Origin of the sequence: Micromonospora sp. H33, assembly GCF_052068455.1 — a bacterium.
In the GTDB taxonomy this organism is placed as follows: domain Bacteria; phylum Actinomycetota; class Actinomycetes; order Mycobacteriales; family Micromonosporaceae; genus Micromonospora.
The window spans coordinates 170,621-228,291 of sequence record NZ_JBQHDE010000007.1; the positions used below are offsets into that span (position 1 = coordinate 170,621).

At 70.6% G+C, this 57,671-nt stretch carries 48 protein-coding genes and 2 pseudogenes (1 of these 50 cut by a window edge); 23 read left to right on the forward strand and 27 right to left on the reverse strand.

The window, feature by feature from the left end; genetic code table 11:
* On the reverse strand, window positions 1-1,218 hold the 5' portion of the coding sequence (locus ACTMS0_RS17930; protein ID WP_441156355.1) for an alanine racemase. The gene continues 15 nt to the left of window position 1, outside the view; only the first 1,218 of its 1,233 coding nucleotides appear in the window; it begins with the start codon at window positions 1,216-1,218; its stop codon lies off the left edge, out of view.
* A gap of 173 nt (window positions 1,219-1,391) precedes the next feature.
* Between ACTMS0_RS17930 and ACTMS0_RS17935 the strand changes: the two genes are divergently transcribed.
* The 3 genes from ACTMS0_RS17935 to ACTMS0_RS17945 are packed head-to-tail and all read left to right on the forward strand — an operon-like array spanning window position 1,392 to window position 4,356.
* Window positions 1,392-2,678, forward strand: a complete 1,287-nt coding sequence (locus tag ACTMS0_RS17935) for a transcriptional regulator (protein ID WP_441156459.1) — start codon at window positions 1,392-1,394, stop codon at window positions 2,676-2,678.
* Window positions 2,675-3,973: an amidohydrolase/deacetylase family metallohydrolase gene (locus ACTMS0_RS17940; RefSeq protein WP_441156356.1), complete on the forward strand. Its 1,299-nt coding sequence runs from the start codon at window positions 2,675-2,677 to the stop codon at window positions 3,971-3,973. Before ACTMS0_RS17935 ends, ACTMS0_RS17940 begins: the two co-directional genes overlap by 4 nt.
* 2 nt (window positions 3,974-3,975) lie before the next feature.
* Window positions 3,976-4,356: a RidA family protein gene (locus tag ACTMS0_RS17945; RefSeq protein ID WP_441156357.1), complete on the forward strand. Its 381-nt coding sequence runs from the start codon at window positions 3,976-3,978 to the stop codon at window positions 4,354-4,356.
* A 139-nt stretch (window positions 4,357-4,495) separates the two neighbouring features.
* Here the strand turns inward: ACTMS0_RS17945 and ACTMS0_RS17950 are convergent, their stop codons facing one another.
* Window positions 4,496-5,158 carry a lytic polysaccharide monooxygenase gene (locus ACTMS0_RS17950; protein ID WP_441156358.1) on the reverse strand — a complete coding sequence of 221 codons (663 nt, stop codon included), beginning with the start codon at window positions 5,156-5,158 and terminating at the stop codon, window positions 4,496-4,498.
* Window positions 5,159-5,275: 117 nt separating this feature from the next.
* Here ACTMS0_RS17950 and ACTMS0_RS17955 point away from each other — a divergent pair.
* Together ACTMS0_RS17955 and ACTMS0_RS17960 are read left to right on the forward strand one after the other, a co-directional pair.
* A pseudogene (locus ACTMS0_RS17955) lies at window positions 5,276-5,392 on the forward strand (cupin); the annotation flags it as partial.
* A gap of 76 nt (window positions 5,393-5,468) precedes the next feature.
* Window positions 5,469-7,256, forward strand: a complete 1,788-nt coding sequence (locus ACTMS0_RS17960; protein ID WP_441156359.1) for a hypothetical protein — start codon at window positions 5,469-5,471, stop codon at window positions 7,254-7,256.
* Between the two features lie 142 nt (window positions 7,257-7,398).
* On the opposite strand, the gene ACTMS0_RS17965 is transcribed toward ACTMS0_RS17960, so the two are convergent.
* Complete coding sequence (locus ACTMS0_RS17965; protein WP_441156360.1) at window positions 7,399-9,192, reverse strand: hypothetical protein; 1,794 nt, start codon at window positions 9,190-9,192, stop codon at window positions 7,399-7,401.
* A 341-nt stretch (window positions 9,193-9,533) separates the two neighbouring features.
* On the opposite strand from ACTMS0_RS17965, the gene ACTMS0_RS17970 reads away from it, so the two are divergent.
* Window positions 9,534-9,875 (forward strand): ArsR/SmtB family transcription factor, encoded by a 342-nt coding sequence (locus ACTMS0_RS17970; RefSeq protein WP_441156361.1) that lies wholly within the window; start codon window positions 9,534-9,536, stop codon window positions 9,873-9,875.
* Window positions 9,876-10,018: 143 nt separating this feature from the next.
* Here the strand turns inward: ACTMS0_RS17970 and ACTMS0_RS17975 are convergent, their stop codons facing one another.
* The gene (locus ACTMS0_RS17975) at window positions 10,019-11,659 is read right to left on the reverse strand and encodes a RecQ family ATP-dependent DNA helicase (protein ID WP_441156362.1); all 1,641 of its coding nucleotides are present in this window, start codon (window positions 11,657-11,659) and stop codon (window positions 10,019-10,021) included.
* Window positions 11,660-11,871: 212 nt separating this feature from the next.
* Between ACTMS0_RS17975 and ligD the strand changes: the two genes are divergently transcribed.
* The gene (gene ligD, locus ACTMS0_RS17980) at window positions 11,872-12,837 is read left to right on the forward strand and encodes a non-homologous end-joining DNA ligase (protein WP_441156363.1); all 966 of its coding nucleotides are present in this window, start codon (window positions 11,872-11,874) and stop codon (window positions 12,835-12,837) included.
* Between the two features lie 82 nt (window positions 12,838-12,919).
* On the opposite strand, the gene ACTMS0_RS17985 is transcribed toward ligD, so the two are convergent.
* Entirely contained in the window at window positions 12,920-13,858 is a 939-nt protein-coding gene (locus ACTMS0_RS17985; RefSeq protein WP_441156364.1) for an SCO6745 family protein, read from the reverse strand.
* Window positions 13,859-13,983: 125 nt separating this feature from the next.
* On the opposite strand from ACTMS0_RS17985, the gene ACTMS0_RS17990 reads away from it, so the two are divergent.
* The 4 genes from ACTMS0_RS17990 to ACTMS0_RS18005 all read left to right on the forward strand — a co-directional run bounded on the left by ACTMS0_RS17990 (window position 13,984) and on the right by ACTMS0_RS18005 (window position 17,348).
* Window positions 13,984-14,661, forward strand: coding sequence for a hypothetical protein (locus tag ACTMS0_RS17990; protein ID WP_441156365.1), 678 nt, complete (start codon window positions 13,984-13,986; stop codon window positions 14,659-14,661).
* 357 nt (window positions 14,662-15,018) lie between these two features.
* Complete coding sequence (locus tag ACTMS0_RS17995; protein WP_441156366.1) at window positions 15,019-15,924, forward strand: M23 family metallopeptidase; 906 nt, start codon at window positions 15,019-15,021, stop codon at window positions 15,922-15,924.
* Between the two features lie 166 nt (window positions 15,925-16,090).
* Complete coding sequence (locus ACTMS0_RS18000; protein WP_441156367.1) at window positions 16,091-16,519, forward strand: Rrf2 family transcriptional regulator; 429 nt, start codon at window positions 16,091-16,093, stop codon at window positions 16,517-16,519.
* Window positions 16,520-16,610: 91 nt separating this feature from the next.
* Complete coding sequence (locus tag ACTMS0_RS18005) at window positions 16,611-17,348, forward strand: NIPSNAP family protein (RefSeq protein WP_441156368.1); 738 nt, start codon at window positions 16,611-16,613, stop codon at window positions 17,346-17,348.
* 334 nt (window positions 17,349-17,682) lie between these two features.
* Here the strand turns inward: ACTMS0_RS18005 and ACTMS0_RS18010 are convergent, their stop codons facing one another.
* The gene (locus tag ACTMS0_RS18010) at window positions 17,683-18,948 is read right to left on the reverse strand and encodes an LVIVD repeat-containing protein (protein WP_441156369.1); all 1,266 of its coding nucleotides are present in this window, start codon (window positions 18,946-18,948) and stop codon (window positions 17,683-17,685) included.
* A 206-nt stretch (window positions 18,949-19,154) separates the two neighbouring features.
* On the opposite strand from ACTMS0_RS18010, the pseudogene ACTMS0_RS18015 reads away from it, so the two are divergent.
* Window positions 19,155-19,676 (forward strand): annotated as a pseudogene (locus ACTMS0_RS18015) (alpha/beta hydrolase); the annotation flags it as partial.
* Between the two features lie 137 nt (window positions 19,677-19,813).
* On the opposite strand, the gene ACTMS0_RS18020 reads toward ACTMS0_RS18015, so the two are convergent.
* From ACTMS0_RS18020 to ACTMS0_RS18050, 7 genes are all read right to left on the reverse strand, one after another.
* Window positions 19,814-20,440, reverse strand: coding sequence for a TetR/AcrR family transcriptional regulator (locus ACTMS0_RS18020; protein WP_441156370.1), 627 nt, complete (start codon window positions 20,438-20,440; stop codon window positions 19,814-19,816).
* 290 nt (window positions 20,441-20,730) lie between these two features.
* Window positions 20,731-22,002 carry an ABC transporter substrate-binding protein gene (locus tag ACTMS0_RS18025; protein ID WP_441156371.1) on the reverse strand — a complete coding sequence of 424 codons (1,272 nt, stop codon included), beginning with the start codon at window positions 22,000-22,002 and terminating at the stop codon, window positions 20,731-20,733.
* A 48-nt stretch (window positions 22,003-22,050) separates the two neighbouring features.
* Window positions 22,051-23,184 carry a branched-chain amino acid ABC transporter permease gene (locus ACTMS0_RS18030; RefSeq protein ID WP_441156372.1) on the reverse strand — a complete coding sequence of 378 codons (1,134 nt, stop codon included), beginning with the start codon at window positions 23,182-23,184 and terminating at the stop codon, window positions 22,051-22,053.
* Window positions 23,181-24,059 (reverse strand): branched-chain amino acid ABC transporter permease, encoded by an 879-nt coding sequence (locus ACTMS0_RS18035; RefSeq protein ID WP_441156373.1) that lies wholly within the window; start codon window positions 24,057-24,059, stop codon window positions 23,181-23,183. The genes ACTMS0_RS18030 and ACTMS0_RS18035 overlap by 4 nt, the downstream gene beginning before the upstream one ends.
* Before the next feature lie 29 nt (window positions 24,060-24,088).
* A complete protein-coding gene (locus ACTMS0_RS18040) occupies window positions 24,089-24,811 on the reverse strand; it encodes an ABC transporter ATP-binding protein (protein WP_441156374.1) in 723 nt (240 codons plus the stop codon).
* A complete protein-coding gene (locus tag ACTMS0_RS18045) occupies window positions 24,808-25,647 on the reverse strand; it encodes an ABC transporter ATP-binding protein (RefSeq protein WP_441156375.1) in 840 nt (279 codons plus the stop codon). Before ACTMS0_RS18045 ends, ACTMS0_RS18040 begins: the two co-directional genes overlap by 4 nt.
* Before the next feature lie 322 nt (window positions 25,648-25,969).
* Entirely contained in the window at window positions 25,970-27,502 is a 1,533-nt protein-coding gene (locus ACTMS0_RS18050) for a long-chain-fatty-acid--CoA ligase (protein WP_441156376.1), read from the reverse strand.
* Window positions 27,503-27,835: 333 nt separating this feature from the next.
* On the opposite strand from ACTMS0_RS18050, the gene ACTMS0_RS18055 reads away from it, so the two are divergent.
* Entirely contained in the window at window positions 27,836-29,359 is a 1,524-nt protein-coding gene (locus tag ACTMS0_RS18055) for an acyl-CoA carboxylase subunit beta (protein ID WP_441156377.1), read from the forward strand.
* 179 nt (window positions 29,360-29,538) lie between these two features.
* Here the strand turns inward: ACTMS0_RS18055 and ACTMS0_RS18060 are convergent, their stop codons facing one another.
* From ACTMS0_RS18060 to ACTMS0_RS18075, 4 genes are all read right to left on the reverse strand, one after another.
* On the reverse strand, window positions 29,539-30,138 hold the full coding sequence (locus tag ACTMS0_RS18060; RefSeq protein WP_441156378.1) for a TetR/AcrR family transcriptional regulator: 600 nt from the start codon (window positions 30,136-30,138) through the stop codon (window positions 29,539-29,541).
* A 55-nt stretch (window positions 30,139-30,193) separates the two neighbouring features.
* On the reverse strand, window positions 30,194-32,410 hold the full coding sequence (locus tag ACTMS0_RS18065; protein ID WP_441156379.1) for a molybdopterin-dependent oxidoreductase: 2,217 nt from the start codon (window positions 32,408-32,410) through the stop codon (window positions 30,194-30,196).
* Between the two features lie 167 nt (window positions 32,411-32,577).
* Window positions 32,578-33,360, reverse strand: a complete 783-nt coding sequence (locus ACTMS0_RS18070) for an SDR family NAD(P)-dependent oxidoreductase (protein WP_441156460.1) — start codon at window positions 33,358-33,360, stop codon at window positions 32,578-32,580.
* Between the two features lie 12 nt (window positions 33,361-33,372).
* Window positions 33,373-34,386 carry an NADP-dependent oxidoreductase gene (locus tag ACTMS0_RS18075; RefSeq protein WP_441156380.1) on the reverse strand — a complete coding sequence of 338 codons (1,014 nt, stop codon included), beginning with the start codon at window positions 34,384-34,386 and terminating at the stop codon, window positions 33,373-33,375.
* 347 nt (window positions 34,387-34,733) lie between these two features.
* Between ACTMS0_RS18075 and ACTMS0_RS18080 the strand changes: the two genes are divergently transcribed.
* Together ACTMS0_RS18080 and ACTMS0_RS18085 are read left to right on the forward strand one after the other, a co-directional pair.
* Window positions 34,734-35,939 carry a cytochrome P450 gene (locus ACTMS0_RS18080; RefSeq protein ID WP_441156381.1) on the forward strand — a complete coding sequence of 402 codons (1,206 nt, stop codon included), beginning with the start codon at window positions 34,734-34,736 and terminating at the stop codon, window positions 35,937-35,939.
* A gap of 2 nt (window positions 35,940-35,941) precedes the next feature.
* A complete protein-coding gene (locus tag ACTMS0_RS18085; protein ID WP_441156382.1) occupies window positions 35,942-36,892 on the forward strand; it encodes an alpha/beta fold hydrolase in 951 nt (316 codons plus the stop codon).
* Between the two features lie 44 nt (window positions 36,893-36,936).
* On the opposite strand, the gene ACTMS0_RS18090 is transcribed toward ACTMS0_RS18085, so the two are convergent.
* Window positions 36,937-37,548 carry a hypothetical protein gene (locus ACTMS0_RS18090; protein ID WP_441156383.1) on the reverse strand — a complete coding sequence of 204 codons (612 nt, stop codon included), beginning with the start codon at window positions 37,546-37,548 and terminating at the stop codon, window positions 36,937-36,939.
* 411 nt (window positions 37,549-37,959) lie between these two features.
* On the opposite strand from ACTMS0_RS18090, the gene ACTMS0_RS18095 reads away from it, so the two are divergent.
* Complete coding sequence (locus ACTMS0_RS18095) at window positions 37,960-38,892, forward strand: hypothetical protein (protein ID WP_441156384.1); 933 nt, start codon at window positions 37,960-37,962, stop codon at window positions 38,890-38,892.
* A 249-nt stretch (window positions 38,893-39,141) separates the two neighbouring features.
* Window positions 39,142-39,990, forward strand: coding sequence for a phytanoyl-CoA dioxygenase family protein (locus tag ACTMS0_RS18100; RefSeq protein WP_441156385.1), 849 nt, complete (start codon window positions 39,142-39,144; stop codon window positions 39,988-39,990).
* A gap of 163 nt (window positions 39,991-40,153) precedes the next feature.
* Here ACTMS0_RS18100 and ACTMS0_RS18105 read toward each other — a convergent pair whose 3' ends face one another.
* Together ACTMS0_RS18105 and ACTMS0_RS18110 are read right to left on the reverse strand one after the other, a co-directional pair.
* Window positions 40,154-41,542, reverse strand: a complete 1,389-nt coding sequence (locus ACTMS0_RS18105) for a cellulase family glycosylhydrolase (protein ID WP_441156386.1) — start codon at window positions 41,540-41,542, stop codon at window positions 40,154-40,156.
* A gap of 153 nt (window positions 41,543-41,695) precedes the next feature.
* The gene (locus ACTMS0_RS18110; RefSeq protein WP_441156468.1) at window positions 41,696-41,824 is read right to left on the reverse strand and encodes a hypothetical protein; all 129 of its coding nucleotides are present in this window, start codon (window positions 41,822-41,824) and stop codon (window positions 41,696-41,698) included.
* A gap of 437 nt (window positions 41,825-42,261) precedes the next feature.
* Between ACTMS0_RS18110 and helR the strand changes: the two genes are divergently transcribed.
* Window positions 42,262-44,409, forward strand: a complete 2,148-nt coding sequence (gene helR / locus ACTMS0_RS18115) for an RNA polymerase recycling motor ATPase HelR (protein WP_441156461.1) — start codon at window positions 42,262-42,264, stop codon at window positions 44,407-44,409.
* 298 nt (window positions 44,410-44,707) lie between these two features.
* Here helR and ACTMS0_RS18120 read toward each other — a convergent pair whose 3' ends face one another.
* Window positions 44,708-44,896 (reverse strand): DUF397 domain-containing protein, encoded by a 189-nt coding sequence (locus tag ACTMS0_RS18120; protein WP_441156387.1) that lies wholly within the window; start codon window positions 44,894-44,896, stop codon window positions 44,708-44,710.
* 300 nt (window positions 44,897-45,196) lie between these two features.
* On the reverse strand, window positions 45,197-45,769 hold the full coding sequence (locus ACTMS0_RS18125) for a TetR/AcrR family transcriptional regulator (protein WP_441156388.1): 573 nt from the start codon (window positions 45,767-45,769) through the stop codon (window positions 45,197-45,199).
* A 265-nt stretch (window positions 45,770-46,034) separates the two neighbouring features.
* Here ACTMS0_RS18125 and ACTMS0_RS18130 point away from each other — a divergent pair, with 265 nt between their 5' ends.
* Window positions 46,035-46,565 (forward strand): DUF2269 domain-containing protein, encoded by a 531-nt coding sequence (locus ACTMS0_RS18130; protein ID WP_441156389.1) that lies wholly within the window; start codon window positions 46,035-46,037, stop codon window positions 46,563-46,565.
* Window positions 46,566-47,255: 690 nt separating this feature from the next.
* Here ACTMS0_RS18130 and ACTMS0_RS18135 read toward each other — a convergent pair.
* A complete protein-coding gene (locus ACTMS0_RS18135; protein WP_441156390.1) occupies window positions 47,256-49,181 on the reverse strand; it encodes a heavy metal translocating P-type ATPase in 1,926 nt (641 codons plus the stop codon).
* Between the two features lie 597 nt (window positions 49,182-49,778).
* Between ACTMS0_RS18135 and ACTMS0_RS18140 the strand changes: the two genes are divergently transcribed.
* Complete coding sequence (locus ACTMS0_RS18140; RefSeq protein ID WP_441156462.1) at window positions 49,779-51,356, forward strand: multicopper oxidase family protein; 1,578 nt, start codon at window positions 49,779-49,781, stop codon at window positions 51,354-51,356.
* 86 nt (window positions 51,357-51,442) lie between these two features.
* On the opposite strand, the gene ACTMS0_RS18145 is transcribed toward ACTMS0_RS18140, so the two are convergent.
* A complete protein-coding gene (locus ACTMS0_RS18145) occupies window positions 51,443-52,333 on the reverse strand; it encodes a peptidase M23 (protein WP_441156391.1) in 891 nt (296 codons plus the stop codon).
* 651 nt (window positions 52,334-52,984) lie between these two features.
* On the opposite strand from ACTMS0_RS18145, the gene ACTMS0_RS18150 reads away from it, so the two are divergent.
* The 3 genes from ACTMS0_RS18150 to ACTMS0_RS18160 all read left to right on the forward strand — a co-directional run bounded on the left by ACTMS0_RS18150 (window position 52,985) and on the right by ACTMS0_RS18160 (window position 55,865).
* Window positions 52,985-53,632, forward strand: coding sequence for a C39 family peptidase (locus ACTMS0_RS18150; RefSeq protein WP_441156463.1), 648 nt, complete (start codon window positions 52,985-52,987; stop codon window positions 53,630-53,632).
* Between the two features lie 171 nt (window positions 53,633-53,803).
* Window positions 53,804-55,018: a D-alanyl-D-alanine carboxypeptidase family protein gene (locus ACTMS0_RS18155; protein ID WP_441156464.1), complete on the forward strand. Its 1,215-nt coding sequence runs from the start codon at window positions 53,804-53,806 to the stop codon at window positions 55,016-55,018.
* Between the two features lie 298 nt (window positions 55,019-55,316).
* Window positions 55,317-55,865 (forward strand): DUF4396 domain-containing protein, encoded by a 549-nt coding sequence (locus ACTMS0_RS18160; RefSeq protein ID WP_441156392.1) that lies wholly within the window; start codon window positions 55,317-55,319, stop codon window positions 55,863-55,865.
* A gap of 56 nt (window positions 55,866-55,921) precedes the next feature.
* Here ACTMS0_RS18160 and ACTMS0_RS18165 read toward each other — a convergent pair whose 3' ends face one another.
* The 3 genes from ACTMS0_RS18165 to ACTMS0_RS18175 are packed head-to-tail and all read right to left on the reverse strand — an operon-like array spanning window position 55,922 to window position 57,652.
* Window positions 55,922-56,404, reverse strand: a complete 483-nt coding sequence (locus ACTMS0_RS18165) for an AAA family ATPase (protein ID WP_441156393.1) — start codon at window positions 56,402-56,404, stop codon at window positions 55,922-55,924.
* A 6-nt stretch (window positions 56,405-56,410) separates the two neighbouring features.
* Entirely contained in the window at window positions 56,411-57,211 is an 801-nt protein-coding gene (locus ACTMS0_RS18170) for an SDR family oxidoreductase (RefSeq protein WP_441156394.1), read from the reverse strand.
* Window positions 57,212-57,232: 21 nt separating this feature from the next.
* Window positions 57,233-57,652, reverse strand: a complete 420-nt coding sequence (locus ACTMS0_RS18175) for an OsmC family protein (RefSeq protein WP_441156395.1) — start codon at window positions 57,650-57,652, stop codon at window positions 57,233-57,235.
* Window positions 57,653-57,671 lie beyond the last annotated feature (19 nt).

Below are 57,671 nucleotides of genomic sequence, written 5' to 3' on the forward strand. Positions count from 1 at the left end.
CAGCACATCGACAACGACCCGGTCGTCGTCAACGACCGGGATCGCCCGCCACTTGTCGAAGGCGGTGCACGGATGGGAGATGCCGAAGCCGATGAGGTCGCCGGGACGCACCGGCGTCACGCCCTCGGTCGCGACGAATCCGTGGTGGTCGTTGACCCTGGTCACCCGAAGGCCGTGCGCGGGCACCACCGTCCCGTCCGGCCGTCGAACCCAGGCCGGTTCCGGTAGTCCTTCGTCGCACGGGACGTCCCGCCTGCCCATGCCGACGATAACCAGGCCAGCCTCCGGTGTGGACAGCACCTGGGCCCACACCTCGATCGCGGCATCGAGGAAGCCCTCGTCCGGCAGGCGGCGGAACGGGGTGCGCAGCCGGTAGAAGCCGTCGTCATGCGAGACGTACGCCCCGCTGCGCAGGACCGTCGTCAGGCGATGCCCGGGCAACCACTGGTCGGCGAGCCGCTCGGCGACGATGTCGAAGTACGCGCTGCCGCCCGCGGCGACCACCACCTCCGCCGGCAACAGGCCGCGCTCCCCGAGATCCCGGGTGGCCGCCCGGACCCGGTCGAGGAACGCGGCGGCCTGGGCGGGTTCGGGCAGTCCACCCTCGTAGGCGGCCACCCCGGCCAGGTCCAGCCGGGGCGCGGCATCGACCGCGGCGGCGACTTCGGCCAGTTCGGCGAGGGTGCGGCACCCGGTACGCCCACCCGGGTATCCCAGTTCGACCAGCACCCGTAGCGGCCGGTCGCCGGGAGCCGTGCGCAAGGCGTCGGCGGCGATCGCCACGCCACTGGTCGAGTCGACCTGGAAGAGGAAATCGAAGCCGTGTTCCGCCTCGCCGGCCGCCCAGCGCAGCGGGGCCGGGTCGAGCACCTGGCTGGCCAGGACGACGCGCGGCAGACCCATCGCGCGGACGGCGAGCGCCTGACTGGCGGTGGCCACCGTGACACCCCAGGCACCGGCCGCCACCTGGGCCGCGATGAGCGAGGGCGCCATGGTGGTCTTCACGTGCGGCGCGAACGCGAGCCCGTGCCGGGCGCAGAAGTCGGCGAGGGTCCGGATGTTGTGCTCGATCGCGGTGCGCCGCACGACGAGAGTGGGCCAGGTGAAGGCCGCGCTGAACAGGTGGTGGCCGGCCGCGACGAAGTCGGCGGCGTCCACCGCCGGTCCCGGCCACCAGAAGCCCTTTGTACGCCAGTCGATCTGTCCCTCGACGCTCATCTGGCTGCCTTCCTGTCGGTGTCGGTGGCCGGCGAGTGATCATCGCGACGGGCCGGACGTGATCATTGCGACGCGGGACGCTTGACCATCGCGGCGCGAGGCCGCACTCTTGGAACGAGCTTCAGCGAGCTACTTCCGAACCTGATCGTATTTGAGGAGCAAGGCCCGTGGCGATGGTGATCGGACTCGTGATCCACGCGAGCCACCGCAGCCGGTTTGAGGCTGCGGCCCGCACCCTGGCCGGGGTGACGTTGGAGTGGGTGACCTACGAGCGCGAGGGCGAGATCGGCGACCGGGTAAGTGACCTGCTGGACCGCCGGAACGTCGACGGGTTGCTGCTCGGGCCGGTGCCGTACGCCCGGGCCCGCGACGTGCTTCCCGCCGACCTTCCGGTCACCGTCCTCCGGTCCGCCGGGCTCGACCTGGCCCTCGCCTGGTGCCGCGCCCTCGCCGAGGGCTGGCCCGCCACCCCGGTCAGCATCGACACCTTCGATCGGGAAACCATCGACGAGGTGGCCTACGCGCTCGATCTGGACCGAAGCCAGATCTCCTGCCTGCCGTTCGACCCACAGCAGCGCATCGAGGACATCGTCGAGTTTCACCGCGACGCACTGCGCACGTCCGGCGGCGCGTACGTCATCAGCGTGCGCACCGGCGTCATGGACGCGTTCGCGGGCAGCGTACCGGTGCTGAGTGGCTTGCCGGGGCCCGCCACCATCCGCGCCGAGCTGCACGAACTGGCCCTACGAATCCAGTCGAAGCAAGCAAACGAGCTCCGCTTCGCCGCCGGGGTCTTCCTCATCACCAGCCCCTCCCCCGACCTGGACCGGGCCCGCGTCGGCCTGATGAACATGCTGCTCAACACCCCTGAGTTCGCGGACTGCTGGATCGAGGACCGGGACCGGCGCGGCGTGGTGGTCTTCGCACACCGCGCCCTGTTCGAAACGGTGACGCACAGCTGGTCCAGCCTGCCCGTGCTCGCGCAGGCGCAGGAGACCCTCGGCGTCCGCGTCGTCGCAGGCTTCGGCATCGGCGCCTCCGCGCGGACCTGCGTCACCCTCGCCGAACGGGCCGCCGCCCGCGCCGAGCAGGATGTGGCGCCCGGCGCCTACCTCATCGAGGACAGCGGGCTGGTCATCGGCCCGATGGGGCCGGCCGGCACGCCGTTGTCCTTCACCTACCGCGAGCACGGCGCCGACATCGAGGAGTTGGCCCGCAGCGTCGGGCTCAGCCCCGCCACCCTGTCCCGGCTGACCGCCATCGAGCGCAGCCTCAACGGCAGGTCCGTCTCCCCCAGCGACCTGGCCACCTCACTGGGGATCACCGACCCGAGCGGGCGCCGGCTGATCCGCAAGCTCAGTGAGCACGGCCTAGTCGTCCCGGAGGGCAGCGCGCAGGTCAACCGCAAGGGTCGCCCGACCCGCCTGTACCGGCTCGCCATCAGCGGAGCGCACCGGTGAGCCTTCCGGCACGGGCCGACCTGCTGCTCACCGGCGGGCACGTCATCGATGTCGGCGGCGGGCACGTCGGCCGGTACGACGTGGCGGTCCGCGCCGGCCGAATCGCCGCGATCGGGCCGGCACTGCCGGCCGACGATGCCCGACAGCTCGTCGACGTACGAGGCAAGGTGGTCACCCCGGGCCTGATCGACCTGCACACCCACGTGGCCGCCCAGGCCACCTACTGGGGCATCGACCCGGATCCGGTCGCCTGGCGCTCCGGCGTCACGACCTGGGTCGACGCCGGCTCGGCGGGAGCCTACTCGCTCGACGCGTTCCGGGTCGCGTTGCGCCGCCTGGAGGTCCGGGTGCCCGTACTGCTGAACATCTCCGCACTCGGGCTCACCGGCCGCACCGGCGAGAGCCGGCACCTGGACAACTGCGACGTGGACCTGGCCATCGCCACGGTGCGGGACAACCGGGACCTGGTGGCCGGGATCAAGGTCCGCATCGACCGGGAGACCGTGGGCCGGAACGGGATCGAGCCGCTGCGCCGGGGCATCATGGCCGCCGAGGCGTGCGACGTCCCGGTGATGGTCCACATTGGTGCGTCCCCGCCGGCTGTCGCCGACGTCCTCGCGCTCCTGCGCCCCGGTGACATCGTCACCCACTGCGCCAGTGCCATCGCCGCGGGACCGGAGTTGGTCAGCCCGGCGATGCGCGACGCGTACGCCAGGGGGGTGCTGTTCGATCTCGGTCACGGCTCCGGAGGCTTCGCCTTCGACGTGCTCGAAGCCCAACTGGAGTCGGGGCTGACACCGCACACCGTATCGTCGGACCTGCACGCGCGGTGCCTGTACGGGCCAGTGTTCGACCTGCCGACGACGATGGCGAAGCTCTTGGCGGTCGGCCTACCCCTCGACGAGGTGGTGGCCGCGGCGACCATCCGCCCGGCGCGGGCGCTCAACCTGCCGGACGGCCTGGGCACGCTCAGCCCGGGAGCCCCCGCTGACCTGGCCGTGTTCTCTCTGGAAGAGGGCCCGTTCGAGCTGGTCGATGCCCACGGGCAGCGCCGCGTCGGCAAGCAACGGCTGGTCAACGATGCCACGTACATGGCCGGACGTCTGCTGCCGCCGCGCCTGCCCGAGCCGCCGCGCCCGTGGATCCCGCTCACGACCGCCCAGCGGCACGCCCTGGACGACCGGGCCGATGCGCTGCGTGCGCTGTTCAGCACGCCTCTGGTCGGACCCGACGGGCTGGCCGAACAGTTTCCGCGACGACCGGACGAGCGTCCGGGTACGGATGAGAGAGGCTGACCATGCCCAAGCGCGTCATCGCCACCGACCAAGCCGCGCAACCCGGGGGCCCGTACTCCCAGGCCGTGGTCGCCGGTGACCATGTGTACCTGGCCGGCGCGACCCCGGTACTGCCCGACGGGGCGTGGGTGCGCGGCGCATTCGCCGAGCAGGCGCGGGCGGCGTTCACCAACCTCGCTCGCGTCGCGGAAGCTGCGGGCGCCGACCTGAGCCAGGCTGTCCGCGTCGGGGTCTACCTGCGCGACTTCGCCGACTTCCCGGAGATGAACAAGATCTACGTGGAGTTTTTCGGCGAGCGGAACCTGCCGGTCCGCACGACGCTCCCGGTCGCGCTGGACGGCTTCGACATCGAGGTCGACGCCATTCTGTACACCGGCGCCTGACTCCGCCGCTGCCGACGCGCGAACCCACCGCGCGACGGACGCTGGGTCCGCACCTGGGCGATCTCGGCCTGCCGATAGCCGGGAGGTACATCCTGCGGGCGGACCCGCGCTCGATGAGTGCGGGTCCACCGGATTGTTGTCAGGCGCGCTGCCAGAGAACCGGCACGTTCGGCGGCTCCCAGCCAGGCAGGGAGGTGTGGCTCTGGATGCACCGGTAGGTGGAACCACCGTAGGTCACCACACTGCCCACCGAGTACGTCGTGTTCGGCGCCCAGGTGCCACCGGCCGGCGGTGGCGGCGGGTTGTTGCCGCCGCCACCGATCTGCAGGTCGATGCAGGAGTAGAAGGCGTTGGCCGTGTCACCGATGTTCCAGATGGCGAGGAGCTTCTGCCGTCCGGAGAAGCGGCTCAGGTTGATGGTGTGCGCCCCGTCGTTCGCGAAGTGACCGACCCGGGTGCCGCCGATGTAGTACTCGTAGTCCTGGGTTCGGTGCTTCGCGGTGAACGTCCACGTCAACGTGAGCGAGGTGCCGACGGAGTGCACCCGCCAGGGCTTGCTGTCGTCACTGAGCACGGCCAGGTCCGAGCGGGAGCCGTGGCAGTTCCGGAGCCCCTTCGGGCCCTCGGCGCTCTGCGGCTCCCACATGATCTGGCCGCACCAGGCGGCCTTGGTCTGGGCGCACTGGGCCTGGCGGCTCAGCGGCGAGTTCACGTACCCGTGCGCCGATGCTGGTGAGGCCACCAGCAGAGACGCGAGGACGGCACCGACGCTGAGCAGGGGCAGGAGGGTTCGTTTTCGCACCGTGTGTTCCTTTCTCCAACGGGGGCCGCGGTGGCCGCACCCCGCCCATATGGTTAAGACTGTTAACATTAACGCATCCATAGAGAGATGTCGATAGATTCGCCCGCCTTGCAGGTCCGGATTGACGCGGACGAGCCGACCGGCGGCGTGGTCTACCGCGACCCGGGCAGCATCCACATGCTCACCAATGTGGGCGGCACCGCGTACCTGGTGCGCCTGGTCGAACTGAAGTAACCGCTGGCAGGGCGGTCCGACGTGGAATCCGGCATTCCTGTGACAACCAGTGCATAAGGTACGTAACGTGCCGGACATGGTCTTTCGCATCTGGCGTAACCTGCTGCTCACAGCGCTCGGGATGGGCGTGCTCGCCGGTGCCGGTCAGCTCGGCATCGCGTTCGGCTTCGGCATCGTCCAGCTCCCCGGCGCCTCCACCGGCGCCACCGTCAACCAGTGGCCGGCCCAGCTCGTCTGGGTGGGCTGGTTCGCGGCACACGCCGCCGTAGCCGGCACCGTCGTCACCGCACGCCTGGCCCGCCGGTACGGGGTGTTGGCGAGCACGGGCAGCCTGGTGGCCGTCGCCGCCGCCGCCGCGCTGGGCGCCACCGTCGTGGCGCCGCTCTGCATCCGGCCGGCCCAGGCCGCCGAGCGGTTCTCTGTGGACCCGATCTGGACCGTCGGCATCTGCGCGATCCTCGGCGCGCTGGTCGGCGCGGGTGCCGCGATCGCCGTACTGGTGAAGCCGCCGCTGGGCTGGAACCTGGCGGCGGTGGGCGGCGCGGTCTGGCTGCTGGCGCTGGTCTCGGTCGTCCCGTCGCTCGCAACCGCCGGGCCGTTGCCCGCCGTACGGCTCGGTGTGCTGGAGCCGGCCGGGCTCGACGTCGACGCGGCGCAGCGGCAGGCGATCCTGATTCTGCCGGCGGTGGCCCTGCTCATCGGCGCGGCGACCGGCGGGCTGGCCCGCTGGCGCGGGCATCCGCCGCTGGTCAACGGCGCGACCGGCACGGTCGGCACGGTGCTGGTCGCGTTCGCCTACCTGACCGCCGGTCCCGGCGACGCCGTCGACCGGTACCAGATCACGCCGTACTACGGCGCGCTGATCGCCGTCGCCGCCGGTGTGCTCGGTTCGGCCGCCGCCGCGTTGTTCCGCTGGCCGCTCCTGCCGGGCACCGCCGAGGCGCGGGTCATCGAGCCGACCGACATCCTCCGTCCGCTGTCGGCCGGCCCCGCCGTGCCGCAGGCCATGACGCCCGCCGCCGGTGGTACGACCGACGAGCCGGAGCCCGTCGACCTGGCCGGCACGGGGCCGGTCGCCGGCGCGACCGCAGTGAAGCCCCGGACCTCAGCCGAACCGCTGGGCTTCGGTGCGGCGGCTGGCGACCGGGACGTCACCGCCGCGCCGGCCGACCTCGATGACACCCCAGAGACATCGGCCGATCTGGACGACACGCCGCAGGCACCGGACCCGGCCCCCGCGACGGCGGCTCACCTTCCCGCAGGACCCGGCGGGGACGGCTCCGGGACGGCGGAGGCGGGGGCGGACAGCACCGAACCCGACGGGATGCCGCCCGACGGGGTACTCGCTGCCCCGGGGACCCGCCGGATGTACCAGCCGCCGAAGACCGACCACCGGACGCAGGTTCGGGCGACCTGGCCGGTCGTTCCGGCGCGGCGGGTGCCGCCCGGGACCGAGCCCGCTCCGGGCGCCGAGGCGACCCACCCGGGCGGCACGGAGGAGACGTCCGAGCTGGCACTCCGACCTCGGCACCGGCCGCCCCTGCCCGACCTGAACCGGGCCGCGAACTGGGACGCCCTCGCGACCGCCCGGCGCGCCGGGCCCCCGCCCACGACCGACGCCGCGCCGGCGTCCGTCGTCAAGGCGGGACGGGCCAGCGGGCGGCTGGGCCTGTTCCGGCGCAACAAGTCCCGGGCCGACGGGGACGGCGCGGGCACCCCGGCGGACGGGGAGCCGCTGATGGCGCAGGACGAGGAGTTCGTCGACTGGGTGACCGGGCTGGGCAAGCCGCTGTCGGACAACGAGCCGGAGCAGGAGAGCCGCCGCCCCTCCCTCCGCTCCACCGGCCGCCACCACAGCGGCTGACCTCCGCGGGTCAGGCCAGCGGCAGGTAGACCCGGCCGCCCGAGGAGACGAACTCCTCCGACTAGTCCTTCATGCCGCGGGCCGCGATTTCGGCTATGCGGCCTGGGAGTATTCGATGGTCAGGCCGTTGAGGATCTTTCGGTCAGGGCCGACCGGTCTCGGCCGACTGGGTGTTCGAGCGACGCCGGGCGGTCTCCGAGCCCGGTCGCGGGTCCGCGTCGTCCCGCCGGCGCTGCCGAGGTCGCGACGCTGATCGTTGCTCGGTGGCCCCTTCCACGGCTTCGGGGGCCGCGACGGGTGGTGTGGTGCGGCTCGCCGCGGTGTCTACCAGGTCCGGCAAGTCCCGCCCGGGCACCAGCGGCAGCTCTCGCGTCACTGTCGCGATCGGCCCCGGCTCGCCCGCCGGGTCGGCGACTCGGGCCACACGTGCCCGTCCCGTCCCGGTTCGCGGCATCGGTGCCGCGCTGCGGGTCGTTGCCGGCGGCGCGGTGTCGGCCGGCTCCGCGACGGGAACTGGTGCGTCCATGGTCGACGAGGCCTCCGCCCGGCTGGTGGCCGACCGGTCTGGTGTGTTGCGCGACGTTCGGCGCGGTGCGGCTGCCGGCAGGAGCGGGGCGAGCTCCGCGTGCAGCGCCGCCCAGCCGGAGGCGCGGGGCGGGTCGGGCTGAGCCGTGGTCGAGGTGAGCCGGCCTGTGCTTTCGGACCGCTCCAACTGCCGGTCGGTACGGTCCGGCGTCGTTGCCCGGGACCGCTCCGATCCCGGTTGCTCGGCACGGTCTCCCGCCTGCTCGGTGGCGTTCGCCTGCTGCACGGCGTCCCCGGCCGACCCTAGCCGCGCTGAGCCGCCGGAGGCCGCGTCCGTCGCATGGGCTACGGGGGCCGCGTCCGGCGCGGGGGCCGCGTCCGGCGCGGGGGCCGCGTCCGGCGCGGGGGCCGCGTCCGGCGCGGGGGCCGCGGCCGGGAGCGGCTCGGGGGCATGGGCGAGGAGCCGCTCCGGGGTGTCGGCGAGCAGCCGCGCGGCCGAGGCTAGTGCGACTGGGTCGGGTTGACCGTTCCGACGCCACCGCCGGCGGGGGCCGCCCGCCGGCAGGTTCCCGGCCAGCACGCGCGCAGGTGCCAGATCGGCGGCGATCAGCGCGGTGAGCCCGTCGTAGTCCGCCTGCTCAGCCAGCCGTCGGGCGATCTCGTCGAGGTCGTACACCGCCACGGCGATGTCCGCGGTGGTGGCGTCCAGTGCTCGGGTGATCTTGCGGTGTAACACCTTGCTGAGCGCCGCCTGCCGCCGCTCGGCGCGAATCTGCGCGCGTGCCGCGTCGAGCGAGCCGTACAGCCCGAGGCCGGGGTCGGCCTTGGCCAGCGAGCGCGCACGGCGGGTCAGCCACGGGTGACGCAACCAGTGCCCGACCGGTTCGTACGCCGGCGTCGTGGGTGGCAGCTGCTGCCTGGCGCGCAGCCGGTCCCGCCGCTGGTTCTCGGTGTTCATCAGCCACGCCAGATACCCGAGCAGGGACATGCCCGCGTAGAAACCGCCTTCGAGGTGGTTGCTGTGAGCCAGCCAGTTGAAGGCGACCGCGGCGGTGGCGATGCCGGCCGACAGCACGCGCGACAGGAGCGCCCGTTCGCCCAGCCGACGGCGTACGTCGGCGTTCGCGAGCACCACGACGCCGCCCAGCTCCAGCGCCCCAACGGCGGGAAGGGCGACGTACCACGGCATGCCGAGCCGCTCCATCGCCCCGGACACCTGGCCGCCGAGCGCGATCAGCAGCACGACAACGTAGAACCCGGTGCGCAGCACGGCGACGTGCCGCACGGCCTTGGCCAGCTCCGCGTCCCACGCCTCCGGCGGGTTGGCGCCTGGCGCCCCGCCCGTGCCGCCTTGCGCCCCGCCAATGAAGTTTCCGCCGGTCATCCGGGTCGGGTCCGGTTCCTGGAACACGCCGAGCAGGTTCCTCTCTCACTCCGGCCCCGGCCTGACCGGCGCCGCGGCCCGCCCGACCCGGCGGTGCCGCCTGCCGAGTCGTGCCAGAGCCACGCTCCGGCTGCCGCCCGTCGTCCGCCGCATGCTACAGGTTGCCGGCCGAATTGGAGATTTCAGATTCCACGCCGGGTGCATCGGGTCGCCCTCCCGCGCCACACCGCGGTCATCGATGCTCACCCGCCCCCAGCATCCCTCGCACGCGGCCTCGCGGTCGCCATCAGGGGTACTGGTCCGGGTTCCACCGGTCTATGGATGGTGTTGGTGGAACGATGGTAGACGTGGATACTGCGAAAACTTCTATGCCTGCCATCTCGCCGGTTGGTGGCGAGCCGATCAAGCGTGCCGATGCCGAGCGGCTCGCGGGTGTGCTGAAGGCATTCGCCGACCCGGCCCGGCTGCGACTGCTCAGTCTGATCCAGTCCGCTCCGGAGGGCGAGGCGTCCGTAAGTGACCTCACCGCGCCGCTTGGTCTCTCCCAGCCGACCGTGAGTCATCACCTTCGGATCCTCACCGAGGCCGGCCTGCTCGAGCGCGAGAAGCGGGGCGTCTGGGCGTACTACCGCCTGGTGCCGTCCGCGATCGCGGCGATCGCCGACCTGTTGACGCCGCCCCGCAAGCGGGCGACGAAGAAGGCCCGCTGAGCGGCACTATCGAAGGCTGGCGCCGGTTTGGTGACGTGGCTGTAGATGCCCCGCACGCCGGGGAGGCGGTGTCGGAGGCGGCGGCCTTGGGCGACGCGCTGCGGCAGTCGTGAGGATCAGAACGACGTGTCTGACTACCTCCTTCAGCGGCTGTTCGGCTCGAGCGCCAGCAGGTCCTGCGCCTGCACGACGGAGACCGACAGCGTCTTGTAGCCGACATCGTCGAAGAGCACGGTCATCCGGTCGTTCTCGTACCCGAGGACCATGCCTGATCCCCATTTGGCGTGCCGCACGGTGCTGTGGAGTGGGTACGGCCCGCCGTCCGGACGCATCTGCGAGGTGCCGCCGTGGCAGTTGTCGCAGTGCCCGCAGGGATGGGTCATGTGCTCTCCGAAGTAGCCCAGTAGCGACTGCATCCGGCAGCTCCGGCTCTCGGCGAAGCGGCGCATCATGTCGGTGCGGGAACGCTGCCCAGCCTGGTAGCGGCCGTACTCGACCAGTGCCTCTCGAGCCGCCCGATCGGGCAGGGGCGCATGCTGAGCAACGCTCAGTTCACCCCGGGGCCCCGTCGCCACCGCGCCGACCTGCTCAAGCAGAGCGATGTGGCTGGCGACCTTGCGCTGGCTCAGGCCGGTGACCTTTGCCAGCGCGGTGCGCGTAACCGGGCCGCGGTGCAGGACAGCTGCGACCGCTCGCAGCTCTTCCAGGTCAGGTGCGCCGCCGGTGAAGAATCGTTGCAGGGCGATGTCCTCGGCTCGGTAGAGCAGCAACGCCCGGGCCGGCTCACCGTCACGCCCTGCCCGTCCGATCTCCTGCAGGTAGCTGTCCGGGGAGTCGGGAAGCGCCACGTGTGCCACCCACCGGATGTTTCGCTTGTCGATGCCCATGCCGAACGCCGAGGTGGCGACCATGATCGGAACCCGGTCGGCAAGGAAGTCTTCGTGGTGGCGGCGACGCACGCCGGCCGCCATGCCGCCGTGATAGGCCCGCGCTGGAAAACCCGCGTTGGATAGCCGTTCGGCGAGTTCCTCCGCGGCACGCCGAGTCGGCACATACACGATACCGGGCGGGTCGGCCGCCTTGAGCATGGCGAGCAGCTTGCGCCAGCGGTGGTCCTCACTGGGACAGTGTGTCGCCTCGACGAAAAGGTTCGGACGATCCAATCCGGATACGACCAGCTTTGGCTTGCGCAGGCCAAGCCGCGCGGTGATGTCGTCGCGCACCGGCGGCGATGCCGTGGCGGTCAGCGCCACAACTGGCGGGCGGCCCAGGCCGCGGATCAGGTGGCCGATACCGAGGTAGTCAGGGCGGAAATCGTGCCCCCACGACGAGATGCAGTGGGCCTCGTCAACCGCCACCAACGCCGGCTCCAGCGCGCGGATCTCGGCCAGCCGCTCCGGCGAACTGAGCTGTTCCGGCGTGATGAACAGGAACTTCGCGGCGCCCGAACGCAGCTCGGCCAGCGCTGCCACCTGTCTGCTGGGGCTCTCCGCGGAGCTGATCCGCACCGCCCGCAAAGCCGGATCGCGCCGCTCGTTGAGGTTGCTGATCTGGTCCTGCTGCAACGCCAGCAGCGGTGAGATGACGATCGTGGGGCCGCGCAGTAGCGTGGCGGGGACCTGGTACACCGCAGATTTCCCGCCCCCGGTGGGCAGCACGACGAGCGCGTCTCGGCCGGCCAGCAGCGCACGCATCGCGCGCAACTGGGTAGGGCGCAGCTTCTGCCAGCCGAAGTGTCTGCGGGCCGCGCGGCGTAGCCGCAGGGAGCGAAAGATCAGCATCATCGCCGAGCATGCTAACCAATGGCAGAGATGGACCTGATCATCCCGAGGCCTTCGCACGCCTCGTCCTCGGCGGCGCCGTCGGGCCAGGCGCACTCTCGACGCCGATGTGTCAGCGCGGCGGACATCCGGCCACAGAGGGGGCTCGCCCATACCACGCGGCGGGATGACCGGAAATAGGCATTTGCGGGGATGTGGTTCGTCATGATCGAGGCGTGAGTGTCAGGATGCCGAGTCTCGTGCCGCCGATGCTTGCCACGAGCGGTGCCTTACCAGGCGGATCCGGGTGGGGATACGAGTTCAAGTGGGACGGTGTTCGGGCGGTCGCGTACGTCGCCGACGGGGTGCGGCTGCTGAGCCGCAACGACCGCGACGTGACGGGGGCGTATCCCGAACTGGGAGAGCTGGCGCAACTGCTGGCTGGGCGGCGGGCGGTGCTGGACGGAGAGATCGTGGCGCTTGACGCCCAAAGCCGACCCAGTTTCTCGGCATTGCAGCACCGGATGCACGTACGCACACCGTCCGCCGGACTGATCAGCAAGACTCCGGTACGGCTGTACCTGTTCGATCTCCTCCACCTCGACGGCCAGGACACCACGTCGCTGCCGTATGCCGAGCGCCGCGACGCCCTGCAAGAGTTGCAGCTCAGCGGGGACAGCATCGATACCCCGCCCTATTGGACCGGCGACGCCGGCCGGGACCTGGCCACGGCAGCGGCCGACCTCGGCCTCGAAGGGGTCGTCGCCAAGCAACTCCGCTCGCCGTACGAACCTGGCCGCCGCTCACCGGCGTGGGTCAAGGTGCCACTCAACGACACCGTCGAAGTCATCGTGGGCGGCTACAAACCGGGTGCCGGCCGGCGGGCCGGGACCATCGGGTCGCTGCTGCTCGGCATGTACGACCGGCACGACAACTTGACCTACGTCGGGCATGTCGGCACCGGTTTCACCCAAACCGTGCTGCGCGACCTGCAGGAACGCCTGAATTCGCTACGCCGAGCCGACTCGCCGTTCGGCTCTCCCGTGCCGCGCGAACACGCCCGCCATGCCGTCTGGGTCGACCCGGTACTGGTCGGGGACGTCGCCTTCCGAACCTGGACCCCCGACCGCCGCCTGCGCCACCCCTCCTGGAAAGGGCTTCGCAGCGACCGCGAGCCGGCCGAAATCCGGCTCCAGACCTGAACCAGTACATTGATCGGTCGGCTCATGGCCACGACTCCACCGACGGCGCCATTCGACCGCAATCCGCGGAACCGGGCCTGGCTCACGTCGAGCGGGACGGCATCCGGTCGGCACGCGACGGAACGGCGTTGTCGACGTTGAGCAGTCCGGCTTCGACCACGGCCCGGCTCATCGGCCGGGTCAGCTGGGCGAGGCGTGCGCACCCGTCGGCGCCGAGCACCGCGTACGCGGGCGTGGCGAGCCGGTCGGTGGCCGCCTCGATCCACGCGCGCTGCGCCCGTCCGCTGTCGCTCAGGGCCGGCTCGTCGCCCTCGATCAACCCGCGCCCGCGCAGCCGCTCGACCGCGTCAGCCCACTGCTCGCCGTTCCAGCCTCGCGTGCGGCGAAGGAAGCGGACCGGCACCTCGCCGGACGCGGCGTGCAGCACCAGTGCCTCCAACCCGGTCAGACCCGCGAGCACCAGGGCGGCAACGTGCCCGTCGCCGCGGAACTCCCGCAGGACCGTCTGGGCCTGCCAGAGGATCAGGTGCGGCTGCTGCGGCCAGGGCAGCGCGGCGTGGGCGGCGAACAGTGGTCTCCCCTCGGGGTAGGCGGTGGCCGATTCGGCGGCGCGACGGGCCAGCTCGGCGGCCTCGACCATCTCCGGGCCGTGCACCGCGTCGCCGAGCGCGCGGGTCAAGGCCGCGCCGGCGGCCTCGAGCCGAGCGGCCAGCACGGCCGCCGGCGTCGCCCGCTCCCAGGCGGCTGGCAGCACCCGGGCGACGAGGTCCGGGTTGAAGTTGAAGAAGCTGGCGACGACCGGGCCGGGGCCGACCGGTCCAAGGGCAGCTGCCCGAGAGGCGAAGTAGCCGGCCGGCTCCGCGATGCCGAGGGCGGCATACCGCTCGTGCGCCTCGGGTACGAAGTAGATCATCCCGTGCAGGGGCTCGGTCACCCGCCAGGCGCGGCGCACGACGGCCGGATCGAGAGCCGCTGGCTTCTGCCATCTGGGATCCGCCGACACGTCCGCTATATCCGCCATGTCGTTGCCTTCCGTCGAGGACGTTACCGGCCGGTAGGTTCCCATGCCGGCGGCGGCTTGTCACCCGCCAGTCCCGCCCCGCGCCTCGCCGGGCGGCGTTCCGCCTGGGGGCCTACAGTGTGAACGTGTGGGAATCCATTGCCGGGTCGTTGGTGGGCATGATGGCCGCGGCGACGGGAGCTGTCCTGGTGCCGACCCCATCCCCTGCGGTGGACGCCATACCCGTGCTGACCTCGACACCGTTCGGCGCGCTGCCCGGGCAGCAGGTGACCCACACCATCACGGTCTCCGGTCACGGCACCGTCACTGCCGCGCGGGTCACGTTCACCACCACGGTCGATCTGGACGGCGTCACCGCCAGCACCAAACCTGGTCGCTGCACCGTGTCCGCCCGTAGCGTCGTCTGCGACCTGGGTCACCTGCGTCTGGACGCCGGCTCCCCCTCACCGCGGATCACGATCACCGGCAGCGTGCGCCCGGGTGCGCCGCCGGGCACGCTGATCCGCAACCGGGTCACTGTCACCTCGGCGCAGTCCAGTTCGACCGAGGTCACCAGCAACGCGTATCTGCTTCCAGGGTCGACCGCGACGCCCACCGACCAGCCGCAGCAGGAGTTACATCCTGCGGCGACGAGGGCCCAGTCACCTGGCCGGTGGATGGGAACACCTGTTGTCGCGGCGATGGTCGTGGCTGGCGTGGTCACGGTAGGTCTACTACTGACGCGTCGGCGGTTGCGCCGTCGTCACACCCAACCACCGCCCCACCCGCCGGCTGTTGCGGCCGGGCACCGAGAACCGATATAGAGAGCGACCCAGCAGCGAAGAAGGCGGCAGGAGTTCGCGATGACCCGACGAGGGTGCAGGAAGGCGACATTCGCAACCGTGGCCGCGGCGGCGACGCTGATGATGACGTCCCTGTGCCTGGACGTTGGCGCGGACAGCGCTGCAGCGCAGACCTCGGCGCGGGGGCCACTGCCCCTGCCGACCCTGCCCAGCCCTTCCGCGTCAGTGTCGCTGCCCCCGGTGAAACCGCCTCCGGTAGCGCCGTCCCCGATCAAGCCGCCGACCGTGAAGCCACCAACCGCCCCGTCGGCTGCTCCCCCGACCACACGGCCGACACCGCCCGCGGATACCCCGCCGACCACCAGCGGGCCACCGCAGGTGAGCGTCCCGGCGCTCCCCGGCAACGGCGAGCCCATCGTGAGTCCGGGATCAGCCGCGGCAATCATCGATGGTGACCCCGCCGCCGACCTGTATCCCCAGCCGCCGGTGGACCCCGCCGTCACGCCACCAGCGCGTCAGGTCGCCGCGCTCAGCGATGTCCAGCACAGGATCCAGTACCTGAACAACATCATCACTCGCACCCGCACCGACCTGGCCAGGGTGCAGCGTGACCCCGATCCGATGCTGCGACTGCTCATCACACTGACCACCGGCGCGGTCCCGGCTTCCGATCCTGACTTGGCCGCGACCCTCGCCGCGGCCGACTCCGTGGATGCGGTCGATACCGCCACTGGTCGCGCCGCCGCCCTGTCCGCCGCGATCACGTCGGGAAAGACGGAACTCGCCCTCCGCCAGCGGGAGGAGACGAGGCTCCGGCAGGAGATCGACCGCCGCGCACGCCTGGCGACCGCCATCCCGCAACCGGTCAGCACCCCCGCCGCATACGGTGAAGGCCGGCTCAGCCCTCCACTGTCGGGCCGGCTCACCAGCAGGTTCGGCACCCGGTTCGACCCGTACTACCACGTATGGCAACTGCACGCGGGTGTGGATCTCGCCGCGCCGACCGGCACCCCGATCCTCGCGGCCGCAGGCGGACGCGTCACCCGGGCCGGCTGGTACGGCGGCTACGGCAACTACACCTGCATCGATCATGGCAGGGCGGACGGGCAGCGGCTCTCCACCTGCTACGGCCACCAGTCCAGACTCCTTGTGTCGCCCGGTCAGCAGGTCAGGGCGGGCCAGGTAATCGGGCGGGTCGGGTCCACCGGCGCCTCCACCGGCCCCCACCTGCACTTCGAGGTGCGGCTCGGTGGTCGCCCCGTCGACCCGTTGCCCTGGATCTGACCGGCCCGGATCAGCCGACGACCCGGCCACCTCCGGCGATCGGCCCGCGCTCTGGAGGCGGCTCAGGCCAGTCCGCCTCGCGTCTCGGCCTCGTGCCACCCCGACCTCCTCGCATGGCTTGACTGCGGCGTAGCTGTAACAGAAGATGTTACGACAAGGAGGGGTGATGGCGGCGAACAGTCGGTTGACCATCGCGACGCATGTGCTGACGTGGCTGGCGCTGGCGCAGCGCCGCGGTCAGGAGGTGCTGACCTCGGACCAGATCGCGGCCAGCGTCAACACCAACCCCGTGATCATCCGGCGCAGTCTCGGGGACCTGCGGCGGGCCGGCCTGGTGGAGGTTCGCCACGGCGCTGGTGCAGGCTGGAGTCTGGCCCGCGCGCCCGAGGAGATCACCCTGCTCCAGTTATACGACGCGGTCGGTGCGGAGCCGCCGTTCGGCCTGCACCGCACCGAGCCCAATCTGGAGTGTCCGGTCGGCCGAGGCATCCGGCCCGTCCTGGGCGATGTCTACGGTCGGGTCGAGTGGGTCATGCGGCGGGAGTTGGCGGATACGTCTATCGCCGACGTGCTTCGCGAGACGTTGATGAGCTAGTCGACGGTGCGGTAATCGGACGCTGGCCGTGTCGTACTGCGGCCGTTGTTGTAACAAAGATTGTTCCAGCATTGAACGAGGAGTAATTCTGGTGGAAGCCGTACGGTGTCCGGTCGTCGAACTGCGGCAGTACACGCTGTACCCGGGACAGCGCGACGTGCTGATCGACCTGTTCGACCGGGAGTTCGTCGAGACCCAGGAGGCGGCGGGCATGACCGTCCTGGGGCAGTTCCGCGACCTGGACGACCCCGACCGGTTCGTCTGGCTCCGTGGCTTCGAAGACATGCCGCGCCGCGCGGAGGCACTGGGGAGCTTTTACGGCGGGCCGGTCTGGCAGGCGCACCGCGACGAGGCGAACGCGACGATGATCGACTCCGATGATGTACTGCTGCTGCGGCCAGCCTCGGCGCGGGGCGGGTTCCCGGTGCCGGTGGACGCCCGGCCAGCCCCCGGCGAGCCGTCGGTATTCCCGCCATCGCTCGTCCTCGCCACAATCTGGCACGGCGTCGGCCCGTTCGACACTGCGTTCGTTGAGTTCTTCGAGCGGCAAGTCTGGCCGGTGCTCGCCGAGACCGGCGGTGAGCCACTGGCGTATCTGCAGTCGGAACACGCCCCGAACACCTTCCCGGCGCTGCCAGTACGGACCGGCGAGGAGGTCTTCGTGTGGTTCGCGCGGTTCGCCGACGAAGGTCAGTTCGACGAGCATCTGGATCGCCTGCAGCGCTCGGGACGCTGGTCCGAGCAGGTGCTGCCGACCCTCTCAGAGCGGTGGGTCAGGACGTCGCAACGGCTGCGGCTAGCGCCCACCGAGCGGTCACTGCTGCGGTGAGCTCAGGAGGGCTTGGGTGTCTCGCCGGTTCGGTGAGGCGCCGACCTGTACGAGTTCGTACAGCGTCAGCGTCTACCTCATGACCTACATGATGTGGCCGGGGGGGGTTGGGACGACCCTGTTCGGGGAAGTGCCCACCCCGGCCAGGAACCGGCTCGGCAACGCCAGCCCCCCTCAGTGCGGCACCGAGCCAGATTCCGTTACACCCCGGCCGGCTCGTCACGCAGGCGCCTTCTTGCGCCCCGACCGCCAAACGCCGGACGGATGTGCGGTTCGCTGATACGACACGAGAGCGGGCGGGCGTCGTCGGCACCCGCCCGCTCCCGTTGCACGGTCAGCGGAGCAGGAACGTCTGCGTCTGCGGGTTGAGCATCGGCAGGTGGCGGGCACCGGCTGTCCGCGGGGTGCTGAGTCGCAGCACGTCCACCCCACGCGAGATGTCGTTGGCGATGATCAGGCCGTTGTACCAGTAGGTGGACCACTGGTTGGACCGCATGTCGTAGTAGGCGATCTCCTTCGGATTGGCCGGATCGGTCAGGTCGACCACGGAGGTGCCCGAGCCGTACGCCGAGGAGACCAGGATGTTGCGCCCGGCCACCGGCACGTAGTTGAAGTTGTGGTAGGTGCTGGGCTCGTCGCGCGGGATCCGCAGGTGGCTCAGCGGCACGGACGGGTTGTCGACGGCGTACGTCCAGATCGCTCCGAAGGGCTCCTGCGGCGCGCCGAAGTACTCGTCGCCGAAGGTCACGTGCTTTCCGTCATGGGTGAACGCGGCACTGTGCCAGATGTCCACGTCCGGCGTATCGACGTCGGCGGTGACCCGGGGAGCCAGCGGGTTGCTGATGTCCCACAGCTGCCCCTGGGACAGGCACGCCGCGGCGGCCAGGTCGCGGGGGGTGAGCACCTGAATGTCGTGGCAGGCGAAGAAGTCACCGGACGCCCCCGCGAAGAGGTCGACGCCCTTGACCGTCGGTTCGGCGGCCACCGTCGCGGCGAGGCCGGCGGCACGGTCACCGCCCGGCACGTCGATCACCGAGATCCGCTCGAATGGCGCCTGACAGTCCGGCCCGATGTTGCTCGCGCTGAGCGGGTACGACGCGACATAGATGTAGGTGCCGCCGTCCTCCCTGGGTACCAGCGTGTGCGTGTGCGACCCGCAGTCCGTGCGGATCGCCTGGAGGAACTCCGGTGCCGTCGGGTCGCTGACGTCGAAGACGCGTACGCCCTCCCACGCGCCGGGCGTCGTCGCGGTGACGTTGCGCGACCCTTCGCAGCCCGGCGTGCTCTGCGGCGTGTCCACCGAGAGGAACAGCAGATCGCCCCAGACGGAGACGTCGCCCTGGGGGCCGTTGCAGTGCACGTCGGCCAGCTCCACCGGTTCGCCCGGCTCGGAGATGTCGATGATCCGGAAGCCGCCGTAGTGGCCGGCGAAGACGAGGTCGCCGGCGAAGGCCAGGTCGGAGTTGACGCCGCCGGTGTGGCTGGCGGTGGAGAGCAGGTGCATGTTCTGGCTGTAGCCGTCGGCCGGACTACTCGGCGGGGGCGGTGGGACGGACCCGTCGTCCCACGGCTCGTGCGCCTGGGCCGGAGATGAGATCACGGCGAGCAGGATCGCCGTGCCCGCGATGGCGAGTGATCGGATTCGGGAAGGTCTACGCACGGCGCCCCCTCGCGTCGGACGTGTCGCCACGTAGTGCGAGCACGATAGTGAATGTCACAATGTCAAATACCTGCAGCCGTTGCTAGCCCCTGCGGCGAAAACAAACCTGGGCCGACGGCTCCAGTTGGAGCGCCGTCATCGAGCACTTGCAGGCCGACGGGTACCGGGTCACCGCACCCCAGTTCCCGATGACCAGGCTGGCCGATGACGTCGCCCGGCTGCGCCAGGTCCTGGCCCGCCAGAACGGGCCAACCCTCGTTGCCGGGCACTCCTACGGCGGCCAGATCATCACCGCGCTCGGTACCGATACGCCCAACGTCGTTGGCCTGGTCTACATCGCCGGGTTCGGGCTGGATGAGGGCGAGTCGATCGGCGCCCTGCTGGGCCAGGGACCGCCGAGTCCCGCCCTGGCGCATCTCGACGTCGACCAGCACGGCTTCGCCTGGCTGCCCGAGGACGACTTCGTCAACCACTTCGCGGCCGACGTCGACCCGGTCAAGGCCAAGGTCATGTCCGCGGTCCAGCAGCCGTTGCACGGAAGCGCCCTCCAGGAGGTGATGGGCGTCCCGGCCTGGATGTCGCTGCCGTCCTGGTTCCTGGTCGCCGACGGCGACCAGGCGATCCCGCCCGATGCCCAGCGGCAGTTCGCCGCTCGCATGGGCGCCACCACCGTGGAAGTCCCGACCAACCACGTGGCCATGGTCTCCCACCCGGATGAGGTGCTGCAGCTCATCAAAACGGCCGCCGAGGCGGTGCCGGCCACAACCTGGGCGCCCCGGAGTGATCCCTGCCGAGCCAGGTCGAGTCACCGCAGGCCGGCGGCGATGGCGTCGACGAGCAGCGCCCCGACCGTCCGCGCCATGGTGGCCCGTGCCGTCTCCACGTCGAGCCCCATCGCGTCGCGCATCATCAACCAGGCCGACGACGTGGATGCCACCGTGAGGGCGTCCAGCAACTGCTCGCGCCCCCGACCGGCGTTCGCCAACTCCGGACCGAACACGAGCTCGATCTCGCGGCGCGCCCGGACGATGCAGTCCTCGCGGTTGCGCCGCAACTGGGGCGAGAAGGGCTCGCGCAGCGCGGAGGCGCGGGCCGCGGGCGCCAGCAGCTCCAGCATCTGTACGCGCTGGGCGCAGAACTCCGCGATCCGCCGAGTGAGGGGCATGTCCGGCGGTATCGGGCGGAACAGCGCGTCCTCACGCTCGCTGACCCGCTGCCCGGTCGCGGCGAACAGGGTTTCCATGTCCTTGAAGTTGGTCCAGAGGGTGCGTAGCGACACCCCCGCGCGTTCGGCGATGCGTTCTCCGGTGGGCTTGAGGTCTCCCTCGTCGATCAGCGCCAGGTGCGCCTCGACGATGGCGCTGCGGGTGCGTTCGGCTCGCGCCGCTCGCCCATCCACCCGCGCCGGCGCGTCGGCGGCTACCTCGATCATCTGACGGTCCCCTGTCGGTACAGCCGGACGTGCCGGAGAAAACTGCACCGCAAGTGTATCGACGCCGGCCGGCGGACCAACCGGATCGCGGCGCAGGCGGCGCAACACCTACGCGCCGTCTCTCCGTCGGCGGGGCGCTGCGGGAACGTGCGGGCCGCCCCACCTGGGCGGCGCGCAGGACCGGCGACGCTGAGCCTCAGCGTGTGCGCAGCGTCAACGGAACGGGCCGCCACAGCGCCGTGGCGGCCCGTTCCCGATCGCTGCGCCGGCCTGGCGACCGACGGTCGGGGTCAGGATGTCGGAATGGCGTCGGCCGGCGGTGCGACCGGCGGCTCGGGGAACTCCCTGACCTGGTCCTCGCCGTCGTCGGTGATGTAGGTCGGACCGAAGTAGGCCTGCACTCCGTTCTGCACCTTGGTCAGCCGGACGCCGCTGTAGCCGGCGTGGACGAACTTGCTGTACCGGAACGGGGTCAGGCCGGGCCCGCGGAAGCCGCCCTTCTGCACCGCCTCGACCAGCTTCTCGCGGGTGAGGTCCGTGCCGGCGGAGAGCAGCGCCTGCACGAAGGTGTACGCCATGGAGTAGCCGTAGATGGCGTTGCCGTCGAGCGGGTTGGCGGCGTTGTAGTGCTCGTGGATCTTCCGGAACGCCCGGATCCACGGGTCGTTCGCGTCGCCGGCCATCGGCAGGTAGTTGTCGGCGATCATGCCTTCCAGGATCACCTTCTTGTCGCCGAGCTGCTTAGACAGTGTGGTGTAGTCGGCGCCCACGTTGGACACGATCCACTGGGCCTTGAACCCCTGGGCGGCGGCGTGGCCCATGGCGAGCGCGGTGAAGCCGGGAATGGTCGCGGCGATGACCACCTCGCAGCCGGCTGCCTTCAGGGCGCCGATCGCCGGGCCGACCTGCTGGTTCGTGGTGGTGTAGGTCTGCTTGGCCGCCACCGGCCCGAGGATCTTCTCGACGCCGGCGAGGGAGTCGCGCCCGAAGTCGTCGTTCTGCCCGAAGTGGCACACCTTCCGGCTCGGGAACTCCTTCTTCACGAACGTGGCCAGGATCTTGCCTTCCACGGTGTAGTCCGGCTGCCAGCCGAAGGTGGTCGGGTACCTGTCGGGCTGGTTCCAGGTGCGGCTGCCGGAGGAGACGAAGAGGTCCGGCACCTGCTGGGCCTTGACGAACTCCAGCACGTTGGTGTGGGTGGGGGTGCCCAGGCCGCCGAGGAGCGCGAAGACCTGGTCGTCGAGGACGAGCTTGCGGACGACGTTCTCGGTGTTCGCGGGGTTGTAGCCGTCGTCCATCACCTTGTAGACGATCTTCCGGCCGTTCACCCCGCCCTTGCTGTTGACGTGCTCGAAGTACGCCTTGGTGGCGGCGGAGATCCGGGAGTACCCGGGAGCGGCCGGGCCGGTGAGCGGTTGGTGGGTGCCGATCACGATCTCGCTGTCGGTGACGCCCGGGACGTTCTCGGCCGCCCGTTGGGCGTCGTTGGCGCAGGCCGAGGCGCCGACGAGCAGCGCGAGGCCGGTGGCGACCGCGAGGCCGCGACGTGCGATGGAATACATGGTTCTCCTGTCCTGTGCGAGGTGGTGGGGGTGGGTGCAACCGGTGGGTCAGCGGCTCGGGGTTCGTCGCCGGAGCCGCGCGGCCAGCGAGCGGGTGGCGCCCTGCAGGCCGGTGGGAGCCACGATCATGACGACGATGAGGATCAGCCCGAACACGGCGAGGGCGAGGTTGCCCTCCAGCCGCTGGGCCAGGTCCGAGGGCAGGGTGAAGGTCTCGGTGATCAGGCTCGGCAGGTCCTGCAGCGTCACCAGCAGGATCGCCCCCCAGACCGCGCCGGCGAGGCTGCCCAGGCCGCCGATCACGATGGCCATCAGCAGGAACAGCGAGAGGTCGAGCGCGAACTTGCCCGGGGCGACGGTCGCCGTCAGCACGGCGTACACGCCGCCGCCGAGGCCGGCGCAGGCGGCGCTCACCACGAAGGCGAGCACCTGACTACGGGCGACGTGGATACCGGAGAGCCGGGCGGCCACCTCGTCGTCGCGGACGGCCCGCAGCGAGCGGCCGAACCGGCTGCGCACCAGGTTCGCCATGAGCAGCATCGTCAGCAACGCGGCGACCAGCGCGATCCAGGCCAGCCAGCGCTCGGGCTGGAAGTACGCGCCGAGGAACGCCGGCGGTGTCTCCGTCGGGAAGCGCAACCCCTGCTCCCCATTGAAGACCTCGGTGAAGATCGTCGTGATCGCCGGGACCAGCGTCGCGACGGCGAGCGTGACACCGGCCAGGTAGGGCCCGCGCAGCCGGGCGGCGGCCAGCCCGATGACCAGGCCCACCACCGCGGTCACCGCGACGGCGAGCAGCAGCGACAGCGGCAGGATCCACCGGCCCTGCACCGCCCGCTCGCCGAAGGCCTGCTGGGTCAGGGCCACGGTGTACGCGCCGGTCGCCATCAGCGCCCCGTGCCCGAGGGAGAGCTGGCCGTTGAGCCCGACCAGCACGGTGAAGCCGGCGGTCACGCAGAGGAACGCGCAGACCCGGGCCACCTGGAGGTTCTGGTACGGCTCGAGCTGGTTGGTCACGAGCACGACCATGGTGCCCGCGAGCACGGCCGGGATCAGGTGGCGCAGCAGGGTGGAGCCACCTGTGGCGGGGTTGCCCGGCGGGCGGGGCAGCAACCGGCGTAGCGGCGACGGTCGGGTGGGCTGCGGATCTGCTGTGGACGGTCCGGTCCGGATGGCGGTCACACGTGCCTCGCTTTCACGCTGGAGAAGAGGCCACCGGGGCGGACCAGGAGGACCGCCAGCAGCAGGACGAGGACGGCCAGCGGTGTGGTGTCGGGGCCGAGGTAGCCGGTGACGTAGGACAGGATCAGGCCGACGAGCAGCCCGCCGACCACGGCTCCGGCCGGACTGTCCAGGCCCCCGACCACGGCGGCGGTGAACGCGACGACGAAGACCATGTCCATCGCGTGCGGGTGCAGTCCCAGCCCGGTGGGGATGACCAGCATCCCGGCGAGGGCGCCGACCGCGGCGGCCAGGGCCCAGCCGACCGTGAGCATGCGACCGACGTTGACGCCGAGCAGGCGGGACACCTCGGGTGCGAAGGCGGACGCCCGCATCCGCAGGCCGATCGACGTCCGGGTGAACAGCAGCGCGAGCAGCACCACGACCACCATGACGGCGCCGAACACCCACAGGTCGTACGGGGAGACGGCGGCGATCCCGCCGACCGAGAGGGCGTCGGTGTCGAACGGTACGGTCGCCGGCCGGTACTCGTTGCCGAAGACCATGCCGAGCACCGCTTGGATCAGCAGCACCAGGCCGAGGGCGACGATGACCTCGCCCAGCGGATTGGCGTGGCCGACGAAGCGCATCAGCACCCGTTCCACGAGCGCACCCAGGGCCAGACCGGCCAGGACGGCCACGCCGAGGCCCAGCCAGTACGAGCCGGTCGCGGAGACGACGGCGTAGCCGACGTAGGCCGTGGCGACCGCCATCGCACCCTGCGCGAAGTTGACCAGGCGTGCCGCCCGCCAGATGAGCACCAGGGCGAGGGCGAACGCCGCGTAGACGGCGCCGGTGGACAGGCCGTCGAAGGTGAGGAACAAGAACCGGTCCAACCGGGGGATCCTTCCTGAGGAGGGGCTTGTCAGAACCCGAGGTACGCGTGGCGGAGCTTCTCGTCGTCGCGCAACTGCGCCGCCTCGGTGGCCATGACGACCCGGCCCAGGGACATGACGACCCCCTGGTCGGCGACGGAGAGGGCGCTGCGCACGTTCTGCTCGACGAGCAGGACGGTCAGCCCCTTGCTGTCGCAGAGCTGGCGCAGCAGCGCCATGATCTGCGCGGTCACCCGGGGGGCGAGCCCGAGCGACGGCTCGTCGAGCAGCAGCAGCTTCGGGCGCCCGATCAGCGCCCGCCCGAGGGCGAGCATCTGCCGCTCTCCGCCGGAGAGCTGGTGCCCCGCGTGCCGGCGCCGCCGGGCCAGTGGCTCGAAGAGCTGGTACACCTCGTCCTGCGCCTGCCGGGCGTCGGCCCGGTCCCGGCGCCACAGCCCGCCGAGGCGCAGGTTCTCCTCGACGGTCAGTTCGGCGACGATGCCGCGCCCCTCGGGCACGTGTGCCAGGCCGCGCCGCACGAGCCCTTCGACGCGGACGGCGCGCAGGTCGGCGCCGTCGAAGAGGACCCGGCCGCCGGTGGGCCGGAGCAGGCCGGAGAGCGTGCGCAGCAGGGTGGTCTTGCCGGCGCCGTTGGCCCCGAGCACGGCGGCGATGGTCCCGGCGGGCACGCTGAGCGTGACCTCCCGCAGTACCGGCACCGGGCCGTAGCCGGCGCTGAGCCCGTCGACCTGGAGGATGGGGTCGGCGCTCATGACCCGGCCCCCCGGCTCGGCGCGGTTCCGGCCACCTCGACGTCGGCGCCGAGGTAGGCCTCGGTCACCTTCGGGTCGTCGCGCACGTGACCGGGCGGCCCGGCGGCGATGACCTTGCCGAAGTCGAGCACCACGATCTCGTCGCAGACGGACATGACCAGGTCCATGTGGTGCTCGACGAGCATGATCGAGCACGCGCCGTCCGCGCGGCCCGGCAGCGCGATGATGAGCTCGCCGAGCTCAGTGATGTCGTCGGCACCCAGCCCACCGGCCGGTTCGTCGAGCAGGAGCAGGCGAGGTCGGGCGATCAGGGCGCGGGCCAGGGCGACGCGTTTGCGCACGGCGTACGGCAGGGTGGCGGGGGCCGCGGCGGCGTGCTGCGCGACGCCCAGCTCGGCCAGCAGGTCCAGGGCCCTCTCCCGCAGCCGCCGTTCGTCGCGGTCACTGCTCGGGAGGCCGAACAGGGCCGCGGCGAAGCCGGCGCGGGCGGCGTGGCTCGCGCCGGCCATCACGTTCTCCAGCACGGTGAGGCCCGGGAACAGGCCGACGCCCTGGAGCGTGCGGGCGATGCCGAGGCCGGTCAACCGGTGCGGGCGCGGCCGGAACGGTCGGCCGTCCAGGGTGAGCGATCCGCTGGTCGGCGCGACGAAGCCGCAGACCACGTTGAACAACGTCGTCTTCCCGGCGCCGTTGGGGCCGATCACGCCGACGATCCGACCGGCGGGTACCCGCAGGGAGACGTCGTCGAGCGCGACGAGCCCGCCGAAGCGCACGCCGACGTGGTGCAGCGCCAGGTCGATGCCGTCAGCGGGGGTGCCGGATGGTGGCTGGTTCATCTTCACCTCGTGAAGGACGCGGCGTCGGGGGAACGCGCGGTACGGGGGTCGGGCGAAGCATTGGGGGCTTGTTATTGCATCGAGAGTGCAAACTCAGGAGCCGCTAGTCAATCCCTGTTATGACCCTGTGACCTCCCGCCGTCGACTCAGGACAGTCGCGCTGGGCAGGGCAAATGGCGGCCTGGTGGCGTCGATGGGCGGTCGCCCGAGGGGCGGGCCGGCCGCGGTCACCTCGCCACCTCGACCGGCGGTTGATGCACACGGGATGCAAGATTGGCAGTGGGCCGTCACGGGGGTTGACGCGACGCGCGCCGTGTCCGCGTCATCCGTACAGCTCTTTCTTGATCTCGCGCTTGAGGAGCTTGCCGGTCGGGCCCTTCGGCAGTTCCTCGACGATGCGGACCTGCCGGGGGTACTTGTACGCCGCCAGCCGCTCCTTGCAGTAGGCGACCAGGTCGTCGGGCGTCACCTCGGCGTCCGGCTTGACGCTGAGCACCGCCACGACCTCCTCGCCGAGCTTGTCGTCGGGACGCCCGATCACCGCGGCCTCGGCGACCGCCGGGTGGGCGTACAGGACCTCCTCGACCTCACGGGGGTAGACGTTGTAGCCACCGCGGATGATCAGGTCCTTCTTGCGGTCGACGATGAAGAGGTAACCGTCCTCGTCGGCGTACGCCAGGTCTCCGGTGTGGAACCAGCCGCCGCGCAACGCCGCCGCGGTCGCCTCGGGGTTGTTGTAGTAGCCCTTCATGACGTTGTGTCCGCGCACGACGATCTCGCCGACGTGCTCGGGCCCGGGCGGCAGCGGCCGGTCGAGATCGTCGACGATGCGGGTCTCCACGCCCCAGATCGGCTTGCCGATGGAGAGCACCTTGCGCTGCTCGGCGCTGATGTTGAAGGTCGTCGTGCTGGCCGTCTCGGAGAGGCCGTAGCCCTCCAGGATCACCACTCCGGGGAACTTCTCCTCGAAGGCCCGGATGACCTCGCCGGGGATCGCCGCGCCGCCGGAGACACCGACCCGCAGCGACGAGAGATCCCGGCCGGTGAGGTCGGCCTGCAGCAGCGCGAAGTACATGGTGGGTACCCCGGCGAAGATCGTGCAGCCGTGCCGCTCGATGGCGTCGACCACCGGCTCGACCTCGAAGCGGGGCACGAGCACGATGGTCCCGCCGTACCGGACCGAGACGTTGAGCACGCTGGAGAGCCCGAACACGTGGAACAGCGGCAGGACGGCCACGCCGATGTCGTCCCGGGCGAAGCCGAACAGCTCGCCGCCGACGGTGCAGTTCATGTAGAGCTGGAAGTGGGTCAGCTCGGCGCCCTTGGGCTGGCCGGTCGTGCCGCTGGTGTAGAGCAGCACGGCGGTGTCGTCGGCCTGGGTCGGCTCGATGTCACCGGTGTCCTCGGCGCGGAAGAGCTCGTCGTACGACCGGGTCCCCTCGGGCCGCCGGTCGCTGCCCGGCAGGTTCACCACGTACGTCGTCACGCCCTCGACCTCGGCGGCCCCCTTGGCCGCCTCGTCGGCGAAGAGTTCGAAGGTGACGAACACCTTCGTGTCGGAGTCCGCCAGGTGGTAGGCCACCTCGCCGGCGCGCAGCAGCGGGTTCAGCGGGACCATCACCAGCCCGGCCTTGAGGATGCCGAAGTACGTGAAGAGGAACTGCGGCAGGTTGGGCAGCTGCACCGCCACCTTGTCGCCGCGGCGCAGGCCGAGCCGCAGCAGGCTGGCCGCCACCCGCCCGGAGAGTTCGTCGACCTGCGCATAGCTGAAGGTCAGGTCGTTGACGTGGCAGAGCGGCTTGTCCGGGTGCTCCCGGCGGGGCTCCCGGAGGATGGTGGCGAGGTTGAAGCTCATGCTGCTCCTCCTTTGGCGGCGAGTCGCGGTACATCGAGCGACGTGGCAGCCCGTCTACGCCCTGCCCCCGTGGACATCACGGCATGACGAGGCTCACCCGCGCTCCTCACGTTCGCTCGGTCACGTTCTCTGGACGCCGTACCGACCAGTCGGTATGTTCTGCGTCCGGCGACGGTAGCGAGCCGCCGGCATGTGCGTCAATGGGCAGACAGGTGTGGGCCTCGAACCGAACGCCCGAGGTGTGGAATACCTGCATCAGCCGCGGGACTCCCGGGACAGCCAGGCGATCCGGTCGACCCCCGCGATGAGGCGAGCCGGACGGGAGCGTGCGACGTGAGCGGTGACGAGCCGTCCACCGGGAAGACCGCCGCGGGCGGAGACCCGGTCCCGGCCGAGCTGGCCGAGGTGCTGGAGCGCCAGGCCGGGCTGCTCGACCCGGCCCGCGCCGACGCGACGGCGAGACGACACGCGGCGGGGCGGCGCACCGTACGGGAGAACCTCGCCGACCTGCTCGACGAGGGCACCTGGCTGGAGTACGGCGGCCTGGCCGTGGCGGCGCAGCGCTCCCGCCGGCCGCTCGCGGAACTCACCGAGGCGACCCCCGCCGACGGCGTGATCGTCGGGGCCGGCCGGGTCGGCGGTGCCCGCGTCGGCGCGGTCGCGTACGACTACACCGTGCTCGCCGGCACCCAGGGGCTGACCGGTCACCGCAAGACCGACCGGCTCTTCGCGATCGCCGCGCGGGAGGACCTGCCCGTCGTCATCTTCGCCGAAGGTGGCGGTGGCCGCCCCAGCGACACCGACCATCCGACCGTAGCTGGCCTGGAACTGACGACCTTCGCGTCGCTGGCTCGGCTGCGCTCGCTGCGGGTCGGGATCGCGGCCGGCTTCTGCTTCGCCGGCAACGCGGCGCTGCTGGGCACGTGCGACGTCACCATCGGCGTCGCGGGCGCCAGCATCGGCATGGGCGGACCGGCGATGGTGGAGGCGGCCGGGCTGGGCACGGTCGCACCGCAGGACGTCGGCCCGCTCGAGGTGCACCTGGCCAGCGGCGCCGTGGACATCCGCGCGGCGGACGACGCCGACGCCGTGCGCCTGGCCCGGCTGGTACTGGGCTACGCGAACGGGCAACCGGTGAACGGACGCCACGAGGACCAGCGCCGCCTGCGCCGCGTCATGCCGGAGAACCGGCGCCGCGCCTACGACGTACGCGCGGTCATGCGCCTGCTGTTCGACGTGGAGTCGGTGCTCGAACTCCGGGAGCGGCACGGTCGGTCCCTGGTGACCGCATTCGCCCGCCTCGACGGGCATCCGGTCGGCGTGATCGCCAACAACCCGCTGCACCGCGCCGGCGCGATCGACGCCACCGCCGCCGGCAAGGCGACCCGTTTCCTGCGGCTCTGCGACCGCCTCGGCCTGCCCGTGGTGAGCCTCTGTGACACCCCGGGGATCATGGTGGGTCCGGACGCGGAGCGAACCGGGCTGGTGCGGGCGGTCGGGGAGCTCTTCACGGCCGGCGCGTCGCTGCGTACCCCACAGGTGACGGTGGTGCTGCGTAAGGCGTACGGCCTCGGCGCCATGGCGATGGCCGGCGGAAGCTTCCACGAGTCCCGCCTCACCCTCGCCTGGCCGACCGGCGAGGTCGGCGCGATGGGTCTGGAGGGGGCGGTGCGGCTCGCGCACCGCCGGGAGCTGGCGGCCATCGCCGACGACGCCGAGCGCCAGCGCCGGTACGACGAGCTGGTGGCGCTCGCCTACGCCCGCGGCAAGGCGCTCTCCGCCGCCGCGAGCTTCGAACTCGACGACGTGGTCGACCCCGCGGACACCCGGACGAGGCTCCTCGCCGCGCTCTTCTGACGTCTCGATCCGCCACAGCGACGAGGTCGAGGCCGCGGTCCGACCCGGCTCACGAACCGACCGGCGTGTCCGTCGGCCGTCACGGCAAGCTACGAATCTTCGCCGGCGTTGCCTGCCCCGGAAACCCCGTACCGTCCCGCCCTGCGGTAACGCCTCCGGCTGTCACCTGGCGACCACGGTCAGCGGGCCGGTTCGGGACGCAGCGAGGCCAGGAGCAGGTCGGCGAAGTGGTCGCCGACCTGCTCCGGGGTGAGCCGGCCGCCGCTGCGGAACCACGCGCCGAGGTGGTGCACCGCGCCGAAGAAGTAGTCCACCACCAGGTCGGCCGGCACGTCGGCACGGAACGGTCCGGCGCGCTGCCCCTCCTCGACCAGCGAGCGGAAGCGCTCGTGATACTCGCGGCGCGCCGCCCGCACCGCGCGCTGGCGGTCGGCGGAGAGCAGGTGCATCGACTGCAGGAAGATGGTGGCGTCGTCGAGGTTGGCGATCGCGGTGACCACCACGTCGGCGGCGGCGGCGTGCAGACGCCGCGCCACCGGCTGCGGGCTGGCCATGATGGTCTCCAGGCGTTCGCGCTGCATGCGCAGCAGCCGCTGGTAGATCTCCTGGAGCAGGTCGTCCTTGGCGGCGAAGTAGTGGTACATCGCGCCTTTGGTGACTCCGGCCGCCTCGACGATCTCCTGGACCGAGGTCTTCTCGAAGCCCTTCTCCGCGAACAGCCGGGTGGCGACCGCCAGCAGCCGCTGCGGCAGTGCCTCGCCACCGACCGTACGACCCACCGTCGCCCTTCCCTTCCAGGGCCGCCGGCCGGCCCGGTGCGCCAGCGTACGCGCGTCAGGCGGGCTCGACACGCACCGGGATCCCGTTGAGCACGACGTTGCCCGACAGCGGGTCGACGGCCGTCTCGTCGGTGAGCACGTTGCTGTTGACGCCGGCGTGCGCGCGGGCCACCGACTGGCGGGTGCCCGGGACGTCGTGTCCCCACCCGTGCGGCATGCTGACCACGCCCGGCATGGTGTCGGCGGTCAGCTCGACGGGGACGACGACCGACCCGACCCGGGAGGAGACCCGCGCGGCGTCCCCGGGGGCGAGCCCGAGTTTGGTCGCGTCCTCCGGGTGCACCTGCAGGGTGCAGCGGTCGCGCCCCTTCACCAGCGCGGGCACGTTGTGCATCCAGCTGTTGTTCGACCGCAGGTGCCGGCGGCCGACGAGGACGAAGCCGTCCGGTGGGGCGTCGCGCGCCTCGCGGAGCCGGGCCACGTCGGCGGCGATCGGCGGCGGGCAGAGTTCGATGGTCCCGCTCGCCGTGCGCAGCACCTCCGGCAGCCGCGGTTGCAGCGGCCCGAGGTCGACGCCGTGCGGGTGGTCGAGGAGCCGGGTCAGGGACAGGCCGTCCGGTCGCGCGCCGAACTGGTCGCCGTAGGCGCCGAGCCGCAGCCGCGCGTCGAGCAGACGCTCGGCCGGCCGGTCCCCGGCGACCAGGGCGCGCAGCTCGGCCGCCGGCCGGCCCAGCGTCTCGGCCGCGTCGGCGAGCGTCTGGCCGAGCAGGTGCTCGTGCAGCTCCGCCGGATCGGCGCCAGCACCCCGTCCGGCGGCGATCAGGGTGAGCCGGGCGAGGATGTCGCACTCGTCGAGGCTGTCGGGTTCCGGCGGCAGGGCGGGGGGCGAGTAGCTGGCGACGTTGCGGACGGCCAGGGTGAGGAACGCGAAGTCGTAGTGGCCGGCGCGGGCGGCATCGGGCGGCGGCAGGACCACGTCGGCGTGCCGGGTGGTCTCGTTCAGGTACGGGTCGACGCTGACCATGAAGTCGAGCGAGGCGAGGGCGCGGTCCAGCCGCTGGCTGTTGGCGGTGGAGAGAACGGGGTTGCCGGCGATGGTGATCAGTGCCCGGACCTGGCCCTCCCCCGGTGTCTCGATCTCGTCGGCGAGCGTGGCGACCGGGAGTTCGCTCTTGACCTCCGGCAGGCGGCGCACCCGGCTGGTCCAGCGTCCGGTGCGGAAGCCCTTGCCGGGCCCGCCGGCGCGGGTGCGCTGGTGGGCGGCCAGGGGGAACATCGCCCCGCCCGGCCGGTCGAGGTTGCCGGTGAGCACGTTGACCACGTCGACCAGCCAGCTGGTCAGCGTGCCGAACGCGACGGTGCAGGTGCCGATGCGGCCGTAGACGGCGGCCGCGGAAGCGGCGGCAAGCTCGCGGGCGAGCTGGCGGATGCGCGGCGCGGGCACCGCGCACCGGTCGGCCACCCGCTCGGGGGCGAACGCCGTGGCCAGGTCCCGGACGTCGTCGAGGCCGGTGACGTGCTCCGCCAGCCGGCCGAGCCGTACGAGGTCCTCGTCGAAGAGGGTGTGCACGACGGCGAAGAGCAGCAGCGCGTCGGTGCCGGGCCGGATGGGTAGGTGCTCGTCGGCGGCGGTGGCCGTGCGGGTGCGCCGGGGGTCGACGACGACGAACCGACCGCCGCGGGCCTGCAGCGCCCGCAGCCGGCCGGGGAAGTCGGGGGCGGTGCAGAGGCTGCCGTTGGACTCGAAGGGGTTGGCACCGAGCAGCACGAGCAGGTCGGTGCGGTCGAGGTCGGGCACCGGAATGGCGTTCGGGTCGCCGTAGAGATAACCCGAGGAGACATGCTTGGGCATCTGGTCGACGGTGCTGGCGGAGTAGACGTTGCGGGTGCCGAGCGCCCGGACGAGGGGACCGACATGGAGCCCGCCGGCCATGGTGTGCACGTTGGGGTTGCCGAGGTAGACGGCGACGGCGTCCCGGCCGCCCAACCGGGCGGCGGCGAGTCCGGCCTCGACGGCCGCGAACGCCTCGTCCCAGCCGACCTCGCGCAGCGTGCCGTCAACGCGCAGCAGCGGCCGGCGCAGGCGGTCCGGGTCGGCGAGGAGCTGCGGGAACGCGGCTCCCTTCGGGCAGACGAAGCCGTGGCTGAAGACGTGGTCGCGGTCGCCGCGGGCGTGGGTGACCCGATCGCCGGTGATGGTCAGGGTCAGGCCGCAGGTGGCCTCGCAGAGCGGACAGGTACGGTACGCGGTGCGTGTCGCGGTCGTCGCCATCGCGGGCCCCTTCCGGTGGGATACCGACTGGTCGGTATGGTGGCATGCCGGGCGGGTGGGTGTCACCCCCCGAGCGATTGCGGCGGGTGCGGCGCACGCCGCCGGAGCCCGGCTCAGGCCGCCACGGCCAGCGCGGGTTGTGAACGGCTACAAGGGATCAGGTCGGTTCACCCGGTGCCGGCGGCCTCGTCGATGCGCCGACGAAGGCGGCCCATGGCACGGAGCCACCGTTCGGTCTGGGTCGCCCGGAAGGCGTAGTGGTCCTGTACCTCGGGGTGGGGCAGGATGAGGAATCGCCCGTCCGCGAGTCCCGCCATGACCACGTCGGCGACCTGCTCCGGCTCGAGGACGTCGCCAGCAAGCACCGCCTTGGCGGCCGGGTCGGTACGCTCGTACATCTTCGTGCGCACCCCCAGCGGGCAGATGACCTGGACCGTCACTCCCTTGTCGCCGTAGCTGGCCGAAAGCCACTCGGCAAAGGCCAACGCGCCGTGCTTGGTCACCGAGTACGACGCGGACTCGAGGTGTGTGAGCAGACCGGCGGCGGACACGGTGGCCAGCAGGTGCCCCCGTCCCCGTGCCAGCCAGGGCCCGAGCAGGTGTCGAACCGCCCGCACGTGCGCCATGACGTTCACCTGCCACACCCGGTCCCACATCTCGTCCGGGGTGTGTACTCCGCCGCCCGGCTCGATCCCGGCGTTCGCGCAGAACAGGTCGATCTCGCCGAGGTGGGCGCGGGCGGCCGCCACCAGCGCGGCCACGCTCTCCTCGGCGCTGGCGTCGCCGGCCACGGACATGCCCCCGACCTCCTTGGCAACCCTGGCGGCAGCCTCGGCGTCCAGGTCGTTGACCACGACCCTGGCACCCGCAGCGGCGAATCGGCGGGCGAGCGCGGCGCCGATTCCGGATCCGGCTCCGGTGACGACGACACCGGCGTCGCGCAGTTCGATGCCTGGCATCCCTTACGCGTCCGCGACCTGGAGCACCAGCTTGCCGAGGTTCTCGCCGCGGAACAGCCGGAGCAACGTCTCGGGAAACGCGCTCACCCCACCGGGAACGACGTCCTCCATCGACCGCAGCTGGCCGGCCGCCAACCACTCGGCCAGCTTCGCGACGGCCTCGGAGTACCGGTCGGCGTAGTCGAAGACGACCATTCCCGTCATGGAGGCGCGGTTCACAAGCAGCGACATGTAGTTGCTCGGGCCCTTGACCGGCTCGGTGTTGTTGTACTGGGAGATGGCACCGCAGATGACGATTCGGGCACCTCGGGCCAGCCGGGTCAGCACCGCGTCGAGGATGTCGCCGCCGACGTTGTCGAAGAACACGTCCACCCCGTCCGGGGCGTGCTGGCGTAGAGCCTTCTGCACATCCTCGGATCGATAGTCGATCGCCGCGTCGAACCCGAACTCGTCCACCACCAATCGGCACTTGTGCTCGCCGCCGGCGATGCCGATGACCCGACAGCCCAGGAGCTTGGCGATCTGGCCGACCACGCTGCCGACCGCGCCGGCCGCTGCGGAGACCACGACGGTCTGCCCCGGCTGCGGGCGGCCGACGTCGAGCAGGCCGAAGTAGGCCGTGATACCGGTCATGCCGAGGGTGCCGAGATAGACCGGCAGCGGTGCGAGCGCAGGGTCCACGATGGTGACGTCGCGCCCGTCCGACACGCAGTACTCCTGGACGCCGAACGCGCCGGACACGTGGTCGCCGACCGCGAACCCGGGGTGCCGCGAGGAAATGACCCGGCCGACCGCGCCGGCGCGCATCACCTCGCCGATCTCGACCGGCCGGATGTAGGACCTGGCCGCGTTCATCCAGCCGCGCATCGCCGGGTCGAGCGAGAGGTACAGCACCTGCACGAGGAACTCACCCTCGCCCGGCTCGCCGACCGGCACCTCGAGCAGCTTCCAGTCGGTTGGCCGCGGCAGCCCCGTGGGACGCGCAGCCAGGAGCAGTTGACGGTTGATGCGCTTCATCTCGGCGGTCCCTCGATTGTCACGGTTGACGGATACCTGAATGTGCACGGCGGCAAGCCCGTACCGCAGATCGACGTGGCCACCATCGGCGTGGCGTACCGACCGGTCGGTATGTCATGTCAAGCTACGTTCGCGCCCCAACGGAAGCAAGCGCCGCCCGAGGCCGGGACGTCGCCCACGGGTGAGATCTAGATCTCATTCATCATCGCCGGTGTCGATTCGACATGAACACGAGGGCGTCACACATAGTGGGACGTTGATTACAGGGGGTGTCGCCCAGGGGGGCCGTGTGGCTACCGTGACCACGCATCGATCCATGCACCTAGATCATTCGGTCAGGAGTGACGATGACGACGACCCCCGCCGTGGATCTTCCGTTCCTCGACATCACCGCGCCGGACTTTCGGTTCGACTCTCCCGCGGTCGCCGCGGCACGCGAGGCGAACTGGTGTGCCATGACGCCGATGGGACTCATCGTGCTGCGCCACGCCGAGATGCACCAACTGCTCCGCGACCCGCGGCTGGCGCAGAGCGGCGAGCGCTACCTGGAGCTGATGGGCATTTCCGACGGACCGCTGTACGACTGGTTCGTGCCGATGATCCTGCACCAGCGCGGCGCCGACCATCTACGCCTGCGGCGACTGGTCAGCAAGGCGTTCTCGCCACGGATGATCGAGGGCCTGCGGCCGTTCATGCATGACACCGCGACGAGTCTGACCGCGGCGATCGCCGAGCGGGGCGAGTGCGAGTTCATGGCAGATTTCGCCGACCCGATGCCGGTGCGGGTGATGTGCGCGCTGCTCGGCGTCCCACCAACCGACTACGAGTTGTTCCGCCGCTGGTCGACAGATGTCGGACTGGTCTACAGCTTCACCCTGCCGCAGCTGCGTACGCGGGTGGAGGAGGCCGTCGTGGGGCTGCGGGCGTACGTCGACTCACTGATCGAGCAGCGCCGCGCCGAGCCGCGGGACGACCTCCTGTCGGCGCTCATCGCCGCCGAGGAGAGCGGCGACCGGCTCAGCATCGAAGAACTGCGCAACCTCGCCCTGACCCTCGTGTTCGCCGCGCACGACACGACCCGTAACCAGCTCGGTCAGGCGCTGGCGACGTTCAGCGAGCACCCCGACCAGTGGCGGCTGCTCGCAAAGCGCCCGGAGCTCGCGCCACAGGCCGTGGAGGAGGTCATGCGGTGGGCGCCGGCGGTACCGACGATCTTCCGGTTCCCCGTCGAGGACCTCGACCTGCACGGTGTCCACGTCCCGGCGGGCACCTTCCTGCTGCTCGGCACGCACGCCGCCAGCCGCGACCCGCGCGCCGTCGACGGCGGCGACCGTTTCGACATCACGATTCACCGACAGGTGCCGCACCTGACCTTCGGCGGTGGACCGCACTACTGCATCGGCGCACCGACCGCCCGCGTCGAGATGGCCGAGTCGCTGATCGCGCTCAGCAGTCAACTGGCGCCGCCGTCGATAGCCGGCCCCGTGACCTGGCGTCCGCCCACCGCCATCCATGGACCCGAGAGCCTGCCGCTCCGGTTCGGGCGGTGTTGAGCATGCGCCGCGCCTGGATCGTCGGCGGCACGGCCGTCGCGCTGCTCGGTGCCGCGACCATCGGGGCGGCGCGGGCGGCGGTCGCCAGGATCGAACGCAACCCGGACCCCTTCCCGTATGACCGGCTCGCTCGAGAGCCGCAGGGCGAGGAGGTGCTCGTCCCGCGTCCGGACGGAACGGTGCTGCGCGCGATCGTGGCCGGGGACGGCCCGCCGGTCGTGCTCGCGCACGGCTATGGGGCCTCGCTGCTGGAGTGGAACGTGGTGTGGGAAACCCTGGTCGCCCGCGGTCACCGGGTCATCGCCTTCGACCAGCGCGGCCACGAACGCTCGACGCTCGGTTCCGCCGGCATCGGCTCGAAGCCCATGGCGGCGGACTACGCCGCCATTCTGGAGCACTTCGACGTGCGTGACGGCGTGCTGGTCGGCCACTCCATGGGCGGGTTCATCGCGATCCGTGCCGTGCTCGACCACCCCGAGCTGGGCCGACGCCTGCGCGGCCTGGTGCTGTTCGCTACCTGGGCGGGCCGCATCCTCGACCAGGCACCACAGAATCGACTGCAGATTCCGCTGCTGGAAACCGGTGTCCTGCAGCGGCTCGCGCGTACTCGTACCGGTGGTGTGCTGTTCGGAGCCGCGCAGTGCGGCACCCGGCCGTCGCCGGCCATGATCTCCGTATTCCGGGACGTCTTCGTCCGTCAGAGCCACCAGCCGCTCATCCCGATCGTGCGGGCCTTCAGCCGAGAGGACCACTACCCCCGGCTGAGCGAGATCACCGTACCGACCGTCGTCGTGGTGGGCTCGGCGGACCGCTCGACGCCCCCGAGCCACTCACACCGGCTCGCTGCCGGTGTGCCCGGAGCGCGGCTGGTGACCGTGCCCGATGCCGGACACATGCTCAACTGGGAGGCGCCTGACGTTCTCGTCGAGGCCATCGCGTCACTCCAGCGGTAAGCACCCACGCGGCCGAACCGACCCGTGATCCTGATGGTGAAGGACTACCGGCGCGGGCCCCGTCGTGGCTGGTCGGCTCCGTGCCGGAGTCTGCGGTTCCACCAGCCTGGCCGGCGCTGGGCCAGGTCCTTGAGTCGCCGGTGCTCCGCGTGCTGTAGCACGATGAGCACCGGTACAAGTCCGAGTGTCAGCAGCGGAAGGTAGCGCGGGGCCGAACGATTCTCCCGCGCCAGTGCGGCGATCGCCGCCCCGCCGGACACGTAGAGGATCGGGTTGTAGAACCGCATGAGCTCGGGCCCCAGCCCCTCACACTCGCGCAGCCAGGGCAGGCCGAGTTGGCGGCGCCCACGCGGCCACCCGAGGAGGTGAGCGGTCACCGCGGCCAGACCCACGCCGTTGCAGACGTCGAAGGCGGCGTCGCTGGACGACGGGCGGGTACCCGCCGCTCGCCAGACCGTCGCGGTGCCGACCGCCCACAGCCCCGCGGCCGGTGCCGGCCCCAGGACGGACGCGCTCGGCATACCGACTCCGGCGCCGAGCTCGAAGAAGACGTGTGCGGCCACACCTGCCGTGGCGAGGCGCGTCATGGGGCGGCGGGCGGGCCGGTCGGGCTGCGCCCCGTTGCCCGCCTTCCGCCCGGCCCGGCATGTCAGCACGGCGAAACCTTCCGGCGTTGCGGAGATCGCCGGCCAGTCCCGGCCGGCCCGGTCGCGGTACCCGCTTCCCGCCGACCTACTCCCGTGCGGGCCATGCCACCAGACCGGCCAGCTCTGGATTGTGGCCTTCGTCCAGCACGCTCCCCCGCCCGGCTGCCCCAGCGACGTGTAGTCGGCTCTAAGGGACCGTGATGAACCGGTGGTTAACTGACTGCATGCGATGGTTCACACCCTTTGGCCCGCTTCGCTCGTTTGGGGGCCTTACCTGGCGGTAGCTAATGGCGCATGAAGAACCCGATGAATGCGCCACGCTTGGTCGCGCGCGCACTGACCGTCTCGTTGACCGTCGTCGCCGTCGCCGCTGCCCCCGCCTCAGGCAGTGCGGTGGCCCAGCCGCCAGCAAGGTTCGAAGTGGACAGCACCTCCGACGCCCCCGATCGGGCGCCCGGAGACGGCCGGTGCCGCACCGCCGATGGCACCTGCACGCTGCGTGCGGCGGTGATGGAGGCCAACGCACAGTCGGACTCGACCATCGTGGTCCCCGCCGGCCGGTACACCCTGCGCATCCCGCCGCTGGCCGGCCGCGCCTTCACCGACTACACCCTCGCCGACACCGCGCACGGCAACCTGAAGATCTTCAAGCCCACCACCATCCTGGGCGCCGGCCGGGACCGCACGGTGATCGACGGCGGTCGACTCGACCGCGTCTTCACCGTGATGCGACCGGCCACCATCTCGGACCTCACCATCACCGGGGGCGTGTCGGCCCCGGTTGCCTCGGTCTACAACTACTACGGCGGCGGCGCCGCGTTGAACGCCTCGGAACTGACGATGGAGCGGGTCCGGCTCACCGGCAACAGCGCCCGCTTCGGCGGCGCGGTCCAGAGCATCCCGTTCACCTCGTTCACCCTGCGCGACAGCCTCGTGGACGACAACGAAGCGGGTGAGGCCGGCGGGTTGCGGTTCGACTCGGTCGGCCTGGTCGAGCGTTCGACGATCACCCGCAACAGGGTCACCAATCCGCACGACCCGACCCGCCCCGGGGAACTGGCCGGGCTCGGCGGCGGGATCGACGTCCGTGGCGTACGGACGGTCACCGTGATCGACTCCGAGGTGACCGAGAACTACGCCGAGGACGGCGGGGGCGGCATCAACATCACCCTGGCCTACCTGCCGGGGAGCACCGAGGACCGGTCCGGACCCGGCGCGGTGGAGCTCAAGCGTTCCGTGATCAGCGGAAACACCAGCCGGAGCGGTCCCGGCAACTGCCGGGCCGTCCGGGCGCGCATCGTCGACCTCGGCGGCAACACCGACTCCGACGGCACCTGCGCGACCACCCGGTAGCCCACCGGCGGCGTCGCGCCGGTCACCGGAGCGGCACCGGCGAAAGGCCCGCCCACGGTTGGTGGAGAACCGACCCGGAGCGGGGCCTTTCCGCCGGGCCCGCCGGTCCGAATCGAACCGACGGTCCACCGCCGGCACCTCTGCCCAGCGCACTCCGGACCATCGGGCGGTGCCACGGCGACAGCCATCTGTTGCGCGTCTTCTACAACGTTGTAATACTCGCCTGACCGCCGCCACCCAGGAGGTCCGATGAGCGCCGACGTTCGTAGGCCGCAGTCCGTCGAGACAGGCGAGGTCCCGGTGGAGGCGCTCGGCGACCTCTACCGCGACGGGATCACCGCGTGCCGGGCCGCCTTCGCCGTGGACTGGGTGGAGCGCGTGGGCGAGGACATCGATGCCGCGTTCCGCGAGGCCCGTGCCCGGCCGGACGGCGCCGTCGGGCGCGGGCCGCAGCGGTGGTACGTGGAGATCCATCCGGAGCAGCTGCGAGGCTTCGTCGACCTGGTGACCCATCCGTGGGTGGTCGCGGTCTGCCGGGCCGTGCTCGGACCCGAGTACGAGATCGTCGAGCTCGGCTTCGACATCCCGTTCCCCGGCGCTGCCATGCAGCCGTGGCACCGGGACTTCCCGATGCCGCCCGACACCCGCCGCCAGCGGCGACTGACCTCCCTGGCGTTCAACCTGACCACGGTGGACACCGTGGAAGAGATGGGACCGTTCGAGATCGCCCCGGGCACGCAGTGGGACGAGGGCGACGACTTCGACCACGGGATGTTCCCACCCAAGGAGCGCTACCCCCGCTACCAGGCGCGAGCCGTACGCAAGTATCCCCGCCGCGGCGACATCTCCGCCCGCTCGGCGCTCACCGTCCACCGGGGCACCCCGAACGTCTCCACAGTCGCCCGCCCGGTTCTGGTGCTCGGCGTGGACGCGCCCGGCGCGGGCAACGCCGCGCACCACGACATGGCCGTCACCCGGGAGTACTGGGAGAACCTGCCCGCGTCGGTGCGCGCGCACCTGCCGTGTCCTGTGGTGGAGACGCTGACGCCGATCCGCCAGAAGCACACCATCGAGGGCCTGGTGATGGGCGCGGAGTGAACACACCGCCGGGGTCTGCGGCGGACCGGAGCCGGCCGACGCCCGCCGGGCCGTCGTCCGTCACGCCCGCGGGGCCGGGGCCCCACCCACGGCGGGCGCGGCAGGCTGACTGGGGTACGACGGCGGTCGGAGCGTGCCGGTAACGCACTCCCCGGCGGGACGGTCAGAAGTCGTCCGGCGTGCGCATGCGGTCGCGCACCCAGATGCCGGCCGGCTTGAGCCGGCCCGTACCGCTGAACTGCCCACTGCCGCACGTCCCGCTGGTGAAGACCGCGCCGGAGCGGAAGTCGTCGGAGTAGTTCCAGTTCACCCAACTGATCTTCTTGCTCGCCATCAGGTCGAGGTAGCGCTGGGCCATCGTGAAGTTGTTCGGACCGTCGCCGGAGGCCTCCTGGCTTCCGAACTCGGTCACGAAGATCGGGAGTCGGTCCGCCGCGCGCGCCAACGTGTTGTAGTACAGGTCGCCGTGCGAGGCCGCGTAGAAGTGGAAGACGTACATGAGATTGCTCGCGGCCACCGGGTTGGCGGCGATGGTGTCGACGCCCCCACCGGTCCCGGAGACACCGAGCGACGACCAGTCGGGGGTCCCGACGAGCACCACGGCTTCCGGATCCCGCTGGCGGATGACGGGGATGACCTGGTCGGCGTAGCTCTTGACGGCACTCCAGCTGACGCCGTTCGGCTCATTGGCGATCTCGTAGAGGACGTTCGTCTTGTCGCGGTGGCGGTCGGCGATCTCGGCGAAGAAGGTACGGGCCCGCGACAGGTTGTGGTTCGGGTCCCCGGGCGTGAGCATGTGCCAGTCGACGATGGCGTAGAGGCCGCGGGCGGTGGCCAGCTCGATGTAGTGGTGGACCAGGTCGGTGAAGCGGCGCGGGTCGGTCTCGTAGCCGCCCTCCTGGATGTACATCGAGATCCGCAGGACGTCCGCCCGCCACTCCTGCGCGAGGACGTCGAGGGAGGCGTGGGTCGCGCAGTTGGCGTACCACTGGAGGCCGTGTGTGCTCATGCCCCGCAGTTGGATCGGCTTGCCGTTGCGGTTACACAGTTGCCGTCCGCAGACCTGGAGCTGTCCGTTCGCCGCCAGCGGCGTGCTGGCGGGGGGCGCGCTGGTCGGTGGAGGCGGGGGTGGGCTCGTCGTCGGCGGAGCCGTCGCGTCACACGGCTGGCCGTTGAGCCGGCAACCGTTGGGGCTGCCGGACCCGTTGCCGAGGAAGCCGAACGTCACCGAGGCGCCGGGAGTGATCGTGCCGTTCCAGGACCGGTTGGTGAAGCTGTAGTGCTGCCCGTCCCGGGTCATCAGCGCATCCCAGTACGAGCCCACGGTGGTACCCGCCGGCAGGTCGAACTCGACGCGCCAGGAGGTGAGGGTGCTGCCGCCCCCGTTGGTGATGGTGTACCGGCCCTCCCAGCCGGATCCCCAGTCGGAGATCTTGACGAAGGTGGCGGTCGGCGTGGCCGCCGCGGTCGCGGTGGCGGTGACAGCCATGGGCACCGCCGCCATGACCGCGACGACGCCGGCCAGGACGAGCTTCCTACCGCCCAGCTTCATAGGTCCTCCGATGGAGACGTCGCCCGAACGGCTCGCCCGCAGCCGACGGGACGGTGTCTGCGCGGGTCGCATCGGACTATAAACATACTTAAATGTTTTGGCAACGTACGGCCAGGACGATGGCCGCTACGAGCGGCGCCTCGACGAGAGGCTCTACGTGCGGCATTGGCTGAGCCTGGGGTCTTGCGGTGAGAGATTCAGGCCGGCAGCCTTGCCGGCCGAGGTGAGCACATCACCCTCGTCGATGTAGAGCACGCCGGCGTCGACGCGCACCGCGGGCATACCGGTCGTGCATACAGCCGACGACCCGGGTGGCGTCCGCTCAGGTCACCCCAAGTGGATCATGTCTTCATTGTGTCCGAGGGCGACGTCGGTCGCACATCCATGGTCGCCATTCGCGCTGAATTAGCACTGACCCGTTAGACGACGAACGCCAGCCGAATTCGGGAGCCACCGTACGCTGCGCGTCGCCGCTTTTACGAGGAGGTTGTCCGCCCAGCGGACGATCGAAGGGAGGGGAGATCCGCTCCCCTCCATTCTCAAGGTATAGCGCACCGGGGGGCTTGCGGCAAGACCCGGGTCGTACCGCAAAATCGTCGGCCGAGGCCAGAACCTGCAGAGATGGGTCGCGAAATGAGTGCGTCACGCCGCGGTGCAGACGCCTTGCTGCCCGCGATGGTCGCAAGCGACCTCAGATCGGAGCTGATGCCGTGAACCCGCTGACTAGCAGCGCTTTTGATCTCCCCGACCGCCTCCTCGCCAAGGTCGACCCGGCGCTGATCGCCGGCGACGAGCAGCACTTCGCGGCCATCGCGGAGAGCCTTGAGCAGTCGATCGCCGACCTGTCCGACCGCCTCGATGCCGCGCGCAAGGCGCCCGGCGGCAAAGGCCGGCGGGCGATGGACCGGGACCAGGAGATCCACCGGCTGACCGCTCGCCTGCGGGGACTGCGTCGCTTCGGTTTGGACCTGTGCCTCGGACACATGGTCGGCGCAGACAACCCCGAGCCCGTGTACGTCGGACGATTCGGCCTCACGGACAGCGCGGGCCGTCGGCTGTTGCTCGACTGGCGCTCCCCCGCGGCTGAGCCGTTCTTCGGAGCGACCCACGCCAACCCGATGGGTCTGGCAAGCCGCCGCAGGTATCGCTGGACCCGCGGCCGGATCACCGACTACTGGGACGAGGTGTTCACCCCGGACGGGTTCGAGGGGCACGCCGCCGCGCTCGACGACCAGTCCGCCTTCATCGCCAGCCTGGGCAGCAGCCGGTCGAACCGGATGCGAGACGTGCTCGGCACCATCCAGGCCGACCAGGACGCCATCATCCGCGCGGGATCGAGCGGCGCGCTCGTCGTCGACGGCGGTCCGGGTACGGGGAAGACCGTCGTCGCTCTGCACCGCACCGCCTACCTCCTCTACGCCGACCCGCGCCTCGGTCACCGCCGAGGCGGTGTGCTGTTCGTCGGTCCGCACCAGCCCTACCTGGCCTACGTCGCCGACGTCCTCCCCAGCCTCGGCGAGGAGGACGTGCAGACCTGCACCCTGCGGGACCTCGTCCCCGAGGGCGCCGCGGCAACCATCGAGACGGACCCGGACGTGGCCCTCCTGAAGTCGTCCGCGAACCTGGTGAAGGCGATCGAGGCGGCCGTCAGGTTCTATGAGGAGCCGCCGGCCAAGGGGATGACGGTCACGACCGACGAGTCCGACATCTGGCTGAGCGCCGACGACTGGGCCGGGGCGTTCGAGGCGCCGGGGCCCGGCACCCCGCACAACGAGGCGCGTGACGAGATCTGGGAGGAACTGCTCACGATCCTGATGGACAAGTACGACGGCGATGAGCCGGATGACCTGGTCCGCAGGTCGCTGCTGCGGAACAGGGAGCTGCACACGGCCTTCAACCGCGCCTGGCCGATGCTCGACGCGGCCGACCTCGTCGGAGACCTGTGGTCCGTACCCGCCTACCTGCGGAAATGCGCTCCCTGGCTCAGCCCGGACGAGGTCCGGAAGCTTCAGCGCGGCGACGCCCAGACCTGGACGGTGTCCGACCTACCGCTCCTGGACGCGGCACGGCAGCGGCTCGGCGACCCGGAGGCGTCAGAGCGTAAGCGCCGGCACGACGCCGCTGTCACCGCCGAACGCGCGCGCATGGCAACGGTCGTCGACGACCTGCTCGAGGCCGATGCCTACGACGACGGTGAAGGTGTGCTGACGATGCTGCGTGGACAGGACATGCGGGACGCCCTGGTCGACGAGACCGCACTGCCCAGCGCTGATATTGACCGGCTCGCCGGCCCGTTCGCGCACATCGTCGCGGACGAGGCTCAGGAACTGACCGACGCAGAGTGGCAGATGTTGCTGCTGCGCTGCCCGTCCCGGAGCTTCACCATCGTCGGGGACCGGGCCCAGGCCAGGCACGGCTTCACGGAGTCGTGGCAGGAACGGCTCGAGCGGATCGGGCTCGACCGGATCAACCTGGCCTCCCTGAGCATCAACTACCGGACGCCGAAAGAGGTCATGACGGAAGCCGAGCCGGTCATCCGGGCCGTGCTCCCGGACGCCAACGTGCCGACCTCCATCCGCAGCAGCGACGTCCCTGTCGTACACGGATCTGCATCGGATCTGGACTCGATCCTCGACACCTGGCTCGCCGCGCACGCCGACGGGATCGCCTGCGTCATCGGTGATCCCACGATCCGGACGACGTCCCGCGTCCGGTCGCTGACCCCGGAGCTGTCGAAGGGGCTCGAGTTCGACCTGGTCGTCCTCATCGACCCGGAGACATTCGGCGAAGGCATCGAAGGAGCGGTCGACCGCTATGTCGCGATGACCCGAGCCACCCAGCAACTCGTCATCCTCACGAACTCCTGACAACCTGATCGCCGCCCGACGATCATGATGACCGCTACCGCAGTTCCATGCACCCGAAACGAAACGACGCACGCCATGATTGATCTTGGCGTGCACGGCGAGCAGAACCGGGGTGGCCTTTCCCAGCAACACATCCGCGACCTTGTCCAACGCCCTCTAAGCGGCTGCAGATCATGTCCGATGGCCGGACAACAGAGATCTCGAACTCGGGCAGATGTCGCCAGCGGTCGTGACCACCTACCGATGAAAGAGGCCGGCCGCTAGGTTCGTGGTCGGCCTCTTGCTCACCGCGGAGCTGTCAGAAGTCCTGACCGGCCCGGACGCTGGCGACGAACGCGTCCCACTCCTGCGGGTTGAACACGACCTGCGTCTGCGGCTGCTGCGAGTTGCGGACGATTCGGTTCTGCTTCGAATCGACGGCGACCTCCACGCAGTTCGGGCCGCTGTTGTCGCATCGGTTGGGGCGGACGAAGTTGAGCTCCTGCATCGTGCATCTCCCTTGAGTTCAGGTAGTGCGGTCACCGGTGCAGGCGACGAACCGCGCGAAAACGTCACTGAGGCCGGATCGTGATAACCGGGCGAGCGCCAGCCCTAGCATTGGAGCAGGTGTACCCGTGATTCGACGGCCAGCTCGCATTGCCGCAGGCGTGTGGAGGCGCTGCGCTGACAGACGGTGCCTCCCGACCGTCCGTGCCGTCTTTCGTTGCGCCATCTACCGGGCAGGTAACAGCCGGGGTAGGACCAACCGAGGTGTGGTTCGATCAGCCGGCTAAGGGAGTGCCGGCCGTCAGTCGGCGGCGGGCTTGAGTCCGGCGAGGGTGAGAGTGACGAGGCGGTGGATCCCGTCTTCGGATGTCACCGTGTTTGCGGCGGCCAGAGCGTGCTGACAGAAGGCAACGAGTTCCTCGATCGGGATATCGGTACGAATCTGACCGCCTTCGGCAGCATCAGTGATCAGTTCCCGCAGGAGCGTGTTCAGTTGCGCGTGGGCCTCGGTGGTGTGGTCGCTGCGATGCAGTAGGGCCGCGAGGTCACCGCCGTGGCGGTGCTGGGAGAGCCGGGCGTAGGCGGTCAGCACGACCTGCAGGCGAGTTGACGGGCTGTCGGCTTGGTCGCGGATGGCCCGGAGGTGGTCGAGGTGCTGGGTGATCTGGCGCTCGTGCCAGGCAAGCAAGATCGCTTCGACGTCGGGGAAGTACTTGTAGAGGGTTGCGCGACCAATGCCGGTGAGTTCGGCGATGCCTGACATGGTCACGCCGGTGAGCCCCTGCTTGGCGACCAGGGTTGCTGCGGCGTCGAGAACGGCGTTGCGTACGGCCGCCCGGTGCGCCTCGATCGTGTCGTTCCACAGCCTTGGCACCCTTGCATGATACATACCGCCGCATCGCGTACACTCTGCCTTGGCGTAGACACGCTGTCTCGATAAGGCTGGGACCATACCTTGCGGTGATCGACGGGAGGGTCGGATGACGGGCCAGTCAGGTGGGCCAGGCGTGCCGCGGTGGGTGAAGGTGATTGGCCTGGTTGTGGCCGTGCTGCTGGTGGCATTCGTCGTGGTGCAGGTGAGTGGCATCGCCGGTGAGCACGGTCCTGGCAGACATCTTCCGGGCGGACGGTGACGTGTGTTGCGGCAGCGCTTCCGCAAGGCGGCGTTGACCGTGCATGTGGTCACGTCGTTGGGGTGGCTCGGCGCGGTGGTCGTCTTTCTCGTCTTGGCCCTGGTGGCGCTACGCAGCGAGGACGCCATGGTGACGCGTGCTGGATATCTGGCGATGGATCTGTCCGTCCGGTTTGCGATCGTTCCTCTCGCGGTCGCGTCGCTGCTGAGCGGTGTGGTGTCGTCACTCGTGTCGCCGTGGGGCTTGGTGCGTCACTGGTGGGTGCTGATCAAGTTGGCGTTGATTGTGGTGGCCACGCTGGTGCTGCTGCTCCAGCTTGAGCCGCTTGCCGCGCTCGCCGATGCCGCGATGACCTCCGCACCCGTACCCCGTGGGCACTGGCGCGAGGTGCTGGTCTCGCTGGTGGTGCACGCGGTTGGCGGCCTGGTGATCCTGCTGACCGCGACGGTGTTGGCGGTCTACAAGCCGCGGGGCGTGACGGGTTTCGGTCGTCGTCGGGCGCCGTCGCCGGCAAGGGTCGAGGCGTCTCACCGGTGAAGGGCTGCCGGCCGGAGCCCTGCCTGTGGGAGCGGGATCGGCTCGGGCGGCGCGCTCGGTTGATGATCAGCTGATGGTGGCGAGCAGGTCCCGGCCTGCTTTGTTCGCAGGACCGGTACACCTCTGCGCAGACTCGATCGCCGATGTCCGCGCTGCGGTCGAGAAGGCCGGCTACCAGCTCGTCAGCTGACGGCAGCCCCGGCCACACTCAGGTCCGAGGACGTCCCGGAGATGCTTCCGCCGCGCCTCCGGGACGTCCTGGCCCGAACGGTTGACGCCTCGCCGCGATGGGTCAGACGCAAAACGAGATTGTCGCCACGACGCTGACCAGGGCCGGCGCGGAAACCGCGGCCAGCGGAAGCAGCAGGCGCGTTCGCATGGTGCGAGTTCGGCAGGTGGTCTGCAGGTGGCGCAGCCGCAGTGGCACGTCCGCTCCCATTGACAGGCTGTGTGTGGGGCTCGACGCACTCGCGAGCGCGATCAACGCGGCGCGGACAGCGGAGGTGCCGCAGGCGCGAACCGCAGCGGCGCCGCTACCGGCTCCCCCCTGTCGGTAGGTCGCGCTGACGACCGGCCGCGGCGAGAAGGGCTCGTACCGACGCCAGCAGACACAACCCGTCAACCGCCCATCCCTGCATGGTTCCGTGGTGAGGTGGTGGCGGCCCGAGCTGGGCCGCCACCACCTTGTTGTCAGGTCCGCGGAGTCAGGCGGACCCGTCGTAGCAGCTGGGCGTTGAGCGCTACCACGATCGTGGAGACCGACATCAGCACCGCGCCGACGGCCGGGCTGAGGCTGATCCCGGCCCAGGCGAGGACGCCAGCAGCGAGCGGGATAGCCACGACGTTGTAGCCGGCCGCCCAGGCCAGGTTTTGGATCATCTTCCGGTACGACGCTCGGGACAGGCGGATCACACCGGTGACGCCGCGCGGGTCCGAGGAGGCGAGGATGACCCCGGCGGACTCGATCGCCACGTCCGTGCCGGCGCCGATGGCGAGTCCGACGTCGGCGCGAGCCAGGGCAGGCGCGTCGTTGACGCCGTCCCCGACCATCGCGACCGTGAGCCCCCGGGCCTGCAGGTCCGCGACCGCCTGGTCCTTGTCGGCAGGCAGCACCTCGGCGAAGACCTCGTCCACGCCGGGTCGGAAACCGAGGTCGGCGGCGACAGCTTCGGCGACTGGCCGCGCGTCGCCGGTGATCATGACGATCTTCCGCACACCCTGCTCGCGTAGCTCGAGGATGGCCTCGCGGGCCTCGGGACGGATTTCGTCCTCCAGGGCGAACGCCCCGACCGCCTCCGCCGGCGCGCCGTCAGAGAGGCGGACCAGGTGCAGCACGGCGGCGCCCCGTGCCGACCAGCCCTGTGCGACGCTGACCAGCTCGTCCGGCACGGTGGCCTGCACCTCGCGAAGCAGGGCGGGACCGCCCACGGCATAAGTGGTGCCGTCCACGACCGCCTGCACGCCTCGGCCGGTCAGCGACCGGAAGTCGCGAGCGCTCGCCCGCAGCCCCCGGTCCCTCGCGACAGCCACCAGCGCCTTGGCGAGGGGGTGCTCGCTGTCGGCCTCGACCGCGCCGGCGATGCGCAGCACCTCCTCCTCGGTGGTGCCGCCTGCGGCAGCCGTGGCGGTGACCGTGTGCGCGCCCTTGGTCAGCGTGCCGGTCTTGTCGAACAGCACCGCGTCGACGGTGCGCATCCGCTCGAGGGCGAGGCGGTCCTTGACCAGGATGCCGGCCTTGGCCGATACCGCGGTCGACAGCGCGATCACCAGTGGAATGGCCAGCCCGAGGGCGTGCGGGCAAGCGATCACCAGCACAGTCACCGTGCGGACCACCGACTGGTCGAGATCGCCCAGCGCCCACCAGGCGCCGAAGGTGACCAGCGCGGCGGCGGCGGCCACGTAGAAGAGCATCGCGGCGAACCGGTCGGCGAGCACCTGTGCGCGGCCACTGGACGCCTGCGCCTGCGCAACCAGCCGCCCGATCCCCGCCAACGCCGTGTCATCACCGACGGCATCGACCCGGACCCGCAGCGCGGAGTCGGTGGCCACCGTGCCGGCCACCACGCGGTCGCCGACGCCGCGCGGCACCGGTCGGGACTCCCCCGTGATCATCGACTCGTCCAGCTCGGCGGCCCCCTCGACAATCCGACCGTCGGCGGGCACCCGCCCGCCGGAACGGACCAGCACCACGTCGCCCACCCTCAGTTCGGCCACTGGCACCCGGGTCACGGTGCCGCCGTCGTCGAGGCGCTCGGCGTCGTCAGGCAACAGCGCGGCAAGGGCGGCGAGGGCGCCCTGCGCCTGACCGATCGCCTTCATCTCTTGCCAGTGCCCCAGCAGCATGATGGTCACCAGCGCGGCGAGCTCCCACCAGAAATCCAGATCGAAAGCGCCGAGGCTGGTCGCCAGCGAGGCCGCGTAGGCGACCGTGATCGCCATCGAGATCAGCAGCATCATTCCCGGCGCCCGGTCCCGGACCTCGCGGACGCCGCCGACCAGGAACGGCCAGCCACCGTAGAAGAAGACCACCGACCCGAGTACCGGGCCGACCAGCCCCATGCCGGGGAAGTCCAGGGAGTAGCCGAACCAGTCCATCACCATGTGGCTGGTCGCCACGATCGGCAGCGTCAGGGCAAGGCTGAGCCAGAACTTGTGGCGGAACTGCTCCGGGTCGTGGCCGGCGTGCTTGTCATGCCCGCCGTGTCCCCCGTGCCCCGCATGGCTGGTGTGAGCCGCCTGGTGAGGCCCGTGGTGGCCACCGGAGCGTTTGCTCTGCTGCCCCCGTTGCGCCGTCCCGGCGGAGTGGTGGGAGTCGTGTTCGTGATGCTCTGCGCGGGGTTGTGGAGTCGCTGCGTTCGGAGCGGCCCCATGGTGCATGGCCGTGCGGCGATCCTGGCCGTGGTGGCCTCGTCCCTGCGTCGTGTCATCGAAGCCGATCGCGTTCTCGTGTGTCATGCCGTCCACCTCCACGCAGCACCATATACCCCGGGGGGGTATGTGCCAAGTACCCGTACCCCCCAGGGGTTAGCGCCTCTGGGCGCGGCCGGCCTCGCCCGCTCGACGCAGGCAGTGATGTCGGCCGTCGGGCAACCCGAACAGGGCAACAATCGGCCGAAACAGCCTGCAAGCCCGGTTCACCTGAACAAAATCCACCATGGCGGACAGTGCAGGACCGCTTCCCACCCGGGCCGCCCGATCAGCCGAGGAGCCGTCATGAGACCGACGATCAGTCGCCGCCAGATGCTGGCTGGGTTGGTGGGGGCGGTGGGTCTTGTCGGCATCGGCACCGCGGGGAATGGGCGACGGCCGCAACTGGGGGCGACGGAGGTCGACCTGGTTGACGGCAGGGATGGCAGCCGCGGCGGTGCCGCGACCCTACGGGCCCGACCGGTCACCGTCGACCTTGGCGGGCCGCAGGTCCGGACGTGGGGCTATGCCGAGGACCTGCCGGGTCCGCTCCTTCGGGCCCGGGCCGGCGAGCTGTTGCGGGTGGATCTGGTCAACGACCTACCGGCGGACACCAGCGTGCACTGGCACGGCATCGCGCTGCGCAACGACATGGACGGTGTGCCCGGCCTGACTCAATCACCAGTCGGTCCGGGGCGCCGGCACAGCTACCAGTTCACGGTGCCCGACCCCGGCACGTACTTCTACCACCCGCACTCTGGGCTGCAGCTGGACCGGGCGCTGTACGGCGTCCTGGTGGTCGACGACCCGCAGGAGACCGGCCGCTACGACCACGAGTGGATCGTGGTGCTCGACGACTGGATCGACGGTACCGGCCGCACCCCGGACGACGTGCTCGCGGCGCTGCGCGAGACGGGCGGCCATGGCGACATGCCGGGCATGGATCACGAAGGGACGCACGGCCAGGGTGATCGTGGCGCGTCCGACGCGGCGAACGGCGACAGCCGGGGCGCAGGCGGGCACGGCGGCATGGACGCCACCGACGCTGGCGGTCACGCAGATATGGCCGGGATGGAGATGATGACATCTCCCCTGCTCGGCGGGGCCGGCGATGTCTCGTACCCGCACCACCTGGTCAACGGTCGCGTCCCCGCGGCAGCCAGGACCTTCCGGGCCCGGCCCGGTGAGCGAGCCCGGATCAGGATCATCAACGCTGGCTCGGACACCGCATACCGGGTAGCCCTGGCCGGACACCGGCTCACGGTGACGCATACCGACGGGTTCCCGGTCCAGCCGGTCGAGACTGACGCACTGCTGCTCGGCATGGGCGAACGCGTTGACGTCACGGTGGAGCTGGACGACGGGGTCTTCCCGCTGGTCGCCAATGCGGAAGGAAAGGCCGGACAGGGGATGGCGGTGGTGCGGACCGGCGCCGGCGCGACGCCACCGGCGACGGTGCGGCCAGCTGAGATGGACCGCCGGGTGCTGGACTCGGCGACCCTGCGGGCGTCCGACAGTGTGGTGCTGGCCGACCGGCAGCCGGACCGGGTGCACCGGCTGGAGTTGGGCGGGACGATGACGCCCTACCGATGGACCATCAACGGGGCAACCTTCCCCGACGTTGAGCCGCTGCCGGTCGAGCAGGGTGAGCGGGTGCGGCTGGAATTCGTTAACCGCAGCGACATGTTCCACCCCATGCACCTGCACGGCCACACCTTCGCCATGACCGGGGGTGGTGCCCGCAAGGACACCGTGATCGTTGTTCCCGACCGGATCGTTACCGTCGACTTCGACGCCGACAACCCGGGCCGCTGGATGGCGCACTGCCACAACGCCTACCACGCGGAGACCGGGATGATGGCCACGCTCACCTACCGGGCCTGAACGCTTGCGAATGGCCCGCATCGACGTCTGGCACGCCCCGGCGTCGCGCTCCTTGGCGGGCCGAGGACGGAACGTCGGTGGCCGGGTCAGGAAAGGACGGCGTCTACGACCTCGGTGGCCCGCCACTCGTGCTGGGCGTACAGCCACGGGAACGCCGACACCTGCACCGCCTGCGCCGCGACGGTCAGCGGGAGGTCCTGCCATCCCGGAATCGCCAGGAGAGCAGTGAGGAACTGTCGGGTCGCGAACTCCGGCTTCATCAGGTCCCGCACAGGGCCCCAGCCGGTGCTGGGCCGCTGCTGGAACAGCCCCACGGAGTCGTGGTCCCAGCCGATGGCCTGGTGCGGGTAGTTCTGCGACTCGGGCAGCACGCCGCTGGCGTAGTTGTAGAGGTTGCTCTCCTGCATCGCGGTGGCCACCGCGATCACCAGCGCCTGGCGCGGTACGTCCATCTCCTGGCCGGTGCGCACGATCCTCTTGGCGTTGTCCATCTGGGCCTGGTCAAGCCCGGCTACCGGCCGAACCCGCTTGGGCTTGGGCCTGGGCTTCGGCGTCGCCTTCACCTTGGTCGTCGGTGCGCTCGTCGACGAAGGAGAGATTTCAGGGACGGGGGATTCGGTGACCGGGGCGGCCGGCTGGCGTGCCAGCCCGCGGGAGGCGGCGTCCGCTTCCGCCCGTTGGGCGATCTCGGCACGCTGGTCAGGCGTGAGCGACTCGCCGGCCGGGTCGGCTGCGATCAGGGTCACCCCCAAAAGCCCGAGGCAGCACGCGGTACCGGCGGCTACCGCCAATCGGGTACGGCCAGGTCGAGCGGCGGAGGGGTTACTGCCGCGGGCGAGGCGGGCAAGCCACGCCCCGACTGTGGTGGGTCGCGCCTGCATCTGGCCGGCTGTCCGGTCGGTGGAGGCGATATCGTCCGAACGGTCAGCCGGGTCGCCGGGGCTATTCGGGTCGTCGAGGTTGCCGTCGTTACGCATTCGACGACACTAGGCACGAGCAGCACCGATCACCCATGGTGATTTAGTGGTGACGCTCACACTTTGCGGCGCTGCAACGGGCGAATCAGGGCGGCCGAGGCATGTTCGGCAAGGGGCCCGGCAATTCTGACCTATCGCCGATATCCCTCGCGCCGATCCTCATGAGGCAGGAACGGCACGCACGGCAAACCGGTATCACCTGATCCACTAACTCCGCCTTTCGGAGGATATGGAGTTCATCCTGCTATGGGTGTATCGATAGCCAATCAGGCATCCTCTCCATTTGATCATCCTTCTGCACCGCCGGGCGCCGTCCGATTCCTGCCGCCTGCGTGCAACACACGTTGACGCCGAGGAAGCCGATTGCGCTGCGGCCCTAACCGCACCGCCAGCTCATACGATCCGCCGCCGGATAGGTCCGTTCCGGCCGCTGGTCGTGGCGGCCATTCTCCTCCTACTCGCACACCGACGCAGCGTTTTGACCGAACCGGGTCGGGTAACCGTCACTGGAGAGCCCGGTAGCCGGTCGCGAGTACGGCAAGCCGGGCGTGTTTGTGCGAGGCGCCGACGGTGTACCGCGGGTGTCCTCCGTTTTCCCGCGGTGCATGCGCCTTCGATTCTCGAGGCGCCGAACCCGATGGGAGCTTCATGATGAACCCGATTGCCCGCAAGAGCGCTGCTTCTGTGGCTGGTCTCCTGGTCGCCGGTGGCGTCCTCGCCGGTCCGGCGACGGCCACCCAGGCCAGCCCGACCGAGAGCACCCTGGCCGTAGCGCCGCAGCCCACGCCTCCGGCCGAGGGCAAGCGAGTGCTCGAGCATGACTACCAGAGACAGCCAAACGGCTACTACTGTGCGCCTGCGGCGACCCGGATGGCCCTGACCACCCAGGGCAAAACCCCCAGCCAGAAGGAGGTCGCCAAGAAGCTCGGCACCACCGTGGACGGCACGGACTCGGTCGACCAGACCACGCGGGTGCTCAACGAGGTGACCGGCGGCGGCTACGAAACCACCAAGATCAGCGAGGCCACCGCCAAGCCGGAACAGGTCGACAAGCTGCGCACCGACGTGGTCGAAGCGGTCGACGCCAAGCGCGGTGTGGTGGCCAATACCATCGGTACCGGCCTTGACACCGAAGGCGACCGGCATCCGTTCCCGGGCGGGCACTACGTGAGCGTGGTCGGGTACCGCGACGGTGGTGAGGAGATCAAGGTCGCCGACCCCTACGACCCGAAGGCGCACTACTGGATGAGCGACGACGAGCTCACCGACTGGATCGCCCAGCGCGGTTACTCCAGCTGACCGCGCCACACCGACCGCGACCCGGGGCGAGAAAAGGGGCCCCGGGCCGCAGCCGTGGCACGCGCGGCCCGTGGCGTCTCATCTCGATGCCGCCGAGATGCATCGCGCAATTTCTGCAGATTCCGGAAAGGGCCTTATATCCCCAACCCCACCATGCCGGCCTCGCTGAGGATTACCGTACTCAGCGTGGCCACCTCTCGCATTCTCGGCGTCACGCTCGGCCTCGTCCTGGTTGTGCCTGCTGTAGTGGTCGTGCCACCAACGCCGGCGAACGCCGCGCCGTCCATACCGTGCCCGAGAGCGCAGCCGCCGGTACCCCCACCGGCCACACCGTCGCCGCCGGCGGTCGACCCCGCCCACCGCAAGGTGGGCGGGGATCCGCTGGCTACGTCAGGGTTGGCGATCCCCGAGGGTGCGCCGATGGCACCGGCCGTGACCGCCACGGCCTGGGTGGTGGCGGACCTGAACAGTGGCGAGGTGCTTGGTGGGTGCGCCCCACACGATCGCCGCACGCCGGCCAGTGTGCAGAAGCTGCTGTTGGCCGCGGCGCTGATGCCCCGCCTCGACCCGGAGCAGGTCGTCGAGGTGAAGCGGGAAGATCTGGCCGACCTCGACCCGGCCAGCTCGTTGATGGGGGTGGTCGAGGGGGGCCGGTACTCGATCGAGAACCTATGGCTGGGGCTTCTCATGAGGTCGGGGAACGACGCGGCCAACGTGCTGGCCCGCGTCGGCGGCGGCGAGAGAGGCAGGCAGGGCGGCGTCGACGCGATGAACGACGAAGCCGGCCGGATGCGAGCGAACCAGTCCCACGCCGCGACGCCGTCGGGACTTGATGGACCTGGTCAGTTCACGAGTGCGTACGACCTCGCGCTCATCGCACGGGCCACCTTCGCCCGCGAAGACTTCCGGCGATACATGGCGACCAGGGTGGCGCAGATACCAGCGCAGCAGGGACAGCCCGCCATCGAACTCGTCAACGACAACACGTTGCTGGACCGCTATCCGGGCATGCTTGGCGGGAAGACGGGCTTCACCTCACTCGCTCGCCAGACGTACGTCGGCGTGGCCGACCGCGAGGGCCGCCGCCTCGCGGTGACCCTCCTCGGCGCGGAGACCGCGCCGCTGGGCAGCCTGGGTGAGGCAATAGCCCTGCTCGACTGGGGCTTCGCTCTCGATCCCGAAGCATCTGTCGGCACCCTGGTCACAGGCGAAGCGGAGAAGTTGTCCCCATCGTTGTGGATGCTGACCGGCCTTGGCATCAGCGCCGTTCTCGCACTGGCCCTGGTCGTCGCGCGTCCCTGGCGGCGCATAGGTGCACGCGGACAACGCCGCCGGAGTGGAGCCCCTGCCCCGCATGCGTTCCCGGACAACGGTCCGCTGCCCTAAGGATCGCAAGGTCAACGCCGTCGTGGCGGCACCTGGTCGTACCGACGATTGTCGGCTCTGGGCTGGCCTCGACGCGAGCCAAAGGTGCTGTGGCCGACCGCCCGGGAGCCGGCAGTGCAGACGGACGGGCTAAATGGTCGTCCCCGCAGCGTCAGTTCTGTCGCAGAGGTAAGAGTCCTCTCCACGGCGCGCCGGACGCATACCTGCACGCTTTGCGGCTAAACGCACGACGCGGCACGACGCCGCCGTTACGGCAGCCGGGGCGAACGTACCGAGTGGCGTCAGCTAGGAGAAGAGCATGAACGGGCACGCCGATAAGGACACCGACCGGCAGGTCGAGCATCAGGCGAATGCCCAGCATCCGGTGCACGGCCACAACGTGGACCCGGACAGTGCCCAGGGTCGGCGCGAGCTGAACCGGCTCGCCGTAACGGCGACGGGGCACTGCCTAACCGGCTGCGCCATCGGTGAGGCCCTCGGCCTGGTCATCGGCACTGCGCTGAGCTGGCCCCACGTGTCCAGTATCGCGCTCGCAGTCGCGTTGGCGTTCGTGTTCGGTTACGGCTTGACCATCATTCCGGTGCTGCGCTCCGGCCTGGCGTTGGGTGCCGCCATCGGGGTCGCGTTCGCCGCCGACACCGTCTCGATCACCGTGATGGAGATCGTCGACAACCTGATCATGCTAGCCATCCCAGGTGCGATAGACGCCGGCCTGGACTCGTGGCTGTTCTGGGTGTCACTGGCCCTGGCCCTGGCGGTGGCGTTCGTCGCGACCGTGCCGGTAAACCGGACGCTGATCCGCCGCGGCAAGGGCCACGCCGTGGTGCACCGGCACCACCACCACTAGGCCGTGCCTCGAAGTCACGGCACGGCCGCCGGGACTTCGAGACACGGCCTCCGGTTTCAACGCTGTCGGCCTTCCTGAGGCATCGGCTCGACCCGGAACCCGCCCCTGCCGTCGAACCGGACTTCGTACAGCCGGTCGAATCCATCGACATACCGAGGACGCCGCAGCCGCTTGAGCGTGTCGTACACCCCAACGTCCGGCACCCGGCCCCGGTCCTCGCGCGCGGCATTCCGGTCGAGGGCCGCAGGCAGATCGGGCGGGAACCAGTATCCGACCGTCACCGCGCCGTGGACGCGGGCGGCCCCGATCAGCGGTTGCCACTCCTGAGGTGAGGGGTTGGTGTTGTCCACCACGACACAACGCCGCGCGGCCAGGGCCTCATGGACCAGACGCATCTGACGGCGCTGACGGTGGCGGGCGTTCCGGAAAGCGTCCTTGCTGACCACTAGGTGATTGTCAGCCAGCATCCGATGGCAGAAGGTGGTCTTGCCCGATGCCTGCAACCCGATCAGAATCGCCAGTTCCAGCCCGTCAACCACAGACCGTCACCGCCGGCCCCGGTACGAGCGACCGCGCACCTCAGGGTATCCGGCAAGGTACTCCGCGAATGTGATCTTCCCGATCGCCCGGTCGGGGGCGAGATGCGCGCCGGCCCGGTAGGCGCGGAAGGTCTTGCCCGGCAAGCGCACCGGTAGCACCAGCCGCCGGCGACCGGTCGCCTGAAGGTACGCGCGGGCGAGGTCACGCGCGTGGCGAACCTCGGGACCGGCGATGTCGGGCGCCCGTCCGAGCGCCTCGCCGACAGCAAGTTGCGCGAGCCGGTCGGCGACCTCGCCGACGGCGATGGGCTGGAAGGCGAAGTCGGGCACCGGCATCGCGGGTGCCGTGGCCGCCGCGGCGAACAGCGTGCGCAGCAGATCGTGGAACTGCGTGGCGCGCATGATGGTGTGGGGCAGGCCGGACTGCTGTACGAGGCGCTCCGCCGCCAGCTTCCCCTGGTAGTAGGGCAACGGCACCCGGTCGACGCCGACGATGGAGATGTAGAGCAGGTGCAGCGGTGTTCCGTTGCGGCGGGCCGCGTCGATGAGCGTACGAGCCAGTTGGGTCTCCGATCGCCGCCCGAACGCGGTCGCGCAGTGGACGATGCTGCCGACACCGACGGTGGCTTCCCGTACGCCGGATCCGGATCGCAGGTCGGCGGTCGCCCACGCGTACGGCGCGCGGTCGCCAGCCGGCCGGGGTCGGCGGCTCATCACCCGCACCTTCGCTCCGGCGTCGAGCAGCCGCTTGACCACCAGCCGGCCGAGGAGGCCGGTCCCACCGGTCACCAGGATCTGATCAGGCACGGACCATCTCCTTCCAGGTTGTCAGTCCCCGGTAGAAGCGGCAGCATCGACGATCGCGACGGGAGTGCCAAGTTCGACGGTACGGGAGACGGTGCAGAGCCGGTCGTGCGACTGCTGCAGCGACCGGGGCAGTGCCTCGCGCGCCCTGTCGCCGTCCGCGCCCACCGGGAACGTCACGGTGAACTCGACCTTGAGGTTCTGCATCCGGTTTCCTCCGGCCTCGTCCCGGATTTTGTCGCCAGTGACCTCAACGGAGAACTGAGTCGGCTCGGCGCGGCGGCTGGTGATGTGGTCCACGTCTATCGCGGTGCAACCGCCGATGGCCGCCAGGAGCAGTTCCACCGGCGTGAAACTGGCGTCCTCCCCCGCGCCCATCGACATCGATCCGCCGCGGACGTTCCGCACGACGTACTTCCCCACGCTGGTGCGCTCGATCTCCACCGAGCGGAAGGTGTCCTCA

Coding starts and splice junctions, on each gene's coding strand:
- ACTMS0_RS18075 (WP_441156380.1), bottom strand. CDS start 34,386: ATGAAGCGCATCAACCGTCAACTGCTCCTGGCTGCGCGTCCCACGGGG.
- ACTMS0_RS17985 (WP_441156364.1), bottom strand. CDS start 13,858: ATGGCGGATATAGCGGACGTGTCGGCGGATCCCAGATGGCAGAAGCCA.
- ACTMS0_RS18080 (WP_441156381.1), top strand. CDS start 34,734: ATGACGACGACCCCCGCCGTGGATCTTCCGTTCCTCGACATCACCGCG.
- ACTMS0_RS18045 (WP_441156375.1), bottom strand. CDS start 25,647: ATGAACCAGCCACCATCCGGCACCCCCGCTGACGGCATCGACCTGGCG.
- ACTMS0_RS18110 (WP_441156468.1), bottom strand. CDS start 41,824: ATGCCCGCGGTGCGCGTCGACGCCGGCGTGCTCTACATCGACGAGGGT.
- ACTMS0_RS18150 (WP_441156463.1), top strand. CDS start 52,985: ATGAACCCGATTGCCCGCAAGAGCGCTGCTTCTGTGGCTGGTCTCCTG.
- ACTMS0_RS18105 (WP_441156386.1), bottom strand. CDS start 41,542: ATGAAGCTGGGCGGTAGGAAGCTCGTCCTGGCCGGCGTCGTCGCGGTC.
- ACTMS0_RS18040 (WP_441156374.1), bottom strand. CDS start 24,811: ATGAGCGCCGACCCCATCCTCCAGGTCGACGGGCTCAGCGCCGGCTAC.
- ACTMS0_RS17975 (WP_441156362.1), bottom strand. CDS start 11,659: ATGATGCTGATCTTTCGCTCCCTGCGGCTACGCCGCGCGGCCCGCAGA.
- ACTMS0_RS18140 (WP_441156462.1), top strand. CDS start 49,779: ATGAGACCGACGATCAGTCGCCGCCAGATGCTGGCTGGGTTGGTGGGG.
- ACTMS0_RS18050 (WP_441156376.1), bottom strand. CDS start 27,502: ATGAGCTTCAACCTCGCCACCATCCTCCGGGAGCCCCGCCGGGAGCAC.
- ACTMS0_RS18085 (WP_441156382.1), top strand. CDS start 35,942: ATGCGCCGCGCCTGGATCGTCGGCGGCACGGCCGTCGCGCTGCTCGGT.
- ACTMS0_RS17935 (WP_441156459.1), top strand. CDS start 1,392: ATGGTGATCGGACTCGTGATCCACGCGAGCCACCGCAGCCGGTTTGAG.
- ACTMS0_RS18025 (WP_441156371.1), bottom strand. CDS start 22,002: ATGTATTCCATCGCACGTCGCGGCCTCGCGGTCGCCACCGGCCTCGCG.
- ACTMS0_RS18065 (WP_441156379.1), bottom strand. CDS start 32,410: ATGGCGACGACCGCGACACGCACCGCGTACCGTACCTGTCCGCTCTGC.
- ACTMS0_RS18145 (WP_441156391.1), bottom strand. CDS start 52,333: ATGCGTAACGACGGCAACCTCGACGACCCGAATAGCCCCGGCGACCCG.
- ACTMS0_RS17960 (WP_441156359.1), top strand. CDS start 5,469: ATGGTCTTTCGCATCTGGCGTAACCTGCTGCTCACAGCGCTCGGGATG.
- ACTMS0_RS18120 (WP_441156387.1), bottom strand. CDS start 44,896: ATGCAGGAGCTCAACTTCGTCCGCCCCAACCGATGCGACAACAGCGGC.
- ACTMS0_RS18000 (WP_441156367.1), top strand. CDS start 16,091: ATGGCGGCGAACAGTCGGTTGACCATCGCGACGCATGTGCTGACGTGG.
- ACTMS0_RS18100 (WP_441156385.1), top strand. CDS start 39,142: ATGAGCGCCGACGTTCGTAGGCCGCAGTCCGTCGAGACAGGCGAGGTC.
- ACTMS0_RS17945 (WP_441156357.1), top strand. CDS start 3,976: ATGCCCAAGCGCGTCATCGCCACCGACCAAGCCGCGCAACCCGGGGGC.
- ACTMS0_RS18020 (WP_441156370.1), bottom strand. CDS start 20,440: ATGATCGAGGTAGCCGCCGACGCGCCGGCGCGGGTGGATGGGCGAGCG.
- ACTMS0_RS17970 (WP_441156361.1), top strand. CDS start 9,534: ATGCCTGCCATCTCGCCGGTTGGTGGCGAGCCGATCAAGCGTGCCGAT.
- ACTMS0_RS18160 (WP_441156392.1), top strand. CDS start 55,317: ATGAACGGGCACGCCGATAAGGACACCGACCGGCAGGTCGAGCATCAG.